Origin of the sequence: Nonomuraea soli (assembly GCF_013761175.1) — a bacterium.
Taxonomy (GTDB): domain Bacteria; phylum Actinomycetota; class Actinomycetes; order Streptosporangiales; family Streptosporangiaceae; genus Nonomuraea; species Nonomuraea soli.
Genome location: NZ_JACDUR010000001.1, coordinates 564,323 through 619,207 on the forward strand (window position 1 = coordinate 564,323; position 54,885 = coordinate 619,207).

At 71.3% G+C, this 54,885-nt stretch carries 56 protein-coding genes, 2 tRNA genes and 2 pseudogenes (2 of these 60 only partly in view); 34 read left to right on the forward strand and 26 right to left on the reverse strand.

Features of this window, described 5'->3' with window-relative positions:
- Window positions 1-1,005, forward strand: a pseudogene (locus HNR30_RS50590) (NAD(P)/FAD-dependent oxidoreductase) (its annotated part extends 24 nt beyond the left edge of the window); the annotation flags it as partial.
- A gap of 9 nt (window positions 1,006-1,014) precedes the next feature.
- Window positions 1,015-1,581 (forward strand): annotated as a pseudogene (locus tag HNR30_RS50595) (class I SAM-dependent methyltransferase); the annotation flags it as partial.
- A 21-nt stretch (window positions 1,582-1,602) separates the two neighbouring features.
- Here HNR30_RS50595 and HNR30_RS02695 read toward each other — a convergent pair.
- The 8 genes from HNR30_RS02695 to HNR30_RS02730 are packed head-to-tail and all read right to left on the reverse strand — an operon-like array spanning window position 1,603 to window position 10,118.
- Entirely contained in the window at window positions 1,603-2,334 is a 732-nt protein-coding gene (locus HNR30_RS02695) for a class I SAM-dependent methyltransferase (RefSeq protein WP_181608022.1), read from the reverse strand.
- A 9-nt stretch (window positions 2,335-2,343) separates the two neighbouring features.
- Window positions 2,344-3,144: a transporter substrate-binding domain-containing protein gene (locus HNR30_RS02700; RefSeq protein WP_181608023.1), complete on the reverse strand. Its 801-nt coding sequence runs from the start codon at window positions 3,142-3,144 to the stop codon at window positions 2,344-2,346.
- Window positions 3,141-3,956: a transporter substrate-binding domain-containing protein gene (locus HNR30_RS02705; protein ID WP_312894193.1), complete on the reverse strand. Its 816-nt coding sequence runs from the start codon at window positions 3,954-3,956 to the stop codon at window positions 3,141-3,143. Before HNR30_RS02705 ends, HNR30_RS02700 begins: the two co-directional genes overlap by 4 nt.
- Window positions 3,953-5,341: a GlnX family signal transduction membrane protein gene (locus HNR30_RS02710; RefSeq protein ID WP_181608024.1), complete on the reverse strand. Its 1,389-nt coding sequence runs from the start codon at window positions 5,339-5,341 to the stop codon at window positions 3,953-3,955. The genes HNR30_RS02705 and HNR30_RS02710 overlap by 4 nt, the downstream gene beginning before the upstream one ends.
- The gene (locus tag HNR30_RS49890; RefSeq protein WP_181608025.1) at window positions 5,341-5,973 is read right to left on the reverse strand and encodes an FHA domain-containing protein; all 633 of its coding nucleotides are present in this window, start codon (window positions 5,971-5,973) and stop codon (window positions 5,341-5,343) included. Before HNR30_RS49890 ends, HNR30_RS02710 begins: the two co-directional genes overlap by 1 nt.
- Before the next feature lie 7 nt (window positions 5,974-5,980).
- Window positions 5,981-7,309 (reverse strand): vWA domain-containing protein, encoded by a 1,329-nt coding sequence (locus HNR30_RS02720; RefSeq protein ID WP_181608026.1) that lies wholly within the window; start codon window positions 7,307-7,309, stop codon window positions 5,981-5,983.
- The gene (locus tag HNR30_RS02725) at window positions 7,306-8,148 is read right to left on the reverse strand and encodes a protein phosphatase 2C domain-containing protein (protein ID WP_181608027.1); all 843 of its coding nucleotides are present in this window, start codon (window positions 8,146-8,148) and stop codon (window positions 7,306-7,308) included. Before HNR30_RS02725 ends, HNR30_RS02720 begins: the two co-directional genes overlap by 4 nt.
- Window positions 8,145-10,118, reverse strand: a complete 1,974-nt coding sequence (locus tag HNR30_RS02730; protein WP_425569685.1) for a serine/threonine-protein kinase — start codon at window positions 10,116-10,118, stop codon at window positions 8,145-8,147. Before HNR30_RS02730 ends, HNR30_RS02725 begins: the two co-directional genes overlap by 4 nt.
- On the opposite strand from HNR30_RS02730, the gene HNR30_RS49895 reads away from it, so the two are divergent.
- The gene (locus HNR30_RS49895; protein ID WP_312894281.1) at window positions 10,102-10,239 is read left to right on the forward strand and encodes a hypothetical protein; all 138 of its coding nucleotides are present in this window, start codon (window positions 10,102-10,104) and stop codon (window positions 10,237-10,239) included. The genes HNR30_RS02730 and HNR30_RS49895 overlap by 17 nt on opposite strands.
- A 52-nt stretch (window positions 10,240-10,291) precedes the next feature.
- On the opposite strand, the gene HNR30_RS02735 is transcribed toward HNR30_RS49895, so the two are convergent.
- Window positions 10,292-11,458, reverse strand: coding sequence for a hypothetical protein (locus HNR30_RS02735; protein ID WP_181608029.1), 1,167 nt, complete (start codon window positions 11,456-11,458; stop codon window positions 10,292-10,294).
- 121 nt (window positions 11,459-11,579) lie between these two features.
- A complete protein-coding gene (locus HNR30_RS02740; RefSeq protein ID WP_281389450.1) occupies window positions 11,580-12,008 on the reverse strand; it encodes an STAS domain-containing protein in 429 nt (142 codons plus the stop codon).
- Between HNR30_RS02740 and HNR30_RS02745 the strand changes: the two genes are divergently transcribed.
- The 8 genes from HNR30_RS02745 to HNR30_RS02780 are packed head-to-tail and all read left to right on the forward strand — an operon-like array spanning window position 12,007 to window position 19,429.
- The gene (locus tag HNR30_RS02745) at window positions 12,007-12,834 is read left to right on the forward strand and encodes an STAS domain-containing protein (RefSeq protein WP_181608031.1); all 828 of its coding nucleotides are present in this window, start codon (window positions 12,007-12,009) and stop codon (window positions 12,832-12,834) included. The two genes, HNR30_RS02740 and HNR30_RS02745, sit on opposite strands and share 2 nt — an antisense overlap.
- Window positions 12,835-13,179, forward strand: a complete 345-nt coding sequence (locus tag HNR30_RS02750; protein WP_181608032.1) for an STAS domain-containing protein — start codon at window positions 12,835-12,837, stop codon at window positions 13,177-13,179.
- Window positions 13,176-13,574, forward strand: coding sequence for an anti-sigma regulatory factor (locus tag HNR30_RS02755; protein WP_181608033.1), 399 nt, complete (start codon window positions 13,176-13,178; stop codon window positions 13,572-13,574). Before HNR30_RS02750 ends, HNR30_RS02755 begins: the two co-directional genes overlap by 4 nt.
- On the forward strand, window positions 13,562-14,530 hold the full coding sequence (locus HNR30_RS02760; RefSeq protein ID WP_181608034.1) for an ATP-binding protein: 969 nt from the start codon (window positions 13,562-13,564) through the stop codon (window positions 14,528-14,530). Before HNR30_RS02755 ends, HNR30_RS02760 begins: the two co-directional genes overlap by 13 nt.
- Window positions 14,527-16,140 carry an ATP-binding response regulator gene (locus HNR30_RS02765; RefSeq protein WP_181608035.1) on the forward strand — a complete coding sequence of 538 codons (1,614 nt, stop codon included), beginning with the start codon at window positions 14,527-14,529 and terminating at the stop codon, window positions 16,138-16,140. The genes HNR30_RS02760 and HNR30_RS02765 overlap by 4 nt, the downstream gene beginning before the upstream one ends.
- Complete coding sequence (locus HNR30_RS02770; protein ID WP_181608036.1) at window positions 16,133-17,671, forward strand: fused response regulator/phosphatase; 1,539 nt, start codon at window positions 16,133-16,135, stop codon at window positions 17,669-17,671. Before HNR30_RS02765 ends, HNR30_RS02770 begins: the two co-directional genes overlap by 8 nt.
- Before the next feature lie 7 nt (window positions 17,672-17,678).
- Window positions 17,679-18,962, forward strand: coding sequence for an amylo-alpha-1,6-glucosidase (locus HNR30_RS02775; protein ID WP_181608037.1), 1,284 nt, complete (start codon window positions 17,679-17,681; stop codon window positions 18,960-18,962).
- Window positions 18,959-19,429: a hypothetical protein gene (locus HNR30_RS02780; RefSeq protein ID WP_181608038.1), complete on the forward strand. Its 471-nt coding sequence runs from the start codon at window positions 18,959-18,961 to the stop codon at window positions 19,427-19,429. Before HNR30_RS02775 ends, HNR30_RS02780 begins: the two co-directional genes overlap by 4 nt.
- A gap of 6 nt (window positions 19,430-19,435) precedes the next feature.
- Here the strand turns inward: HNR30_RS02780 and HNR30_RS02785 are convergent, their stop codons facing one another.
- Window positions 19,436-19,747 (reverse strand): YtxH domain-containing protein, encoded by a 312-nt coding sequence (locus HNR30_RS02785; RefSeq protein WP_181608039.1) that lies wholly within the window; start codon window positions 19,745-19,747, stop codon window positions 19,436-19,438.
- 124 nt (window positions 19,748-19,871) lie between these two features.
- Here HNR30_RS02785 and HNR30_RS02790 point away from each other — a divergent pair.
- A tRNA-Asn gene (locus tag HNR30_RS02790) sits at window positions 19,872-19,944 on the forward strand.
- A gap of 212 nt (window positions 19,945-20,156) precedes the next feature.
- Here HNR30_RS02790 and HNR30_RS02795 read toward each other — a convergent pair.
- Entirely contained in the window at window positions 20,157-20,756 is a 600-nt protein-coding gene (locus HNR30_RS02795; RefSeq protein ID WP_181608040.1) for a hypothetical protein, read from the reverse strand.
- A 218-nt stretch (window positions 20,757-20,974) separates the two neighbouring features.
- Here HNR30_RS02795 and HNR30_RS02800 point away from each other — a divergent pair, with 218 nt between their 5' ends.
- Window positions 20,975-21,733 (forward strand): class I SAM-dependent methyltransferase, encoded by a 759-nt coding sequence (locus tag HNR30_RS02800; protein WP_181608041.1) that lies wholly within the window; start codon window positions 20,975-20,977, stop codon window positions 21,731-21,733.
- A 16-nt stretch (window positions 21,734-21,749) separates the two neighbouring features.
- On the opposite strand, the gene HNR30_RS02805 is transcribed toward HNR30_RS02800, so the two are convergent.
- Window positions 21,750-22,160: a VOC family protein gene (locus HNR30_RS02805; RefSeq protein ID WP_181608042.1), complete on the reverse strand. Its 411-nt coding sequence runs from the start codon at window positions 22,158-22,160 to the stop codon at window positions 21,750-21,752.
- 76 nt (window positions 22,161-22,236) lie between these two features.
- Here HNR30_RS02805 and HNR30_RS02810 point away from each other — a divergent pair, with 76 nt between their 5' ends.
- The 3 genes from HNR30_RS02810 to HNR30_RS02820 all read left to right on the forward strand — a co-directional run bounded on the left by HNR30_RS02810 (window position 22,237) and on the right by HNR30_RS02820 (window position 24,886).
- Window positions 22,237-22,728 (forward strand): hypothetical protein, encoded by a 492-nt coding sequence (locus tag HNR30_RS02810; RefSeq protein WP_181608043.1) that lies wholly within the window; start codon window positions 22,237-22,239, stop codon window positions 22,726-22,728.
- 243 nt (window positions 22,729-22,971) lie between these two features.
- Complete coding sequence (locus HNR30_RS02815) at window positions 22,972-24,096, forward strand: nitric oxide synthase oxygenase (protein WP_312894194.1); 1,125 nt, start codon at window positions 22,972-22,974, stop codon at window positions 24,094-24,096.
- Window positions 24,097-24,112: 16 nt separating this feature from the next.
- A complete protein-coding gene (locus tag HNR30_RS02820) occupies window positions 24,113-24,886 on the forward strand; it encodes an enoyl-CoA hydratase-related protein (RefSeq protein ID WP_181608045.1) in 774 nt (257 codons plus the stop codon).
- Between the two features lie 143 nt (window positions 24,887-25,029).
- Here HNR30_RS02820 and galK read toward each other — a convergent pair whose 3' ends face one another.
- Entirely contained in the window at window positions 25,030-26,157 is a 1,128-nt protein-coding gene (gene galK / locus HNR30_RS02825) for a galactokinase (RefSeq protein ID WP_181608046.1), read from the reverse strand.
- Between the two features lie 33 nt (window positions 26,158-26,190).
- On the opposite strand from galK, the gene HNR30_RS02830 reads away from it, so the two are divergent.
- A complete protein-coding gene (locus tag HNR30_RS02830; RefSeq protein ID WP_181608047.1) occupies window positions 26,191-27,003 on the forward strand; it encodes a 1-aminocyclopropane-1-carboxylate deaminase/D-cysteine desulfhydrase in 813 nt (270 codons plus the stop codon).
- Here the strand turns inward: HNR30_RS02830 and HNR30_RS02835 are convergent.
- The 3 genes from HNR30_RS02835 to HNR30_RS02845 all read right to left on the reverse strand — a co-directional run bounded on the left by HNR30_RS02835 (window position 26,928) and on the right by HNR30_RS02845 (window position 28,642).
- A complete protein-coding gene (locus tag HNR30_RS02835) occupies window positions 26,928-27,596 on the reverse strand; it encodes a DUF6766 family protein (RefSeq protein WP_181608048.1) in 669 nt (222 codons plus the stop codon). The genes HNR30_RS02830 and HNR30_RS02835 overlap by 76 nt on opposite strands.
- An 83-nt stretch (window positions 27,597-27,679) precedes the next feature.
- Window positions 27,680-28,054 carry a hypothetical protein gene (locus tag HNR30_RS02840; RefSeq protein ID WP_181608049.1) on the reverse strand — a complete coding sequence of 125 codons (375 nt, stop codon included), beginning with the start codon at window positions 28,052-28,054 and terminating at the stop codon, window positions 27,680-27,682.
- 45 nt (window positions 28,055-28,099) lie between these two features.
- The gene (locus tag HNR30_RS02845) at window positions 28,100-28,642 is read right to left on the reverse strand and encodes a hypothetical protein (RefSeq protein ID WP_181608050.1); all 543 of its coding nucleotides are present in this window, start codon (window positions 28,640-28,642) and stop codon (window positions 28,100-28,102) included.
- Between the two features lie 93 nt (window positions 28,643-28,735).
- On the opposite strand from HNR30_RS02845, the gene HNR30_RS02850 reads away from it, so the two are divergent.
- From HNR30_RS02850 to HNR30_RS02895, 10 genes are all read left to right on the forward strand, one after another.
- Complete coding sequence (locus tag HNR30_RS02850) at window positions 28,736-29,344, forward strand: TetR/AcrR family transcriptional regulator (protein ID WP_181608051.1); 609 nt, start codon at window positions 28,736-28,738, stop codon at window positions 29,342-29,344.
- Window positions 29,345-29,378: 34 nt separating this feature from the next.
- Entirely contained in the window at window positions 29,379-30,524 is a 1,146-nt protein-coding gene (locus HNR30_RS02855) for an acyl-CoA dehydrogenase family protein (RefSeq protein WP_181608052.1), read from the forward strand.
- Complete coding sequence (locus tag HNR30_RS02860) at window positions 30,521-30,928, forward strand: acyl-CoA thioesterase (RefSeq protein WP_181608053.1); 408 nt, start codon at window positions 30,521-30,523, stop codon at window positions 30,926-30,928. The genes HNR30_RS02855 and HNR30_RS02860 overlap by 4 nt, the downstream gene beginning before the upstream one ends.
- Complete coding sequence (locus tag HNR30_RS02865; RefSeq protein WP_181608054.1) at window positions 30,925-32,040, forward strand: zinc-dependent alcohol dehydrogenase family protein; 1,116 nt, start codon at window positions 30,925-30,927, stop codon at window positions 32,038-32,040. Before HNR30_RS02860 ends, HNR30_RS02865 begins: the two co-directional genes overlap by 4 nt.
- Before the next feature lie 33 nt (window positions 32,041-32,073).
- Window positions 32,074-32,475, forward strand: a complete 402-nt coding sequence (locus HNR30_RS02870) for a helix-turn-helix domain-containing protein (RefSeq protein WP_181608055.1) — start codon at window positions 32,074-32,076, stop codon at window positions 32,473-32,475.
- Between the two features lie 100 nt (window positions 32,476-32,575).
- Window positions 32,576-33,274 (forward strand): ATP-dependent Clp protease proteolytic subunit, encoded by a 699-nt coding sequence (locus tag HNR30_RS02875; protein ID WP_181608056.1) that lies wholly within the window; start codon window positions 32,576-32,578, stop codon window positions 33,272-33,274.
- 39 nt (window positions 33,275-33,313) lie between these two features.
- Window positions 33,314-34,009: a TetR/AcrR family transcriptional regulator gene (locus tag HNR30_RS46645; protein ID WP_220133149.1), complete on the forward strand. Its 696-nt coding sequence runs from the start codon at window positions 33,314-33,316 to the stop codon at window positions 34,007-34,009.
- Window positions 34,006-36,390, forward strand: coding sequence for a PEP/pyruvate-binding domain-containing protein (locus tag HNR30_RS02885; RefSeq protein ID WP_181608057.1), 2,385 nt, complete (start codon window positions 34,006-34,008; stop codon window positions 36,388-36,390). The genes HNR30_RS46645 and HNR30_RS02885 overlap by 4 nt, the downstream gene beginning before the upstream one ends.
- Window positions 36,391-36,417: 27 nt before the next feature.
- Window positions 36,418-36,582: a hypothetical protein gene (locus HNR30_RS02890; RefSeq protein WP_181608058.1), complete on the forward strand. Its 165-nt coding sequence runs from the start codon at window positions 36,418-36,420 to the stop codon at window positions 36,580-36,582.
- A gap of 61 nt (window positions 36,583-36,643) precedes the next feature.
- Entirely contained in the window at window positions 36,644-38,041 is a 1,398-nt protein-coding gene (locus HNR30_RS02895) for an ankyrin repeat domain-containing protein (RefSeq protein ID WP_181608059.1), read from the forward strand.
- On the opposite strand, the gene HNR30_RS02900 is transcribed toward HNR30_RS02895, so the two are convergent.
- Complete coding sequence (locus tag HNR30_RS02900; RefSeq protein ID WP_181608060.1) at window positions 38,023-39,855, reverse strand: AMP-dependent synthetase/ligase; 1,833 nt, start codon at window positions 39,853-39,855, stop codon at window positions 38,023-38,025. The genes HNR30_RS02895 and HNR30_RS02900 overlap by 19 nt on opposite strands.
- A gap of 256 nt (window positions 39,856-40,111) precedes the next feature.
- On the opposite strand from HNR30_RS02900, the gene HNR30_RS02905 reads away from it, so the two are divergent.
- A complete protein-coding gene (locus tag HNR30_RS02905; RefSeq protein WP_312894196.1) occupies window positions 40,112-41,188 on the forward strand; it encodes a Gfo/Idh/MocA family protein in 1,077 nt (358 codons plus the stop codon).
- Window positions 41,189-41,231: 43 nt separating this feature from the next.
- Here HNR30_RS02905 and HNR30_RS02910 read toward each other — a convergent pair whose 3' ends face one another.
- Genes HNR30_RS02910 through HNR30_RS02940 form a run of 7 tightly spaced genes read right to left on the reverse strand, consistent with a single transcriptional unit; the run spans window position 41,232 to window position 49,785 of the window.
- Complete coding sequence (locus HNR30_RS02910; protein WP_181608061.1) at window positions 41,232-42,518, reverse strand: sensor histidine kinase; 1,287 nt, start codon at window positions 42,516-42,518, stop codon at window positions 41,232-41,234.
- On the reverse strand, window positions 42,518-43,180 hold the full coding sequence (locus tag HNR30_RS02915; protein ID WP_220133150.1) for a response regulator transcription factor: 663 nt from the start codon (window positions 43,178-43,180) through the stop codon (window positions 42,518-42,520). Before HNR30_RS02915 ends, HNR30_RS02910 begins: the two co-directional genes overlap by 1 nt.
- Before the next feature lie 42 nt (window positions 43,181-43,222).
- Complete coding sequence (locus HNR30_RS02920) at window positions 43,223-44,506, reverse strand: cation:proton antiporter (RefSeq protein WP_181608062.1); 1,284 nt, start codon at window positions 44,504-44,506, stop codon at window positions 43,223-43,225.
- Entirely contained in the window at window positions 44,487-45,806 is a 1,320-nt protein-coding gene (locus HNR30_RS02925) for a cytochrome P450 (protein ID WP_181608063.1), read from the reverse strand. The genes HNR30_RS02920 and HNR30_RS02925 overlap by 20 nt, the downstream gene beginning before the upstream one ends.
- Window positions 45,800-46,828 (reverse strand): alpha-hydroxy acid oxidase, encoded by a 1,029-nt coding sequence (locus HNR30_RS02930; RefSeq protein WP_181608064.1) that lies wholly within the window; start codon window positions 46,826-46,828, stop codon window positions 45,800-45,802. Before HNR30_RS02930 ends, HNR30_RS02925 begins: the two co-directional genes overlap by 7 nt.
- A complete protein-coding gene (locus HNR30_RS02935) occupies window positions 46,828-48,348 on the reverse strand; it encodes an NAD(P)-binding domain-containing protein (RefSeq protein ID WP_220133151.1) in 1,521 nt (506 codons plus the stop codon). Before HNR30_RS02935 ends, HNR30_RS02930 begins: the two co-directional genes overlap by 1 nt.
- A gap of 3 nt (window positions 48,349-48,351) precedes the next feature.
- The gene (locus tag HNR30_RS02940; protein WP_181608065.1) at window positions 48,352-49,785 is read right to left on the reverse strand and encodes a class I adenylate-forming enzyme family protein; all 1,434 of its coding nucleotides are present in this window, start codon (window positions 49,783-49,785) and stop codon (window positions 48,352-48,354) included.
- Window positions 49,786-49,835: 50 nt separating this feature from the next.
- Here HNR30_RS02940 and HNR30_RS02945 point away from each other — a divergent pair, with 50 nt between their 5' ends.
- The 6 genes from HNR30_RS02945 to HNR30_RS02970 all read left to right on the forward strand — a co-directional run bounded on the left by HNR30_RS02945 (window position 49,836) and on the right by HNR30_RS02970 (window position 54,869).
- Window positions 49,836-50,525: a sulfotransferase family protein gene (locus HNR30_RS02945; RefSeq protein WP_181608066.1), complete on the forward strand. Its 690-nt coding sequence runs from the start codon at window positions 49,836-49,838 to the stop codon at window positions 50,523-50,525.
- Window positions 50,526-50,637: 112 nt separating this feature from the next.
- Window positions 50,638-51,312: a TIR-like protein FxsC gene (locus tag HNR30_RS02950; protein WP_181608067.1), complete on the forward strand. Its 675-nt coding sequence runs from the start codon at window positions 50,638-50,640 to the stop codon at window positions 51,310-51,312.
- Window positions 51,309-52,433: a TIR-like protein FxsC gene (locus HNR30_RS49900; RefSeq protein ID WP_181608068.1), complete on the forward strand. Its 1,125-nt coding sequence runs from the start codon at window positions 51,309-51,311 to the stop codon at window positions 52,431-52,433. The genes HNR30_RS02950 and HNR30_RS49900 overlap by 4 nt, the downstream gene beginning before the upstream one ends.
- A gap of 104 nt (window positions 52,434-52,537) precedes the next feature.
- Window positions 52,538-52,611, forward strand: a tRNA-Ile gene (locus tag HNR30_RS02960).
- Between the two features lie 60 nt (window positions 52,612-52,671).
- Window positions 52,672-53,910: a hypothetical protein gene (locus tag HNR30_RS02965; RefSeq protein WP_181608069.1), complete on the forward strand. Its 1,239-nt coding sequence runs from the start codon at window positions 52,672-52,674 to the stop codon at window positions 53,908-53,910.
- Window positions 53,907-54,869 carry a hypothetical protein gene (locus HNR30_RS02970; protein WP_181608070.1) on the forward strand — a complete coding sequence of 321 codons (963 nt, stop codon included), beginning with the start codon at window positions 53,907-53,909 and terminating at the stop codon, window positions 54,867-54,869. The genes HNR30_RS02965 and HNR30_RS02970 overlap by 4 nt, the downstream gene beginning before the upstream one ends.
- Before the next feature lie 5 nt (window positions 54,870-54,874).
- On the opposite strand, the gene HNR30_RS02975 is transcribed toward HNR30_RS02970, so the two are convergent.
- Window positions 54,875-54,885, reverse strand: partial view of an ATP-binding protein gene (locus HNR30_RS02975; protein ID WP_181608071.1) — the end only. It continues 3,244 nt past the right edge of the window; 11 of the gene's 3,255 nt are visible here — the last part of the coding sequence; the start codon falls outside the window, past its right edge — the gene reads right to left on this strand; its stop codon occupies window positions 54,875-54,877.

Below are 54,885 nucleotides of genomic sequence, written 5' to 3' on the forward strand. Positions count from 1 at the left end.
TATGACGTGGTGGTGGTCGGCGGGGGCGCCGCGGGGCTGAACGGGGCGCTGATGCTGGCCCGGTCGCGGCGATCGGTGGCGGTGATCGACGCGGGGGCTCCGCGCAACGCGCCGGCCGAGGGCGTGCACGGGCTGCTCGCCAGGGAGGGCACACCTCCTGCCGAGCTGCTGGCACGCGGCCGCGAGGAGGTCAGGGGCTACGGCGCCCACGTGGTGACCGGCGAGGTCGTCGCGGCCGAGCGCCGGCCCCTCCACGGGCACGGCCACGGGCACGGGCACGGGGGCCACGGGAGTACGGCGGAGCACCCCGCTGACGAGCACGAGTTCGTGGTCACCCTGGCCGACGGCAGGAGCGTGCGAGCACGCCGGTTGCTGGTGACCACCGGGCTGGTCGACGAGCTGCCCCCGATCCCTGGCCTGCGCGAGCGCTGGGGCAAGGACGTGCTGCACTGCCCCTACTGCCACGGCTGGGAGGTGCGCGACCAGGCGATCGGCGTCCTGGCGAGCGGCCCCATGTCGATGCACCAGGCCCTGCTCTTCCGCCAGCTCAGCGACGACGTCACCTTCTTCGCCCACACGCGGCCGCTCAGCGACGAGGAGGCCGAGCAGCTGGCCGCGCGCGGCATCCGCGTGGTCACCGGCGAGGTGGCGGCGGCCGAGTCCACCGGCGGCAGGCTCACCGGCCTGCGGCTGGCGGACGGCACGCTGGTCGAGCGGGACGCCCTGGCGGTCGCCACCCGCATGGTCGCGCGCGCCGGCCTGCTGGAGGGACTGGGCCTGCGAGCTGTCGAGCACCCCAGCGGAGCGGGCGAGCACGTCCCCGCCGACGCCTTCGGCCGCACCGAGGTCCCCGGGCTGTGGGTCGCGGGCAACGTCACCGACCTCATGGCGCAGGTGGGCGCCTCCGCGGCGGCGGGGGCCATGGCCGGGGCGCAGATCAACGCCGACCTGGTCGCCGAGGAGACCAGGGCGGCCGTGGCCGCGAGCAAGCAGTTCTCCCGCGAGTACTGGGAGGAGCGCCACCGCTCCGGCTACCAGCCCGAGAACGTCAACGCGCACCTGGAGAAGGAGAGCGCCGACCTGACCCCGGGACGGGCCCTGGAGGCCGGATGCGGCGAGGGGACCGACGCGCGCTGGCTGGCCGGCCGGGGCTGGCGGGTGAGCGCGGTCGACATCAGCGCCGCCGCCCTGGACAACGCCAGGGCCAAGGACGCCGGAGGCCTGGTCGACTGGCAGCGGGCCGACCTCACGGAGTGGAAGCCCGAGGACGAGGCCTACGACCTGGTCTACTCCGCGTACGTGCACCCGGCGGGCCCGCGCGACGACCTGATCGCCCGGCTGGCGGCGGCGGTCGCGCCGGGAGGGACCCTGCTGATCGTCGGGCACCACCCGTCCGACGAGCACAGCGCCGCCCACGCCTCGGGGCCCCAGGTGCACTTCACGGCCGAGGAGGTCGCGGCCGGGCTCGACCCTGCCCGGTGGGAGGTGTTGACCGCCGAGCCCAGGACCCGCACGGTGAGGGCGCACAACGGGCACGGGATGACGATGCGGGACACCGTGCTCAGGGCCCGCAGGCGCTGAAAGGGCCGGGAGAGGCGGGGGCTAGCGGCGGCGGGCGATCACCAGGTGCTCGCCGTCCGCGTGTCCCACCGGCTGCCTCTCCCATCCGCCGTAGACGGCCTCCACGTCGAACCCCGCCGCCTCCAGCGACTCGCGCAGCTCCTGCTCGGTCCTGAACCGCAGTGTCGCGGAGCTGACGAGCCGTTCGCCGGGGAACAGGTAGTGGTGCACGAAGCTGACGTCACGCTCGGCCACGGAGGTCACCTCGGTCCACCACTCGACCTCGGCTCCGCCCGGCAGCCGTGTCACGGTGCGCGACTCCTCCGGGTTCCACCGCTCCCACCGCCGGTCGTGAGGGTCGCGCGAGTCGAAGACCAGCCGCCCGCCCGGCACGAGCGCGCGGGCCAGGTCGCCGAGCGTGGCGGGCCACTCCTCGTCGAGCAGGAACTGCGCCACGTGCGCACTCATCACGACCAGGTCGAAGGAGCGCTCGGGCGCGGCGGACGAGACGCCCTCGATCCACGTCACCCGCTCGGCGCCCGGCTTGGCCCTGGCGGCCTCCAGGGAGGCGCGTGCCGGGTCGATGCCGGTGACCCGGTGCCCCGCCGCGGCCAGCGCGATCGTCACCCGCCCCGTGCCGCACCCCAGGTCGAGCACCCGCGAGCCGGGCCGCTCCCTGGCGACGGCCAGGAAGAAGTCGTCGTCCCTGCCCCACCCGAACGCCGCGTCGTACAGCTCGACCAGGCGCGGATCGTTGAACTCGGCATTACGCATCCGACGATGCTACGAGCAGCCCTCGAACTGCGGAACGGCGACCGTCGACAGGTCGATGCCGGACTGGCCGAACCACTTGTCGAGCAGCATGCGCGCGGTGCCGTCCTGGTACATCCCGGTGATCGCGCGGTTGAGGTCCTCGCAGGCCCGGACGTCGCCCCTGGGGATGCCGACGGCGGTGCGCTGCTCGTTGAAGGTCGCGCGGACGATGCGCAGGTTGGCGCCGGGCTTGGAGGCCAGGCCCGCCAGGATCGTGTCATCGGTGGAGATCGCGTCGATCGTCCCATTGGCGATCATGGTGAGGCAGGTGTTGTAGTCGGGCGCGGCCACCGCGGTCGCCTTGACGTGGCGCTCGTCGATGATGCGGGTGGCGATGTTGGTGCCACGCACCCAGCAGATCTTGCGACCCGCCAGGTCGCGCACACTGCGGATGAGCGAGTCGTCGTCCCGCCGTATGGCGATGTCCTGGTGGGCGATGTGGTACGGCCCGGCGAAGCCGATCGTCTTCTTGCGCTCCTGGGTGACCGACATGTGCGCGAACACCAGGTCGGCGCGCCCCTCGGCGAGCACCTGAAGCTGCTCGCCCGCCTTGATGGGCAGCCAGCGCACCGTCTTGCCCACGCGCCGGGTCAGGTCCTTGGCGACCGCCACGTCGTAGCCGTCGAAGCCGCCCGGCACCTGGAAGCTGATCAGCGGCATGTCGAGCCGGATCGCCACGGTCAGCTCGTCCTTGTCCATGATCGAGGCAGGCCCCGACCCCGAGCAGGACACGGTCGCGAGCAGGCACAGCGCCACCAGCGTCCGCCTCACGAGCAGCCCTCGAACTGCGGCACCGCCACGATCGACAGGTCGATGCCGGACTTGCCGAACCACTTGTCGAGCAGCATGCGCGCGGTGCCGTCCTGGTACATGCGGGTGATCGCCCGGTTGAGCTCCTCGCAGCCCCTGACGTCGCCCTTGCGCAGCCCCACGCCGCTGCGCTGCTCGTTGAACTGGGCGTTGAGCAGCTTGAGCCCGGTGCCGTCGCGCAGCGCCAGCCCGGCCAGGATGATGTCGTTGGTGGTGATGGCGTCGATCTCGCCGCTCTTCAGCTTGGGCAGGCACGTGTCGTAGTCGGGTGCGGGCACCAGCCGCGCCTGCACGCCGCGCTCCTCCACGACCCGTTCCGCCGCGTTGGAGCCCTCGACCGCGCACATGGCGCGCCCGGCCAGCGAGCGCACGTCGGTGATGCGGCTCTCGTCGGGGCGCACCAGGATGTCCTGGTAGGAGATGTGGTACGGCCCGGCGAAGCCGATCTTCGTCTTGCGCTCCTGGGTGATGGAGAAGGTCGCCACGACCAGGTCGGCCTTGTCCTCGAGGAGGAGCCGCTCGCGGTCGGCGGCCAGCGCTCTGACGAAGGTGATCTCCTTGCCGAGCTCCTTGCCCAGGTAGGCGGCCACGTCCACGTCGAAGCCCTGGAAGCTGCCGGGGGAGACCTCCAGCCCGATCTGCGGCAGGTCGGGCCTGACCCCGACGACCAGGGTGTCCTTGTCCATGATCGATTCGGGTTCGCCCGCCGAGCACGCGGTGACCAGGCATGCGGCGGCCAGGACGGCCAGCAGTGCGGCCGGGCCCCGCCTCACCGGTACTCCTTCAGCCGTGGCCGTACGCCGGCCAGCACGAGCGCGCCGGCCAGCACCAGCGCGGCCGGCACCCACCGCCACAACGCCTCCAGCGCGCCGGCGCCGGAGTCGATGGCGCGGTTGAAGTCGACCTCGTGCCGTTTGGCCAGCGTCTCCATGGTCTGGTCGTAGGCGGCGTAGTCGGCCTTGGCCGCCTGCTGGAAGACGGCGATGCCGCCGCGCACGTCGGAGGCGCGCAGCTGCGAGTCGCTCTGCTGGAACCGCTGGAAGGCGGTGAAGACCTTGACGCGGTCCTGGCCGACCAGGGTCGTGCCGAGCAGGCCCACGAAGTCGTCGAAGGCGCCGTTGAGCCCGGCCTGGTAGTCGCCCAGGCTCTTGGCCTCGATGTAGACCAGCGACTGGGACTTGTCGAAGAAGGTGTGGTTGTAGGTGTCGCGCCGCTCGGGGTCGATGAGCGAGCGGATCTGGTCGCCGTGGAGGCTGTTGCTGATGGCCCTGGCGCGGCTGAGCACCAGCACCTCGTCGAAGCTGTCCTGCTTGGCGGCTTGCAGCGCCGAGTCCTGGGAGTTCAGCAGCGCGGCGCCGCCGATCAGGCCGACGGCGACGAGCGCGGTGGCGCCCAGCAGCATCGGGTTGAAGACGCGCCGGTATCGCCTGGTCAGATAGACCTGCAGCACGACGAGGAGGGCGAGCGTGAGCACGCCGGTGAGGGCCACGGCGCCGTTGGCGAGCGTGGCGGAGGAGCGCGCGTCCTCGTAGGCGCGGCGCACGATCGTGCCGCTCTCCAGCGTCAGGTTGTAGGCCTGCGGCAGCAGTTCCTTGTGCATGAGGTCGGTGGCGCGCTGGTAGACGGCGACCACGTCGTCGGGTGGTGGGCCCGGGGCGTGCTGCGACTGGCGGTCCAGCAGCCGCGCCTGGGAGGCGAGCCGCTCGTAGCGTCCCAGTCCCTCGATCAGCGAGGTGATCGTGTTCTTCTCCGCGGTGTTGTCCAGGGCCAGCTCGTGCGCGCCCAGCAGGGCCTCGGCGATCTGCCGCCGGCGCTGGTCGTACAGCTCCAGGTCGGCCTGCTCGGGACCGCGCTCGCGGCCCTGGAGCAGCGACTCGGCCGCCAGGGCGTCCATCTCGGACATGTTCCGGTACAGGCCGGTCGTGGCCAGGGCCTGCGGGCCGGCGTCGCGCCCGATGTCGTCGACTCCCGCCCCGGCCACCAGGGCGCCCAGGACGACGGAGCCGAGCATCAGCGCCAGCGCGCCGAGCGACAGCCCGGTCAGCAGGCGCACCCGCCCCGGCACCGAGACGGGCCGTGGCGGGCTTTTCACCGGGGTCTTCGCCGGAGCGCCGGGGGCGGGTGCCGGGCGTGTGGCGGGCGCCTGCGTGACGGCCATCAGGCGCTCCCCCGGATGGTGATCAGGGTCCAGGCGCCCACGTGGATGCGGTCGCCGTCGCGGACGGGCTCGGGCACGTTCTCGTGCAGCGGCCTGCCGTTGAGCTGGGTGCCGTTGGCCGAGCCCGGGTCGACCAGCACCCAGGTGCCGTCGTCCTGGCCCAGCAGGACGGCGTGCAGGTGCGAGACGCCCGGGTCCGGGGGCGCGGCGCCCAGGTCGATCTCGGGGACGGTCCCGCGCGAGCGGCTGGCCCGTCCGATGCGCACCTGCTGCCCGCTCAGCGGGAAGGAGCGCTCGGGACAGTAGGGCGGGAACAGCATGGCTGCGGCGTCGGGGCCACCGTCGGCGATGACCTTCTCGAAGTAGGCGCGGTCGGCGGAGACGACCGCCTCCCAGGAGACGGGGCCGGCGGCGGGGGCGGCCGGGACCACGGCGGCCAGCGAGTCGTGGCCGCACACCTCGCAGTAGCGGTCGGCCAGCACTTCCTGGCAGACAGGGCACAGCGTGGGCGCCGGCGAAGACGACGAGGAGGTGGGAGCGGACGAGGCAGCGGCTCCGGCGATGCGGTCACCGCAGGTGTCGCAGTACTCGTCGTCGCCTGAGGTGTGGCCCTGCGGGCAGATCGCCGTCACGGCCGCCTCACCGCCCCGCGGGCGCGCCGCCCGCGGGCGCGCCGCCCGCGCCGTCGCCGCCCGCGCCCGGCTCGCCGCGCTTCAGCCTGCTGGTGCGCACGGAACCGGTGTCGAGCTCGATCGCGTCGGCCTTGTCGACGTTGCGCCGCAGCCGGGCCGTACCGCTCTCGTCCACCTCGACGATCTTGTTGAGCAGCCGGGCGGTGTCCTCGCGTCCCGACGACTCGGCGAGCTTGACGGCCTTGCCCAGGCGGGCGGTGGCGGTGTCCTCGTCGCCGCCCTCGCGGGCCCGCAGGCCCTCCTGGATCAGCGTGTGCAGCTCCGCCTGGCCGGTGTAGTGGGCGACCTTGCGGTTGATCCTGGTGGACTGGGCCAGGTCGTCGGTCCAGGTGGCCAGCACGTTGCCGGAGGCGAAGACCTCCTGCGTCTCGGGCAGCATCAGCTTGACCCAGCCGGCCCGCACCTCCTGCCCGAGGTTGCGCACGGGCATCTCGATGCACAGGTGGAACTCGCGCTCCTCGGCGCCCCAGGATCCGGTCGGGTAGTCGCCGGTCAGCTCGTTGACCTCGGTGCGCTTGCCGGTCAGGTCGAGCAGGGTGGGGGAGACCTGCTTCAGGTAGAGGATCTTGGCGTCCTTCGGCACCCACACCCGCAGGATCAGCTCCGCCACCGTCTTGCTCATGGCGGTCCTGGTGAGGGTGCGGAAGTAATCGGCCAGGGTGCTCTGGTCGCGCACGAACGTGTGGGTGCCGAGCAGCGCGTCGGAGATCTTGGCCAGCTCGCTGGGCACCCAGTCGGTGCCGATGCCCATGCTGTCGCAGGTAAAGCGCCCCTGGCAGGCGGTCAGAGCCTTCTGGAAGACGGTCGCGGACTCGTTGTTCTGGCCGTCGGTCATGAGGATGGCGTGCCTGACGGCCTCGGGGTGGCCGTCGAGCAGGTCGCCCGCCAGCCGCAGCCACTTGCCGATCTCGGTGCCGCCGCTGGCCAGCAGGCGCCCGATCTCCTTGACGGCCTCGGAACGGGTCGCGTGGGAGGCGAGCGCGAGCTGCTTGCCGCGCGGGTAGATCAGCCTGGCCTGGTCGTCGCCGGAGATCACCGCGAAGCGGGCGCCGTCGGGCAGGGCCTGCACGGCCGCGGCCGCCGCCGCCCTCGCGTCGCGGATCTTGCTGCCGGACATCGACCCCGAGGTGTCCACGATGATCACTTCGGCCGCCTGGGCGGGGCGGCTGGTCTCCACGGTCACCTCGGAGGTGGACTCCACGGTGAGGACGGCGTGCACCTGGGTGCCGTCGGCTGGCAGGTACTTGTTCTGGTCGACATGGAGGACGAAAGTCATGCCGGGCCTCCCGGGATGAGAACGATGGTCACGTTGTCGCGGCCGCCCGAGGCGAGCGCGTGGCGCAGCAGGTCCCTGGCACGCTCGAGCGGCGTGCCGGACCTGGGGAAGGCCTCCCTGGTCAGGTACTCCCACAACCCGTCCGAGCAGGCGAGCAGAAGACCGGGCGACTCGGGGGCGAAGGTGTGCACATGGGCGTCGACCACGTCGGCGTCGGCGCCGAGCCAGCTCGTCAGCACGCCGTGGGAGGCCACGTCGTCCTGGCTGAGCAGGACGGCGGGAGCGGACTCCGGCAGCCAGTAGGCGCGGCTGTCGCCGATCCACCCGATGGTGATCGTGCCGGGTTCGACGATGGCCGAGACATAGGTGCAGGCCGGCGCGTCGTCGGGCACGCCCATGGCGGCCACGGCCGCGGCCGAGACACGACAGGCGCGCACGGTGGCCTCGTGGTGGGTGGCGCCCGCCGCCAGCTCCTCGAGCAGCTTGGCCGCACCCAGTTCCGAGGCGGAGATCGCCGCCTCGTCACCACGCGGGGAGGTGGCGACGCCGTCGCAGACGACGCCGATGACGAGTTTGTCGGACGAGACCAGGGCCATGGCGTCCTCGTTGCGGCGCCGCCGCAGGCCCCGGTCGGTGATGCCGGCCGCCCCGTCGTCGAGTTCGATCTCCAGGTGGTCGCGCCCGGTCGGCATGCTCTGGCCGCACTGCGAGCAGTAGCCGGAGCCGTCGGTGTCGAAGCCTCCGCATGCCGTACAGGTGGCCGCCGCCAGCTCGTGCCCGCAGTTCTCGCAGAAGGAGTGCTCTCGCCGCACCGGGGAGTCGCACACGGGGCACTTCATATCCACGTCCTGGGTCTGACGGCGTTCGCGCGGTCCACGTACTCGTGCCGCTCCTGCCGGTTGTCGGAGGCCTTGGCCAGCCGCCGGTACAGGTCCGAGAGCCGGCGGCGCACGGCCGTGGCGGTGAACTCGGTGCCCGCGATCTTGAGACCGGGCGCTCCGGGGAACCTGAGCGCGGTCTCCAGGAGGGTGGAGACGAGCAGGTCGCGGCGGCGCTGGTCCAGGTCGTGCAGCTCCTCCAGCCGGTCGGCGGCCAGGGGCAGGTCCTCGGCCCGTCGCGGGCTGCGGGCCAGGGCCTCCACGATCGTCAGCACGGCCGCGGGATGCCGGCTGGAGCTGCGCGGCACCTGCTCCAGCACGGTGATCGCGCCGTCCAGGTCTCCTGCGCGCAGGCGGTGCCTGGCGATCCCGAAGGCGGCGCTCACGTAGGTGCGGTTGGTGCGCCACACCACCTCGTACCAGCGCACCGGGTCGTGCCCCGCGACCTCGGCCGCCAGGCCGAGCGCCAGCTTGGGCGCCAGCTCGCCCGGCAGGAACGACAGCACCTCCTCGAAGAGCGCCGTCGCCTCGTCGCCCCGCTCCTCGGCCAGGGCCAGCAGGCCCTGGCACCAGGTGACGCGCCAGTCGCCGGGCAGCGCACGGGAGGCGGCGACGACGGCCTCGCGGGCGCCGGGCAGGGCGTTCTCGGCCAGCACCCTGGTCTTGGCGAGCACCACCTCGGGCGTCTCCTGCAGGGTGCCGAGCTGGGCGACCAGCTCGGCGGGATCGCGGGCGATCAGGCCCGCGAGCGCGCCGGCGGCGGGGTCGTCGGGATCCACCTGGGGCGCCGGCAGCGTGTCCGGCCCCGGCCGGTCCGTCACCCGCCCGTGGGCCAGGCGGTCGGGCCCGAAGAGGTTCGAGGGGCTTTCGTACGGCCGGCCCTCCTCGGCCGCGCTCAGCTCCCTCAGCACGCCGCGCAGCTGCTCGGCCATCTCCGCCGAGCTCTGGAAGCGCCGCTCGGGCCGCTGCGCGGTGGCGCGCGCCAGCACCCGGCGGAAGGAGTCGTCGCCGCAGTCGGAGGGCAGCGGGTTGACCTTGCCCTGCGTGGTCGGCGAGAAGCCGGGAACGCACAACGCCGCGATCGTCCTGGCGACGGTGTACAGGTCGGAGGAGACCGTCGCGGGCTTGGTCTCGACCTCGGGCGCGTAGTAGCCGAGGGTCGCCCACGAGGTGCCCGCGGGCGAGCCGAGCCGCTGCACCGCTCCCAGGTCGATGAGCTTGAGCTGCTTGCCCACGCGGATGGCGTTGTGCGGTTTGAGGTCGCAGTAGACCAGGCCCAGGTCGTGCAGGTAGCCGAAGGCCTTGAGGATCTCCAGCCCGTAGCGGATGGCCTCGCGCATCGGGATCAGGCCCTGCTTGCGCAGCTCGGCCAGCGGCGGGCCGCCGACGTACTCCATGACGATGTAGTCGGCGCCCTGGTGCTGGCAGAAGTTGTAGATCTTGACGATGTTGGGGTGGTCGGCGCTGATCAGGACGCGCCGCTCGGCCTCCGCGGCGAGCCTGGCCTCGGCGTCGCCGGCGTTGAGCAGGCCCTTGAGCACCATCCACTTGCCGTCGAGGTTGCGGTCGGAGGCCAGGTAGATCCAGCCCAGGCCGCCGTGCGCAAGCGCGCCCTCCACCTCGTACTGCCCCGCCACCAGGTCGCCCTTGCCCAGCTTGGGCTCGAAGTCGAACGGGGTGCGGTCACGCGGGCAGAATCCCCGGGTGCGGCCGGGCTGGCCGGCGATCGACTGGCCGACCAGTTCGTCGCACTTGACGCAGACCCGTTTGTGCTCGGGGACCATCGGGTTGGCCATGATGACGTCCTGTGGGTTGCGCACCGGCACCTGAGGCAGGTCCTCGAGGTCGTCGCGCAGCTCGCCGCGCGAGCGGCTGGCCGAGCCGGTCGAGCCGGTGGAACGGCTGACCGGGCTCGTGACAGGGCTGCTCACGGGCGTGCTCATCGGGGTGCTCACGGGCGTGCTCACGGGCGTCGAGCTCACCGGGCTCGACGGCGCGGGAGCGGCCGCGATCGGGGTGGACACGCTCGCGGTGTCCTGGCTGCCGCAGTAGTCGCAGTAGCCGTCCTGGATCTGTCCTGAACAGCCGGGTTCACGACAGGCCGTCATCGGTTGACCTCCCTGCTGTAGCGTTCGACCAGCTGTGCTGCACGGTTGAGGTCGCACGGCGCGGTCCACAGCAGCTGGCGGGCCTCGTCGTATAACCGGCTCGCTTCTGGATCTTCCGCGAGTCGCTTTCGTACGGCTTTCGCCTGACTTGCAAGGAGCCGGCCGCGCAACTCCTCGCGCCTGCCGAGCAGCCCCCTGAGGGCTCCGGCCCGCCGCAGCGCCTGGGTCTCGGCCTCGGCGGCGGAGCGCTCCAGGGCGGTCAGCCGGTCGGCGCGGGCCGACCAGCCCTCGGCGGAGGCGTCGATCGACTCCAGCTCGGCGCTCAGCCGCCCGGCGCCGTCCTGCGGACGGGCGGTGGGCGGGAGCAGGATCTTGACCGCCACCTCGGTGTGCGCCAGCCTGGCCTGCTGCTCGGCCCCCGCCACCTTGGCGATCACGGAGGTGAGCAGCTCCTTGCGCCTGCCGTACTCCCGCATGGTGGCGACGGCCGCGCGAAGGGCGGTGAGCCGGGTGCGGAGGGCGGCCAGCACCTGGTCCAGGCGCGCGGCGGGCAGCGTGGTGCCGAGAGGGTCGAGCAGGGCCGCCTCACGCATCGCGCGCACCTCGTCCTCCGCGCCGCCCAGGCCGGGGCTCTCGCCCAGTTCCGCGGCCAGGTCGTAGGCCTCCTTGACGGCCGCGGCGGCCTCGTCGAGGCGGGGGAAGGCGGCCGACCAGACCGCGTCGACGGCCTCGACGACCTCCATCACCCGGCGGAAGGCGACCTCCATGCGGTCGACGACCTCGTCCAGGCTGATGCGCTCGTCGGGGGCGGGCAGCAGGGTCAGCGGCCCGGATCCGGGCGAGGGGATCTCGATCGTGGGGGCGTTGAGCAGCTCGTTCAGCTCGGCCAGCTCCTGCGAGCCGACCCTGGCGCGCCTGGCGCGCACGTCCTCGGCCTGGCGCATGGTGCGCCGGTAGGCGTCGTTGAGCGCCCACATCGTGGCGGCGGCATCCTGGGCCGCCGACCACCTGACCAGGGTCCCGCCGCGTAAGGCGGAGCCGTCGAGCAGCTGGTAGGTGGTGTTGGACTCCAGGGTCAGCAGGCTCTCGGAGATGCGGTCCTGCTCGGCCCGGCGCGCCTTGAGCGCGTGGTCGACCCCGTCCTTGCTGATGGGCGTGCTCATGAGCGCCTCCTGGAACCCCCGTGCCCCCTCGCTATGAGCTGATTTATCGGGTCAACGGTTGATCTGTCCAGGCGGTTCCCGCGATATTGGGCATGGATTCACACGCGAGGCGTGGCCGAAATCACACGGGCAGCACCGGCCCGATCTCCAGAGCGTCGTCACGGGTGCGGTAGGTGGGGATGTACTCCGCCAGTCCGACCAGCTCGATCAGGCGCTGCGGCGACGCGCGCAGGCCGCACATCGCCAGGCTGCCGCCGGTCTGCTTGGCATGGTTGTAGGCGTGAAGGATCACCCTGATCCCCGCACTGTCGAGGAATCCCAGCTCCGAAAGATCGAGCAGGAGGTGGGGAGAAAGTTTCACAGCCTCGTCGATGGCCGCCTGCAGCCGGTCCGTCGTGGTGGAGTCGACTTCTCCGACCACAGCCGCCACCGCGAACGGTTCGACCAGATCCACTGACACATGCAAAGTGACACCTCGTCCATAATCGTTGTCCTGATGCAACCGTAGGCCTATCACGGGCCGAGTGGCTTCTCTAGTGTGGTGTCCCATGACATTTGGCAATGTGGTCGAGCGGTGCCGGCAGAACGAGTCCGAGCTGGTACGGGAGTGGCGCGAGGTCGTGGCGCGCTCCCTGGCCGGACGGCTGCCGGCGGCTCTGGTGGAGAAGGAGCTGCGCGACATCCTCGACGCGTTGCTCGGCGCCTTGGAGGCGGGCGGAGGCACCGATCCGCAGGCCGAGCCGTACGCCGAGGTGCGAGCTCTGCTGGTGGAGCTTTCGCGCGACCGGGCCCAGCAGGGTTTCAGCCCGCGCGAGACCGCGGTCAGCGTCTTCGGCCTCAAGGAGGCGGTCAGCAAGGTCCTGGGTGACACCGATGTCACCGGCTTCTTCCGCGTGATCGACGAGTTCGGTCTCTACACCTTCGAGACCTACACCAAGGCCCGCGAAGAAGTCATCACCAACCAGGCCGAGCAGCTGCTGGAGCTGGCCACCCCCGTGGTCAAGCTGTGGGACGGGGTGGTGGCGCTGCCGCTGGTGGGCACGCTCGACTCCGCCCGCGCCCAGGTCGTCATGGAGAAGCTTCTGCAGACCCTGGTCGACACCGGCTCCGAGCACGCCATCATCGACATCACCGGCGTGCCCGCCGTCGACACCCAGGTCGCCCAGCACCTGCTGCGCACCGTCGTGGCCGCCCGGCTCATGGGCGCCGAGTGCATCATCTCCGGCATCCGCCCGCAGATCGCCCAGACGATCGTGGCGCTGGGCATCGAGTTCGGCGACATCGCCACCAAGGCCAGCCTCGCCGACGCGCTCATGCTCGCCCTGAGCCGCCTCGACGTGGACGTCAACGCCGAGATCGCCAAGCGGAGCCGCTAGATGGAGCGCATCCCGGTCCTCAAGATCGGCGACACCCTGCTGGTGTCGATCCAGACCGATCTGCACGACCAGATGGTCCTGGCGCTGCAGGAGGACCTGGCCGACCGCATCGCCGCGACGGGCGCGCGCGGCGTGCTCATCGACATCTCCGGACTGGAGATCGTCGACTCCTTCGCCGGGCGCATGCTGGCCGCCATCGCCGGCATCTCGAAGATCCTCGACGCCGAGACCGTCGTGGTCGGCATGCGTCCTGCCGTCGCGATCACCCTCGTGGAGCTGGGGCTGTCGTTGAACGGCATCAAGACGGCGCTCGACGTCGAGCGCGGTCTGCGACTTCTGTCATGACGGCGCAGGAGCTGCCCATCCACGGCGACGCCGACGTGGTGCGCGTGCGTCAGGCGGTCCGCGCCCTGGCGATCGAGGCCAAGCTCTCGCTGGTCGACCAGACCAAGCTCGTCACCGCCGCCAGCGAGCTGGCGCGCAACACCCTGACCTACGGAGGCGGCGGCAGCGCCACGATCGAGCGGGTGGAGAACGGAACGCGCGCGGGCGTGCGCGCGCTCTTCCACGACGACGGCCCCGGCATCGCCGACCTCGCGCTCGCGCTGCGCGACGGCTACACCTCCGGCGGCGGCCTGGGCCTGGGCCTGGGCGGCGCCAAGAGGCTGGTCGACGCCTTCGAGATCCGCTCGGAGCCGGGCAGGGGCACGACGGTGACGGTGACGAAGTGGGCCCGATAGCCAAGCAGGCGTGGATCCACCTGACGGGCGACGGTGAGATCGCGGCGGTGCGCCGCGCCGTCTCCGACCACGCCCGCGAGAACGACCTGCCGGAGCACCGCGCGGGCGAGCTGCTCATCGCCGCCACCGAGCTGGCCACCAACCTGGTCAAGCACGCCGGCAAGGGAGCCATGCTGGTCCGCCGCACCGGGGCCGGGCTGCAACTGCTCACGCTCGACTCCGGTCCCGGCATGCCCGACCTGCTGCCCTTCGAGCGGCAGCCCGGCTCCACGGCCGGCACGCTCGGCATCGGCCTGGGCGCGATCGCCCGGCTCAGCGACTGGTACGACGCCTACTCCCTGCCCGGCCGCGGCTCGGTCTTCGCGGCGGGCTTCGGCTGCGAGCAGGAGGAGGCCGACGGGCTGATCCGGCCGCTGGCGGGAGAGTCGGCCTGCGGCGACGGCTACGCCGTACGGCGTGAGGACGGTGTGACGCGGCTGATGCTGAGCGACGGCCTCGGGCACGGGCCGCTGGCCGAGTCGGCGACCCGCAACGCGATGCGGGCCTTCCTCGCGGCCACTCCGCAACCTCCCGCCGAACTCCTGCGCCACCTGCACGAGGAGCTGCGCCACACCCGTGGCGCCGCAGTGGGCGTCGCCGAACTCGACCCGGCGGCCGGACGATTGCGTTTCGCCGGGCTGGGCAACATCAACGGGGTGATCGCCGGACGCAACCAGCGCAACCTCACGTCGCTGCCCGGCATCGTCGGCCACCAGTCGCCGACCGTGCGGGAGTACGACTACACGCTGCCTCCGGCCGCGCTCGTGATCCTGCACTCCGACGGCCTGAACCCGCGCTGGGACCTCGACTCCTACCCGGGCCTGCGCACGAGGGCGCCGCTGGTGATCGCGGCGACGCTGCTGCGCGACGCCGGGCTGCGCCGCGACGACGCCGGCGTGCTGGTGGCACGGACATGAGCGACAACGCCGACCTGCTCTCCCTGGAGCTGCGCAGCGAGGCCGATGTCTTCACCGCCCGCCAGCTCGGCCGGGCCGCCGCCGCGGCGGTCGGGCTCGACTACCAGGACCAGGTCAGGGTGGCCGCTGCCCTGAGTGAGGCAGGCCGGGAATGTCTGAGCCGTGGCGCGGCCACCACCGCCGTGGTACGCCTGGGCGATGACCGGCTGGAGCTCGTCCTGCGCCAGCGCGGGCTGACCACGCGGGCCACGGGCATCATCGCCGCGGCCCGCCTGATGGACGGCACCGAACTCGATGAGGAGGACATCATCCTGTTCAAGGCACTGCCGCGCCTTCCCCGCGCACGGCTGCGCGAGCTGCGCGAGCACCTGGCCGGCCTGGTACGCAGCAGCCCGCTCGACGAGCTGCGGGCCCAGAACCAGGAACTGCTCGCCGCCCTCGAGGACGTCCAGCGCACCAACCTCGAGCTCGAGGAGACCAACCACGGCGTGATGGCCCTCTACACCCAGCTGTCGGAGGAGCTCGAACGCACCAACCAGGGAGTCGTGGCCCTCTACGCCGAGCTCGAGGACAAGTCGGCGCAGCTGAGAGAGGCCAGCGAGGCCAAGAGCCGGTTCCTGGCCAACGTCAGCCACGAGCTGCGCGCGCCCGCCACCTCCATCCTGGGCCTGACCCGCCTCATGGGAGGCGGCCGTGAGGTGGAGCTCGTGCGCTCCTCGGCCAACGACCTGCTCGGCCTGGTCAACGAGCTGCTCGACCTGGCCAAGGCGGAGTCCGGCCGCCTGGAGCCGCATCCAGCCGACGTGGACGTGCGCCTGATGCTGGCGCGCCTCGACGGCCTGCTGCGCCCGCTGGCCCCCGAGGGCGTCGAGCTGGTGATGGACGACCCGGACTCGCTCGATCTGCTGCACGCCGACCCTGAGATGATGACTCATGTGCTCCGCAACCTGCTGACCAACGGCCTGAAGTTCACCAGATCAGGCACCGTCCGGCTGAGCGCGCGCGCCGAGGGCGACGTGGCGGTGCTGACCGTCGCCGACACCGGCGTCGGCATCCCCGACGACCAGCTGGGGCGCATCTTCGAGGAGTTCTACCAGGTCAAGGGCGACCACCAGACGGGCGTCAGGGGCACGGGGCTCGGCCTGCCGTACGCCAAGAAGCTCGTGGAGATCCAGGGCGGCACGCTCGGGGTGCGCAGCCGGCTCGGCGAGGGCACGACCTTCGAGGTACGGCTCCCGCACCCGTACACCCTGCGGCTGGACCGGGTCCTCATCGCCGACGACGACCCCGCCTACAGGCGGGTGGTGCGCTCCCTGATCGAGGAGAGCGCCGAGGTGATCCACGAGGCCGAGGACGGCCTCCAGGGACTGGAACTGGCCCGGCGCGAGCAGTACGACGCGATCCTGCTCGACGTGTTCATGCCGGGCATGGACGGGCTTGAGGTGCTGCGCGAGCTGCGGGCCGAGGAACGCACCCGGACGGTGCCCGTGGTGCTCATCACCTCGGCCGAGCTGACTCGGGAGCCGGAAGGGGCCAACGCCGTCCTGGCCAAGGCGACGCTCACGCGCGGGCAGCTCCTGCGCGCGCTGGCCGGTGTCGAGAATGAGTGACCTGATCCTCGTCGTGGACGACCTGGAGGCCAACAGGTACGTGGTCTCCACGTGGCTCCAGCAGGCCGGATACCAGGTGATCGTGGCGGGCACCGGGCGGGAGGCCCTGGACCAGGTCGCCCAGGCCGGACCCGACCTGGTGCTGCTCGACATCAGCCTGCCCGACATGAGCGGCATGGCGGTCTGCGAGCAGATCAAGGCCGACCCGCTCACCGCGGCCACCCCGGTCGTGCACCTGACCGCCACCGCCGTCCAGGTCACCGACTGGGCGGAGGGCCTGGCCCGCGGCGCCGACGGCTACCTGATCGAACCCGTCGAGCCCGAGGTGCTGCTGGCGACCGTCAACGCGATGCTGCGCTACGCGCGGGCACGACGGCAGGCCGAGCAGCTGGCGCACATGCTGGCCGGACTGGCCGACACCACGCTCGCCGTCAACCTGGCCGAACGGGTCGAGGACCTGCTCGCCGCCGCGGCCGAGGGCGCCGGGAGAATCTTCGGCGGCCCCGCAGCGGTGCTCGCGGGCACGAGATACGCCACCTCGATCCCCTCCGCCGGCGAGTACTCCGGTGACAAGGTCTGGACGTCGCCGACCGGGCTGACGATCACCGTGGAGCAGGCGGACACCTGGCCGGTGAGCCTGGTGGCCGAGCAGGAGCAGTGGGTCGCCGTCTCCAGGCCCAACCCCGCCAGGCCGCCCGTGGCCGTCACGGTGCCCGTGGAGGCGGCGCCCGGCGAGGAGCACCGGCACGTCCTGGGCCAGCTCGCCCAGGCCGTCACGCTGGCCGTGGAGGCGTTGCGCGCCCGCGACGAGGAACGGCGCATCGCCCTGACCCTGCAGAGCGCGCTGCTGCCCCCCGAACTGCCCGTCGTACCCGGATTCGAGCTGTGCGCCCGCTACGTGCCCGCCAGCCGCGAGGCCGAGGTCGGCGGCGACTTCTACGAGGTCGTGGAGCTCGAGGACGGCCTCCTGGTGGCCATCGGCGACGTGATGGGGCACTCGGTGCACGCGGCCACCGTGATGGGCGAGATCCGACACACGCTGCGCGCCTACGCCCTCGAAGGCCACACCATGAGCGACGTGCTGCGACACGTCAACCGGCTGCTGCTGCGCTTCCACCCCAAGGAGGTCGCCACCGTCTGCCTGTTGTCGGTCGACATCGCGACCGGCGAGGTGCGCGCCGCCAACGCCGGCCACCTGCCGCCGCTGATCGTCGACGCCTCCGGCCGCGCCGAGTACCACACCCTGCCGGGGCCGCTGCTCGGCGCCGACCTGCCCAGATCGGGCGACGTCAACCTGACCATCCCGCCCGGCGGCACGCTCCTGCTGGTCACCGACGGGCTCATCGAGCGCCGCGACATGCCGCTGATCGACGGCCTCGACCGCCTCCAGGCCCTGGCCGGACAGGTCAGCGGCAGCCTCGACGAGATCTGCGACAGCATCCTCGGCGGGCTCGCCGGCGACGAGCACGAGGACGACATCGCCCTGCTCGTGCTGCGCAGGGCTTTTCCACCGGCGCCCACGCGCGCATAGTGGGTGGATGGAGGGCCGGCCGGCTGTCGACGACGCCGCGCTCGAACGTGAGGCGCTGGCGGTGCTCGAAGCGAACTGGACGGGGGTCGCCACGGTGCCCGCGCCCGGCCTCTACCCGCACCAGTGGAGCTGGGACTCCGCCTTCGTCGCCATCGGCATGGCCAGGCACCGGCCCGCCCAGGCGGCGCAGGAGCTGCTCAGCCTGCTGGAGGGGCAGTGGGCCACGGGCATGGTGCCGCACATCGTCTTCCACACGCCCGAGATGTACTTCCCCGGACCGTCCGTGTGGCGCTCCCAGGACCAGGAATCGGCGCCGAACTCCGTCCTGACCTCCGGGCTGACCGCCCCGCCGATGCACGCCCTGGCGGTGTGGTGGTTATGGCGCCACGGCTCGGACATGGCGGGATTCGTCCGCCGGGTCTTCCCCGCCCTGGCCGCCCAGCACCACTACCTGGCCACCTCGCGCGACCTCGGCGGCGCCGGCCTGGCCGCGATCGTGCACCCGTGGGAGTCGGGCATGGACGACAGCCCGGCCTGGGACGAGCCGCTCGCCGCCCTGCCCGAGATCAGGTACGGCTACCGCAACGTCGACCTCGACGAACGCCACCCCGACAGCGCCCACGACCGCTACGTCTGGCTGGCCCTGCGCTACCGCAACGCCGGATACCGGTCCGAATACCTGCGCGACGAACACCCGTTCGCCATCGAGGACCCGATGTTCAACGGCATCTGGCTGGCCGCCTGCATGGCCCTGGCCGAGCTGGCGCCCGTCGCGGGCGAGGACCCCGCCCCGCACCTGGAACAGGCCGCACGCATCCGCCAGGCGCTCCAGGAGCGCCTCTGGGACGGCTGCTTCCACGCCCGCGACCTGCGCGGCGGCGACCACCTCATCCCGATCAGCACCGTCGGCTCCTTCGGCCCGCTCCTCGACCCCGCGCTGCCCGCCGAACGAGTCGTCAGCCTCATCGAGGTACTGGAGTCCGCGCGCTTCATGGGCGCCACCGGCTACCCCGTGCCCAGCTGCGAGATCCGCGCCGCCCAGTTCGACCGCACCCGCTACTGGCGCGGGCCCTCCTGGGTGAACACCAACTGGCTGCTGCGCCGCGCCGCCGCCGTCCACGGCCTGACCCACCTGACCCAGCTGCTCACCACCGGCACCCTGCGCCTGGTACGGCAGGCGGGCTTCCGCGAATGCTTCGACCCCTTCGACGGCAGCGGGCGCGGCTGCCGCGACTTCTCCTGGAGTGCGGCGCTCACCCTCGACCTGCTCGCCGATACCGTGAACGGATGAGCTTTCTTCGCCGGACTCCCGCCGCGGTGCGGGAACGCCTCCTTCGCGGTGAGCGCCTGCTCGTCTCCGCCCCCTCGGGCGAGGGACATCTCGCCGCCACCGACCAGGCCCTGCTGCTGCCCGACGGCGGCCGCCTGCCGTACGAGGAGATCGAGAAAGCCTCCTGGGACCAGCGCGGGCTCACCGTGATCCGGGCCGACGGCACCACCGTGCGCGTCGCGGTCACCGAACCCGGGCGCGTCCCCGAGACCCTGCGCGAACGCGTCAACTCCACCATCGTGGTCAACAAACACGTCAACCTGCCCGGCGTTGACGGCGGCGTGCGCCTGGTCGCCCGCCGCAAGCCCGGCGGCGAGGTGCTCGGATGGACCTTCGTCTTCGACGAAGGCCTGGATCCGGCGGATCCAGGCCTTCGTGCTCAGGCCGAGCAGGCGTTGGAGGGAGTACGCCGCAGCATGGGCGTCTGACCGCCGCTAATACGGCAGACCGCTCCTGTCGAGCTTCTCGTCCTCCCGCGCGCCCGGCTCGGGCCAGCCGGTTCCCGTGTCCTTGTGGTTGTTCAGGAACGGGAGCCGGTTGTGCAACGTGTCGCCGACCTTGGTCCTGGCCACGTCGGTGACCTTCGACACCTGCGCGCCGATCAGGCCCGCAGCCTCCTGCACGGTCGGGCTGTCCGCCACGCGCTGCGCCGTGCGCTTGATCTGCTCGTACCGCTCGCGACCCGCGCGGCTCCCGAGCACGTAACCGACCGCCACTCCGACGGCGAACGCCATCCGATATCGCATGTTCCACCTCCGCTTCTCCGGGCCTACCCCGACGACGATGCGACACGCACTCCAGGAGTGCGCTAATCTATTCCTGCGCCGCAAGGAAGGGCCCAAACGCCCGGCCGAGCAGCGCGAAGTCCGATCCCGTGTAGCTCAATCGGCAGAGCAGCCGGCTGTTAACCGGCAGGTTATAGGTTCGAGTCCTATCGCGGGAGCTGGCCCTCGGGCAAGCTGACGCAGCGTAAGGCCCCTATCCGGATCACCGGGTAGGGGCCTTCGCCGTTCCGGGGAGCCACTTGCGTCTCGGGCTCTCCTCCCTGGAGGTCGCCGCGTCCCGGCAGGGAGGTGATGACGTGGGCGCGGAATTTCTTTCTCGCTCTCCGCTCATCCGCGCCTGCGGCAAGCGCATCGCGGAGCTCTTGAGGGGTCAGGGGACGGCTGTCGAGCCGGCCATCCGGATCGTAGAGGCTGAGGTCGCCGAGCGCACCGCACGGTCCTTGAGCACTTCACTGACGTGGTGGTCGATGGCTCGCACGACGGCGAGGAACTCGTCCTTCGGGATCAGTCGGCGCTGAGGGTCGTAGTTTCGCGAATAATCAATGTCGACGAGATACGCGCCAAATCTCTCGCGGAACTGCCAGAAGGGGCATTGCCTCTCAAGATTCTCGCCCTCGCCCGCACACATGAGAGCTGGCGAGTCGCCATGGAGTGAAACCGTCGATAGGGACATTGGGACGATGGGTCCATAAGGGTTCTCCTCGTCAACGAGGATCCTTCCGTAGGGCGCGTCTCGCTGTTCCGCCTCGGCGGAAGACGGGCTGGCTAGACGATGAACTCGTTGTACAAGCCCGTCCCACTTCCTCAACCGCGCTTCCTCGTCTCCGAAGAACAAAGCCGACTTGCCCTGTGGCTTCCCGTCGAGGTCGAGACTGTCAGTTTCTGGATTCAGGTCTTCGGGCGACGCCTTCCAGGCCCCATTGGCCGATTTCGTCGGAAGCTGTTCGACCGGAAGCAGGAGGTCGTCCATCGTGACAGCGTGGGTCTTGAGGGTTGTTGCGCAGCCAGCCGTGATGGAGAGTACTGCCGCAATCGCAACCTTTTGTCGAAGGCGCACGGATGTGATCCTGCCGCACTCATGTGAAGAAAGTGTGCAGCTCTGGTGCGCGACAATTACCCATTTGAAGGCCATGCCCGCATCCCTCAAGCCGTCGCCTGCGGCGTTTCCGGTGTGTCAGGATGCTCGGCATGTCTGGTCGCGCCTTGAGTTTCGGAGCGGTGGCGGAAACCTACGAACGCTTCCGCCCCGGCTATCCCGACGGGTTCTTCGACACGGTGACGGCGTACGCGGGACGGCCGATCATGACCGCTCTCGAGATCGGCGCCGGGACCGGTAAGGCGACCCGGTTGCTCGCCGGGCGCGGGGTCACGGTCACCGCGACGGAGCCCGACGCTGAGATGCTCGCCGAGTTGCGCAAGCACGTGCCGGGCACCGTCAGGACCGTCCAGGCCGCGTTCGAGGACCTGCGGCACGGCGAGACCTACGACCTGGTGTTCGCGGCGGCGGCGTTGCACTGGACCAGCCCTGAGCGCCGGTGGTCGCGCATGGCCGGGCTTCTGGAGCCGGGTGGCGTGTTCGCCTCGTTCGGCGGGCCGGTCCAGCTGGCCGACCCCGCCGTGGAGGAGGCCGTCCGCGTGGCGCGCTCGCCGTTCCTGGCGAGCGACGAGATCCCCTCCCCGGACGGCACGCCTCCGGAGCACGAGATGCAGTGGCCGGGGACGGAACTCCAGCGTTCGGAGTGGTTCGGCGACGTCCGGCAGGCGGTGGTCGAGCGGCGCCTGACGATGAGCGCCCACGACTTCGTCGGCTACCTCTCGACCGTCTCGGCCTACCTCGTCCTGCCGGCCGCCGAACGGGAGCAGGTGTTCGGCCGGATCCTGGAGGTCCTGCCCGACGCGGTGGAGATCGCCGCCGACATCACGGTGCACCTCGCGCGCCGGCGGTGAGCGGCCGAGGGGGGTCTCACGGACCCTGCTGGATGCGAATCAGGTTGCCCGACGGGTCGCGGAAGGCGCAGTCGCGCACGCCGTACGGCTGGTCGATGGGCTCCTGCACCACGTCGGCCCCGCTGGCCTGAACCTTCTCGAACGTCGCGTCGACGTCGTCCGTCGACAGCAGGATGCCCGCGTAGGTGCCCTTGGCCATCATCTCGACGATCATGCGGCGCTCCTCGTCGGAGACGCCGGGATCGGAGCCGGGAGGCTCCAGGACGATCGAGAGGCCCGGCTGGCCCGCCGGACCGACGGTGAGCCACCGGATCCCGTCGTAGGACACGTCGTGGCGCACCTCGAAGCCCAGGGCGTCGCGGTAGAACGACAGCGAGGCGTCGGGGTCGTCGGAGGGCAGGAAACTGGCGTGAATCGTGATGTCCATGGTCGTCACGCTAGGCCGGGGCATGGGCGGACGCTTCTCGATTCCTGACCGGTCGCGGTCGCGTAGGTTGAGCGGCGTGGCGATCGCCCGTTTGGCTCTGGCTCTGCCGGCCGTGATGATGGCGGCCGCGTGCTCGGCGGGGCCCGCCGTGGTGGAGGCTGCGCCGTCGGGCGCCGTGGACTGCCCGGAGGTCTGGCCCGCGCGCTGGGCGTACGGTCCCGAGCCTGGGCCGTTGGTGCCCGCCGAGGGTGTGGTGTCGGTGACCCTGTGCGAGCTGGGGATCGTGCGCCGTGAGGGCAGGGAACCCGACCGGCGGCGGACCGTCGAGGGGGACGTGGGCCGCCTGGTGGAGGTGCTCAACGGGCTTCCACCCGTTGACAAGACGGGGATGCGGGTCTGCTCGCAGGTCGGCTTCACCCACGAGCTGTCGATCCTGGTGCGCTACGACGACGGCACGGGCGCCCTGGTGTACCTGGACCGCAACTGCCGTACGGCCGAGCGCGACGGGCGCACCCGGCGCCTCGACCACTCCGTGGTCGGGGCCTTCCTGGAGCCGCGCCGCGGGTAAGTCGCCCATCGATATTACGGTGAGTAACCATAAGATCGCAGATTTTCCCATTTACCGGGACAAGCCCAGGGTTTGCAGTGAAAGATGTGCTTGCCGTGGACAAAAGACCGGGTGGCGGGAAGGGCGCCATCGCGAGGGCGGCGCCACCGGCCCGGAACCGGAGGGGCGGCTCGAAGAGCGGAATGTGTTGGTTGCTGCGTGCGCGCTTGGATCAGGGCATTGCGTCCATCGCACGGTGTCGCCGTGCGGAACGGAAGACCGGAAGGCTCGGCCGTCCTGGACAGGACACCGGAGGCCGTCCAGCGGACGGATCTCGGGGAGGCCGAGCGGTTCGTCGAGTTGTACTGCGCGGAGAACGGCGGTGACCCGCCGGCAAGGATGCGGGAGATCGCCAGGGAGGTCGCGAGGACGGGGACGTACACGCATACCCCGCAGGAACTGGCCTTCGGCGCCAGGGTGGCATGGCGCAACAGCAGCAGGTGCATCGGCCGGCTGTACTGGCGTTCGCTGAAGGTGCGCGACCGGCGCAAGGTGAGCACCGCGGAGGGGGTGGCGCTGGAGTGTGTGCAGCACCTGCGTGAGGCGACGGGCGACGGCAGGCTGCGCCCGACGATCACGGTGTTCGCGCCCGACCGGCCGGGGCGCAGGGCGCCGAGGATCCTCAACGAGCAGCTCATCCGCTATGCCGGATACCGCCTGGACGACGGGACGATCATCGGTGACCCGCGCAACGTGGAGATCACCGATCTGGCTGTGAAGCTGGGCTGGACCGGCAGGAACGGCGCCTTCGACGTGCTGCCGACGATCATCGATCCGGGCCGGGGCAAGACGCTGTTGTGCAATCTGCCGGGTGACGCTGTCCTGGAGGTGCCGATCCGGCATCCCCATTTCGCGTGGTTCGCCGAGCTCGGCCTGCGGTGGCACGCCGTACCCGCGATCTCGAACATGTGCCTGGAGATCGGCGGGATCTGCTACCCGTGCGCGCCCTTCAACGGCTGGTACATGGGCACCGAGATCGGTGCCCGCAACCTGGCCGACGAGGATCGCTACAACCAGCTTCCCGTCATCGCCAGGCGGCTCGGCCTCGACACCTCCAGCGAGCGCACGTTGTGGCGCGACGCGGCGCTGGTGGAGCTGAACGTGGCCGTCCTGCACTCCTTCGAGGAGGACGGGGTGACCATGACCGACCACCACACCGAGGCCAGGCGGTTCATGAAGCATCTGGAGAAGGAGGACAGGGCGGGGCGCGTCTGCCCGGCCGACTGGTCGTGGATCGTGCCGCCCATGTCGGGTTCGCTGACGCCCGTCTTCCACCGCTACTACGACGACAGCACGCTGTCACCGGCCTTTGTTCATCACCCGCAATAGGGTAGAACATTGTTCTATGACCGAACTTGTGCTGTCCGACCTCGACCGGGGCGTGCTGACGCTGACGTTCAACCGCCCTGACCGGCTGAACGCCTGGACCGACGCCATGGGCAGGCGCTACTTCGACGCCCTGGCAGACGCGGAGAAGGACCCCGAGGTCAGGGCCATCGTCGTCACCGGCGCGGGCAGGGGCTTCTGCGCGGGCGCCGACTTCCAGACCCTGGGCGAGATCCAGGACGGCTCCTACGCGCAGGAGCCCGACCCCCGTCCCAACACCTTCCCGACGACCATCGGCAAGCCGATCATCGCCGCGGTCAACGGCGCCTGCGCGGGGCTCGGGCTGGTCCACGCGCTCGTGTGCGACCTGGTCTTCACCGCCGAGGAGGCCAAGTGGACCACGGCGTTCGCGCGCCGCGGCCTGGTCGCGGAGTACGGCCTGGCCTGGGTGCTGCCCAAGCTCGTCGGCCAGCAGCGGGCGATGGACCTGCTGCTGTCGGGCCGGACCTTCACCGGCGCTGAGGCCTACGAACTCGGGCTGGTCAACCGGGCGGTGCCGGGCGAGCAACTGCTGGACGCGGCCCGCGCCTACGCGCTGGAGCTGTCCGTCCACAGCTCGCCGGCCTCGATGGCGGTGATCAAGCGGCAGGTGTGGGGTGACTGGGAGGCCACGCTGGAGCAGTCGGCGCACACCGCGGTCAAGGAGATGCTCGACAGCTTCAGGCGGCCCGACTTCGCCGAGGGGGTCGCGAGCTTCCTGGAGCGCCGCGACCCCGCCTTCCCGCCGCTCTAACCGGCCCCCGCCGACGCCTCACGACGCCGGCCCCCGCCGCGCCTCACGACGCCGGCCCCCGCCGACGCCTCACGACGCCGACCCCCGCCGTTCGCCGGAGCCTCACGACGACGTCACCGTGGCCGGGCCGTACGTGGGCCGCCCTAGGCGATTTTGTGGGCCCCGGCCGAGGGTACGGCGGGCATGAAGCGCGGCTCGGCCCAGCCCTTGGCCGCGAAGGCGGCGGCCACCGACTCCCGTACCGAGGCCACCCGCTCCTCGGCGACCAGGGCGATGGCCGAGCCGCCGAACCCGCCCCCGGTCATGCGCGCACCCCTGGCGCCGCCGCGCAGCGAGGCCTCCACGGCCACGTCGAGCTCGGGCGAGGAGACCTCGTACTCGTCGCGCAGCGACAGGTGCGAGGCGTTGAGCAGCGCCCCGATCTCGGTGATCGCCCCGGCGCGCAGCAAGCCGATGAGCGCCTCGACCCGGTGGTTCTCGGTCACGACGTGCTGCACCCGCTTGCGTTCGTCGCCCTGCAGCCGCGACAGCGCCCCGGCGAGGTCGGTGACGTCGCGCAGCGCCTCGACGCCGAGCTTGCGCGCGGCCGACTCGCAGTCGGCCCTGCGCTTGGCGTACTGGCCGTCGGCCAGCTCGTGGTGGACGCGGGTGTCGATGATGAGGATGCGCAGCCCGTGCGCGGCCAGGTCGAGCGGCACCTGGCGGAAGCTTAGCGAGCGGCAGTCGAGGAAGAGCGCCCTGCCCTCCTGCGAGCAGGCGGAGGCGGCCTGGTCCATGATCCCGCAGGGCATGCCGACGAAGTCGTTCTCGGCCTTCTGGCCGAGCAGGGCGATCTCCATGGGTGTCATGCCGAGCCCGTGGATCTCGTTGATCGCCGAGCCGACCGCGACCTCCAGCGCGGCGCTGGAGCTGAGTCCGGCGCCGGCGGGCACGTCGCCGTCGATGGCGATGTCGAAGCCGCCGGCGCGCACGCCGAGCCCCTGCGAGACCAGCGTCGCGGGGACGCCGACGACGTAGCGCTGCCACCCGGTGGCCTGCTCGTGGGTGCCGAGCGTGACGGGCTCGGCGGCTCCTTGGAGGGACAGCAGCCTGATGGCCCCGTCGTCGCGCCGGCTGACCGCGGCGCTGACGCCCCACGGCACGGCGAAGGGCAGCACGAAGCCGTCGTTGTAGTCGGTGTGCTCGCCGATCAGGTTGACCCGGCCGGGAGCGCGCCAGACGGTCTCGGGGTCGGCACCGAAAGCCGAACGGAAAGCTTCAACAACGCCCATAATCCAACATACCTCCGCCGGTACTCTAGCGGCATGGAGGTGGCCGGAGTCCAGATCTCGCTGCTGCACGACGACAACAAGCCGCGCAAGCTGAAGTACAACCTCGGCCACCCGCGGGTGCTGGCCTTCGGCGGAGCATATTCGAACCTCGTCACCGCCGTGGCCAGGGCGGGGCACGAGCAGGGGTTCGAGACGATCGGGGTGATCCGCGGCGAGGAGCACCTGCCGCTCAACCCCTCACTGGCCAGGGCCGCCGCGCACGGCATGCGCCTGACCTACCTCGACCGCGCCGCCTACCGGCTGAAGCACACGCCTGCCGTACAGGAGCGGCTGAGGGAGGAGTTCGGCGAGGTCTTCATCCTGCCCGAGGGCGGCAGCAACGCCGCCGCCGTGCGAGGCTGCGCGGAGCTGCCCGGGGAGATCGAGGACGACTACGACGTCGTCTGCTGCCCGGTCGGCACCGGCGGCACGCTGGCCGGCATCGCCGCGGGCCTGCCGCCGGGCAAGCGGGCCATCGGCTTCGCCGTGCTCAAGGGCGGCGCCTTCCTCAACGACGAGGTGGCCAGGCTCCAGCGGGAGTACGGCAGGCGGACCGGCAACTGGTCGATCGAGCTCGGCTACCACTTCGGCGGCTACGCCAAGACCACCCCCGTGCTGGACGCCATGGGCTTCGAGCGGGTGTACGTCGCCAAGATGATCTATGGCATCCTCGACCTCGTACGGCGGGGCCGCTTCGCCAGGGGCACCCGCATCGTGGCCGTGGTGACCGGTCAGCCCGACACGCCGGTCGAGGAGTGGGGCTCGCCGACCGGTTTCGACTCGGGTGACCCCCGCTGGCGCAGGTAGATCGAGAGCACCACCATCGAGGCCACGGCCAGGAACTCCGACTGCCAGTTCTGCAGGGTGCGGCTCCAGAAGTCGGGCGAGAGCACGTACTGCCCCCACGAGATCGGGTCGCGCAGCTCCGACAGTCGTTCGCCGTTGTGCGCGGCCATGCCGGCCACCGACTGCGCCAGCCACGAGGCCACGAAGACGAAGCCCATGGTCAGGCCCAGGGAGTTGCTGAACAGCCAGTGCCTGAACCCGGTCTCGGCCGCCCAGGCGGGGGAGTCGGCCTTCGCGTGCCTGCCGACCTTCTGCTCCTCGTCGGATCCCGCCCCCTCCTCGCCCGGCGGTTTGGACTCGGTCGAGCCGCGCTGGATCAGCCACACGGTGACCAGGACGAACAGGAAGAACTGCAGGTATTCGGACTGCCAGTTCTCCGCCACGTCCACCGCGAACTCGGAGGTGGCGACGTACTGCACCACTGAGACGGTCGAGCCGCCGTCGACCAGCTGCCGATCGTTGTAGTCCGCCGTCCCGGCGATCGCCTGGCCGACGAGGGCGGCGGCGAACAGGCCGAGGAAGGCCAGTGACAGGGCGTTCTGCCTGATCTTCATCGGTGCAGCACCCCCATCGCGAAGAACCAGATCAAGCCGATCACGATGATGGCCACCGTGACCGCGAAGACCATCCGCATGGCTCAGTCCTCCACTTCGCAGTCGTAGGGCAGCTCCGGCCGCTGCTCGCATCCGGCGGCCTTGACCTTCCAGCCCTCGGCGTAACGGTGCAGGAAGAGCGTGTCCTCGCTGAGGCGTACCTGGGCCTCCTCACCCCACGCGACCGCCTCCTGGAGCGAGCCGCCACTCAGCGCAAGCTCGCCCAGGGCCTGACCGCAACTCTGCCCGTCGTCGGGCAGCTTGGCCGCCGTGCGGGGGGCGAGCAACAGGCAGGCGGCGTCCGGGCGGCCCTCGGACAGCGCACGGTAGAAGTCTTCCGCGACTCTCGTCGGCGCTGACGTGTCGGTGGCGCAGCCTGCGAGGAGCAGCGCTGCGATCACGATGAGCAACCCCTTCATGACGGGCCACTACCCGGAATCACGCCCATCATGAGTCACACGACGCTAGGGCCCGAGTTGTCCCAGGATCGGCGAGAGGAGCGCGTTGAGCTCTTTGACCAGCACGATCAGCGCGCGCTGGGCACGATCCTCGACCCCGTCGTGCGGTCCTTCCGGCGCGGGCGGCAGCTCCGAGAGGGGGATCGGCGCCTGCATCAGGAGCGAGGCGCGCAGGAACGGCGAGCGTGTCAGGTCGTGCTGGGTGGGCTCGACGTACTGTCCGAGGGTGCGCTGCCAGCCCTGCCATCCGCGGTCGCGCCACCAGGCGGCACGCGAGCGGTCGAGGCTCTCGGGCAGCGGCGCGGCCAGGCGCACCTCGGCGGTCAGCGAGCCGTCCCAGGTGTTGCGCAGGCAGTGGGCGTGGAGGATGCGAGGATCGCGGTGCACGTGGCCGGGGGTCAGGAACGGCGGGGTGGCGATGTGCCACGCGGTGCACGCGAAGGTCACGGGGGCGATGTCGCCCCAGCTGTCGGCGAATTCATGGACGTTTTTCCGGACATGGGTCGCGTATCTGCTGTCACCCCGGTCGAGCCAGAACGCCTTGGCCATGCACTCTCCCTTCGCCTCGTCCACCGTAAGGCTCAACACCCGATCGTGGGTTCTGCTCTCCGCGAAGATAAGCGTCCGCTTAGTATGTAAATCATGGAGGATCTCTGGGAGGGCGTCGAGTCCGAGGCGGCGCGCAGGCTGCTGCGGGCGGCGGTGGAGCTGCTGGCGGCCAGGGGCTACGGCGGCGCCTCCACGCGGGAGATCGCCGAGCGGGCCGGGCTCAGCCCCGCGGCCATGTACGTGCACTTCCCGACGAAGGCGGAGCTGCTCTACACGATCATTCACACGGTGCACGTCACCGCCCACGCCGCCGTCGTGGCGGGCGGATCCGCGCGCGGCGGGGTGCGGGACTCGCCCGCCGCGATGGTGCGCGGCATGGTCTACGCCCTGGCCGCCTTCCACTCCCGTCACCAGCTGGCCGCCCGCGTCACCCAGAACGAGCTCGCCGCCCTCCCACCCGCCCAGTGGGCGACCATCCGCGGCATGCGCGACGCCACGGAGGGCCTGATCCTCGCCGAGGTCGCCAGGGGCGCCGCTGGCGGGGAGTTCGACGTGGCCGACCTGACCGGCACCTCCAGGGCGATCGTCTCCATGTGCGTCGACGTCGCCCGCTGGTACCACCCCGAGGGCCCGCGCACCCCCGACGAGGTGGGCGCGCTCTATGCCCACCTGGCCGCCAGGATGCTCGGCGTGAAACCATAAACTAAGCGTGCGCTTAGGACGAGAAGGGCAGCACATGCGACGCAGCATCTACGGCGAGGACCACGAGGCGTTCCGCGAGACGGTACGCGAGTTCGTCGCCCGTTCCGTGGCCCCCAGGGCCGAGGAGTTCATCGAGCGGCGCCTCATCGACCGTGAGGTGTGGCGGGAGGCGGGCAAGCAGGGCCTGCTCGGCCTGGAGGTGCCCGAGGTCTACGGAGGCGGCGAGGCGGGCGACTACCGGTTCAACGCCGTCCTGGGCGAGGAGCTGTCGCACGTCAGCGCCGCGCTGGCCTCCGGCTTCGCCATCCACTACGACATCGTCGCGCCGTACCTGGTGGAGCTGACCACCGAGGAGCAGAAGCGGCGCTGGCTGCCGCGCTTCACCTCGGGCGAGCTCATCACCGCGATCGGCATGACCGAGCCCGGCGGCGGCTCCGACCTGGCCGCGCTGGCCACCGGCGCGGTGCGCGACGGCGACGACTGGGTGATCAACGGCTCCAAGACCTTCATCACCAACGGCTACCAGGCCGACCTGGTCATCGTGGCCGCCCGCACCAGCCCGGAGAAGAAGGCCAGGGGCATCACCCTGTTCGCCGTCGAGGCGGGCATGCCCGGCTTCGAGCGCGGGCGCAAGCTCGACAAGGTGGGCCAGCCCGAGGCCGACACCGCCGAGCTGTTCTTCAAGGACGTGCGGGTGCCCGACGCCAACCGCGTCGGCGAGGTCGACCACGGCTTCATCGCCATGATGGAGCGCCTGCCGCAGGAGCGGCTGTCGTGCGCGGTCTCCAACGTCGCCCACGCCTCGGCCGTCCTCGACGAGACGCTGGCCTACGTCAAGGAGCGCAAGGCCTTCGGCCAGGCGATCGGCGGCTTCCAGTACAACAAGTTCACCCTCGCCGACCTGGTGACCCGCCTCGACGTCTCGCGCGCCTACGTCGACCAGTGCGTCGAGGCCCACGCGCGGGGCGAGCTGACCGCGGTCGACGCGGCCAAGGCCAAGCTCTGGACCTCCGAGGTGCAGAACGAGGTCATCGACGCCTGCGTGCAACTGTTCGGCGGCTACGGGTACATGCGGGAGTACCGGGTGGCCAGGGCCTGGATGGACGCCCGCGTGACCAGGATCTGGGCGGGCAGCAACGAGATCATGCGCGAGATCATCGGACGGGATCTGGGCCTGTGAACGACTACCACTACTGGCGCTCCATCCCGAGCCGCTGGAACGACAACGACTCCTACGGCCACCTCAACAACGTCGTCCACTACGAGATGGTCGACTCGACGGTCAACACGTGGCTGGTGGAGAAGGCGAGCTTCGACCCGCGCGGTCCGCGGATCGGCATGTGCGTGGAGTCGCGCTGCGTCTACAAGGCCGAGGCGAGCTTCCCCGACGTGATCAGGGTGGGCCTGCGCATCGGCAAGCTCGGCACCTCCAGCGTGCGCTACGAGCTGGGCCTGTTCCGCGACCACGACGACGTGCTCATCGCCGAGGCGGAGTTCACGCACGTCTTCGTCGACCGGGTCACCCGCCGGCCCGCCCCGATCGAGGGGCGCACGCGCGCCGCGATGGAGGCGATGCTGGCATGACGCTGACCACCAGGGCGGCCGTGCTCGTCGAGTCCGGCCGCCCGGCGCCCTACGCGCGGTCGAGGCCGCTGGAGATCCACGAGCTGACGCTGCGGCCACCCGGCGAGGGCGAGTTGCTGGTCAAGGTCGGCGCCGCCGGGCTGTGCCACTCCGACCTGTCGGTGGTCAACGGCTCGCGTCCCCGCCCGCTGCCGATGGCCCTGGGGCACGAGGCGGCAGGGGAGATCGTCGAGGCCGGTCCGGGCACCACCATGCGGCCGGGCGACCACATCGTGCTGACCTTCGTCCCGGCCTGCGGCTCGTGCACGATGTGCGCCAAGGGCCGGCCCGCGCTGTGCGGGCCGGGTGGGGCGGCCAACCGGGCGGGCACCCTGCTCAGCGGCTCGCGCAGGCTCTCCGGAGGGGTCAACCATCACCTGGGCGTCTCGGGATTCGCCGACTACGCGGTCGTCTCCGAGCAGTCGGCGGTCAAGGTCGATCCCGCTCTGCCGTACGAGATCGCGGCCCTGTTCGGCTGTGCGGTGCTGACCGGCGCGGGAGCGGTCCGGTACGGCGCGCGTGTCGTCGCCGACGACACGGTGGCGGTCTTCGGGCTCGGGGGAGTGGGCCTGTCGGCGCTCCTGGCCGCCAGGGCCGCGGGTGCCGGCACGCTCGTCGCCGTCGATGTCGTCGACGCCAAGCTGGAGCTCGCCGGGCAGCTCGGCGCCACCCACGTGATCAAGGGCGGTCCCGGTGCGGTCGAGGAGGTACGGCAGGCGACGGGCGGCGGCGCCGACAAGGTCATCGAGACCACCGGGGTGGTGCCGGTGCTCGCCCAGGCCTACGAGGCGACCGCGCCGGGCGGCGTGACCGTCACCGTGGGCCTGCCCGATCCCGGCGTGCCGCTCAGCCTGCCCGCCCTGTCGCTCGTGGCGGAGGAGCGCACCCTCAAGGGCAGCTACCTGGGCTCGTGCGTGCCGCGCCGTGACGTGCCGGCCTTCATCGACCTGTACAAGCAGGGCCTGCTCCCCGTCGACCGGCTGCTGTCGGGCCGGCTCACCCTCGACGAGGTCAACGAGGGCTTCGACCTCCTGCACACCGGCGAGGCCGTGCGGCAGGTGGTCATGCTCTAGCCGGTATCTCGAATAAGAGATACCGTCGGTGGTATGGACGATGACGACCTGCCCCTGCTGCCGGGCTTCCGCGAGATGGCCATGGCCCGCCGCGACATGATCGAACGGCTGGCCGAGGAGCGCAGGTCGTCGGGTCTGTCCCAGACCGAGGTGGCCGCCAGGATGGGCACCTCGCAGTCCGCGGTCGCGCGGCTGGAGTCGGGCGAGGCCGATGTACGCGCCTCCACGCTCGAACGGTACGCCGCCGCGATCGGCCACCGCATCAGCTGGAGGTTGAGCCTTGACGCTGTCACCGGAACGCCATCGGAGCCCACAGAGACAGACCACGGGAGCGGCCTCGTCCGCGAACCCCGCCCCCTCCTCGACCCTCGCACCCCGCCATCCACGGGAGGCGGACTCGGCTCCAGGAGACTGCGACGCCCCGGACGGTCCTGAGATCCCCGACACGCCGGACCTCCCGGACGTCTCCGCCGTCAGCGACGTCCCCGAGATCCCGGAGGTCCTCGACCTGTCCGCGCTCGCCGACGTGCCGGATGTGCCCGGCCTCCCGGAGATCCCGGAGATCCCCGAATCGCCCGGCGAGCCGAGAGCCGGGTTCGTCGGATTCCAGGCCCGCTGGACCCCTCCCGGCCTGCCTCCCGAGCGTCCAGGGCCGCTGCCGCCGCTGCCCCGCCCCGAGCCGATGCCCCTGCGCGGCCCCTCCTACTCCGTCCACGTCACCCACGACCCGATCGCCGAGCGCCTGTTCGAGCAGCGCATCGTGCTGGCCCACGGCGAGCTGACCGAACAGAACGTCACCCCCTGGTGCGCCGGCCTGCTCACCCTCGGCGCCATCGGCCGCCAGCCCATCAAGCTGCACCTGAGCATCCCTGACGGGGAGCTGGGTGCGGTGCTGACCATGCTCGACACCCTCGACTCGCTGACCGTCGAGGTGCACGCCCAGGTGACCGGCAGGCTCGGCGGCCCGGCCCTGGCCCTGCTGGCCGCCGTGACCCGCCGCCGAGGCTCGCCCAACTCCCTCTTCCGCATGGGCGAGCCGCACCTGACCGCGCGCGGCACCACCGAGGAGGTGCTCGACCAGCAGGAGCAGAACCGCCGCATGCTCGACACGATCTATTGGCGGCTGTCCGACCTGACCGGCAAGGAGGTCGACGAGATCCGGCACGACTCCGTCAGGGGCCGCCACCTGAACGTGGAGGAGGCTATCGCCTACGGGCTCCTGGAGGGCCTATAGTGGCCATTGAATGACCGAATAAGGAAATCGGGTCAAACAATGGGCACCAAGAAGGCAGGACGGCCGCCCGTCGACGCGGCGCGCCAGCTGGAGCGGGCGCACCGCATCCTCGACGCGGCGGCCGGGCTCGTCCTGCGGTGGGGGTACGACAAGACCACCATCGAGGACGTGGCGCGGGCGGCCGAGGTCGCCAAGGGCACCATCTACCTGCACTGGCGTACGCGTGACGAGCTGTTCGTCGCCCTGCTGCGCCGCGAGCGGGTGGCCATGCTGCGTGCCGTACGGCAGGCGGATCCCCAGACGCTCGACGACCTGGTGCGTCACCTGGCGCTCGGCGTGATGCGCGACCCCCTGATGCGCGCCAGCGTGCTCAACGACTCGCAGGTGCTCGGCAAGCTGACCAGGCACAAGCGCGCCGACACCGAGCTGGTCTCAGGCTTCCTCGGCTATTTCGAGACCCTCGCCGGGCTGGGCGTCATCCGCGGCGACCTGCACCCCGGCGAGCACGCCACCGTGCTGGGCTCGGTGCTGCACGGCTTCCTGACGGTCTCGGCACGCCTGCCCGAGGAGTTCCGCCTGCCCGACGAGCGCGTCGCCGAGCTGGTCGGCGAGAGCGTGCACCGCACCCTGGAGTCCGGGAGCCCGTTCGGTCCAGAAGCCGTCGAGGCGACCAGGGCGTTCCTCGCCCTGGCCATCGACGTGGCGGAGAGCAAGCTGAAGGAGGCTCTCGGATGAGGATCATGCCCCTCGACGACCCCTCGGCGGACCTGGCCACGGCCGGCGGCAAGGGCGCCTCGCTGGCCCGGCTGAGCCGCGCGGGCCTGCCGGTGCCGCCGGGCTTCGTGGTGACGACCCAGGCCTACCGCGAGGACCCGCCCGAGCTGCCCGAGGAGATCCTGAAGGCCTACGACGGCCTGCTGCACCTCCTCGGCCCCGACGCCGCCGTGGCGGTGCGCTCGTCGGCGACCGCCGAGGACCTGCCCGGCCTGTCGTTCGCCGGCCAGCAGGACACCTTCCTCAACGTGCGGCGCGACGGCCTGGTGGAGGCGGTGCGCCGGTGCTGGGCCTCGCTGCACAACGAGCGCGCGGTCGCCTACCGCCGCCGGCACGGCGTCCCCGACGACGACGTGGCCATGGCCGTGGTGGTGCAGGAGCTCGCCGACGCCGAGGCCGCCGGCATCCTGTTCACCGCAGACCCGGTCTCCGGCGACCGCTCGACCACCGTGATCAACGCCTCGTGGGGGCTGGGTGAGGCCGTCGTGGGCGGCCTGGTCACCCCCGACACCTACACCGTGGGCGACGCCGTCGAGGCCGAGGTCTCCGACAAGACCGTGATGACCGTGCGCACCGCCGACGGCACCGCCGAGCGGCCGGTGCCCGAGGAGTCGCGCCGCGCCCGCGTGCTCGACGACGCGCGGGTACGCGAGCTGACCGCGCTGGGCCGCCGCATCGAGGAGCTGTACGGCACGCCGATGGACGTGGAGTGGGCGCTGCGCGACGGGCGCTTCCTCATCCTCCAGGCCCGGCCCGTCACCGGCCTGCGGGAGGAGTGGAACGACAGCAAGGGCCACCTGTGGTTGTGGTCCAACGGCAACCTCGGCGAGGCCATCCCCGACGTGATGACCCCCGCCACCTGGTCGCTGGTGCAGATCTTCATCGCCAAGGCCATGTCGACCACGGCCATGCCAGGCTTCCGTTTCGTCGGCAACATCGGCGGCCGCTTCTACATGAACCTCAGCTCCGCCCACACGATGCTCCACGCGCTCGGCATGCAGCACAAATCGGGCGTGATGGACCAGGTCATGGGCAGGCTCCCGGCCGGCGTCGACGTGCCGCTCATCCCCGTCGGCCGCTGGCAGGTGATCAGGACCGTGGTGCCGGTCGCGATCCGGCTGCGCCGTCGCGTCGCCTTGAACATGCGCAAGCTGCCCGCCTACGTGGCGGGCGCCCAGGGCCGCTGGGAGGACATGCGCCGCAAGATCGCCACCTCCGACGACCTGGCCGGCCTCTGGGAACGCGAGCTGGAGCCGTACTTCCTGGAGACCTGCGAGATCTTCGAGGCCTCCACCCGGCAGGGCGGCAGCACCCTGGTCTGGGTGCGCGACCGGCTGCGCGCGCTGGCCGGCGAGTCCGACGCCGAGGCCATGCTCACCGGCGCCAACCACGACGGCGGCCTGGCCAGCCTCGGCCCGGTCCTGGGGCTGCAGCGCCTGGCCGACGGGGAGATCACCGCCGGGGAGTTCGCCGTCCGCTACGGTCACCGCGGCCCGCACGAGTTCGAGATCTCCCTGCCCCGGCCGGGCGAGGACCCCGCCTGGATCGCCAGGCAGGCGGCCTCGCTCGGCTCGCTCGACCGGCTGCTGGAGAAGCAGGAGGAAGCCAGGCGGGCGGCCTGGGAACGGTTCGCCGCCCGCCACCCGCGCAAGGTGCGCCCGATGCGGCGCGAGGTCGCGCGGTGGGCCAAGGTCGCCCGCGACCGCGAGACCATGCGCTCGGAGGTCATCAGGGTCTTCTGGTCGCTGCGCGACTTCGTGCTGCGCGCCGGCGAGGTGACCGGTCACGGGGAGGCGCTGTTCTTCCTGTCGATCCAGGAGATCCTCCGGGTGCTGCGCGGGGAGCCGATGCCCGACGTGTCGGTCAGGAAGGCGACCTACGAGCACTACCGCTCGCTGCCGCCGTACCCCACCGTGATCGTCGGCGAGTTCGATCCCGACCGGTGGGCCGCCTCGCCCGACCGGCGCGGCGATCTCTGGGACCAGCGCGGCGTGACGGCGCCGCAGGGCGAGGCGGTCACGGGCTTCCCCGGCGCGCCCGGCGTCGTCGAGGGCGTGGCGCGCGTGCTCGGCGGGCCCGGCGACGGCGACCGGCTGGCGCAGGGAGAGATCCTGGTGACCGTGCTGACCAACATCGGCTGGACCCCGCTGTTCCCGCGGGCCGCCGCGGTCGTCACCGACATGGGCGCGCCCTTGTCGCACGCCTCGATCGTCGCCCGCGAGCTGGGCATCCCCGCCGTGGTCGGCACCGGCAACGCCACCGCCCGCATCCACGACGGCGACCTGATCCGGGTCGACGGGGCACAGGGGAAGGTCGAGGTAGTCCAAAAAGCCGGCGAGTGATCACGCTCTGTGGTCACCATGGCGGTCATGACCGAGGCGGAGGCGGAGCTGGAGGCGCGCTGCGCCGAATACCGGGTGGCCAAGCTGGCCCTGGACCGTGGCGTGGCCCTGGAGGCTATCCTGGGAGCGCGCAGTCAGGGCGCGACCGGTCCGCGGGCAGGGCTCAGCCCACCTGATCAGCACGTGAAGTGATCAACGGCTCCTTCCGGCCTGACCATGCGGACATCGGGCGCAACGGAACGGAGACGCGCGCATGATCCGCCTGCCCGACCATCCCAGCCTCGAGAAGCTGCGCAAACTGGCCAAACGCCTGGCCAGGCAGGTCCACGACGGCGAGCCCCGAGCGCTCGCCCTGGTGGCCGAGCTGCATCCGCGACCCCCGGCCGAGTTCAGGCTGGCCGACGCCCACCTGGTCACGGCCCGGCTGTACGGCTTCGCCAGCTGGCCCCGGCTGGTCGAGCACCTCGAGACCGTCGAACGATACTCCCGCTCACCGCACACCGTGCCCGAGGCCGCCGACCCGGCCGACGAGTTCCTGCGCCGCGCCTGCCTGACCTACGGCGCCGACCATCCGGGGCGCCTGGAGTCGGCGCGCTCGGTCGCCTACGAGCCCACCGTGCACACGATGGCCGCCACCGGCTCCTACGACGAGCTGCGCGCGCTGCTGGCGCGCGAACCCGGCCTGGCCGTCGCCCAGGGCGGGCCGTTCGGCTGGGAGCCGCTGCTCTACCTGTGCTACGCCCGCGTCGGACCGGGACGCCACGTCGACGCGGCCCGCCTGCTGCTGGAGCACGGCGCCGACCCCGGCGCCGGATTCCTGTGGGAGAGCCTGCCCAGCCCGTTCACCGCGCTGACCGGGGCCTTCGGCGGAGGAGAGGGCGACCAGCCGCCGCATCCGGCGGCCTTCGAGCTGGCCGGGCTGCTGCTGGAGCACGGGGCCGACCCCAACGACGCCCAGACCCTCTACAACAACGGCCTCGGCGGCTCCTGGTCCGACCGCACCGACATCCTCGGCCTGCTGCTCGCCCACGGGCTCGGCCGGGGCGACGGCGGTTCGTGGAAGAGGCGGCTCGGCCATGCCCTGGCCCCGCCCGACCAGCTCATCCGCGAGGAACTGGCCACCGCGGCGCTGCGCGGCGGGCCGCGTCGGGCCCGGCTGCTGCTGGAGCACGGCGCGCAGCCCGACGGGATCGCCGCGCATCCGGCCTTCGAGGAGCGCACGCCGCTGGAGCTCGCCCTGCTGCACGGCCACCACGAGGTGGCCGAGATCCTGCGGGAGGCGGGCGGCAGCGCCTCCCTGAGCACGATGGAGCAGTTCGTCGCCTCCTGCATGCGCGGCGAGGATCCGCGCGATCCGGAGCTGACCGCCCATGTGCGCGCCACGCACCCGGGGCTGATCAACACCGCGGCCGGTCACCGCAACGTCGCGGCCGTCCGCCTGCTGGTACGGCTCGGCTTCGACGTCGACCAGCTGGAGCGCGCGACCCCGCTCCACGAGGCCGCGTGGAACGACGACGTGGAGATGGCGCGCACGCTGGTCGAGCTGGGCGCCGACCCGTCCATCGAGGACCGCGAGCACGGGTCGACGCCCCTGGGCTGGGCGCAGTACGGCGGCAAGCGCCGCGTGCTGGCCTACTTGGCGTCGTTGTAGAGGGTGTCGATCACGTCGGCGTACTTGCTGTGGATGACCCGCCGCTTGAGCGAGAACTTGGGCGTGAGCTCCTCGCTCTCGGTGGTCCACTCCACCTCCAGCAGCCGCCACTGCTTGACCTGCTGCACCCTGGCGAGCTTGGCGTTGGCCGCCTCGACCGCCTGGTCGATCTCGGCGATCACCTCGGGCGACTGGGTGAACTCCGCGAGGCTGGTGTAGGTCAGGCCCCTGGCCGCCGCCCATCTCGGAGCCATCTCCGCGTCGAGCGTGATGAGGGCGACGGGGTAGGGGCGGCGGTCGCCGTAGGCCAGGGCCTGGGCGATCAGCGGGTGCTGCTTGAGGAAGTTCTCGATGAGCGAGGGCGCGATGTTCTCGCCGCCCGCCGTGATGAACAGCTCCTTCTTGCGATCGACGATGCGGTAGAAGCCGTCGGCGTCGACCTCGCCCACGTCGCCCGTGCGCAGCCAGCCCTCGTCGTCGAACAGCTCAGTCTCGGGCAGGTTGCGGTAGCCGGCGGTCGCGATGGGGCCGCGCATGAGGATCTCGCCGTCCTCGGCGATCTTCACCTCGATGCCGGGCACCGCCGGGCCCACCGAGCCGAAGGCGTAGTTGTCGGGGCCGTTGGCGGTGAAGGCGCCGGTGGTCTCCGTCATGCCGTACACCTCGAGGATGTTGATGCCGAGGCCGGCGAAGAACTGCTGCACCTCCAGCGCCAGGGGAGCGGCGCCCGAGCCGACCCAGCCCGCGCGGTCGAAGCCGATCAGCGCACGCACGCCGGCCAGCGCCGGGGCGACCTGCTCGTAGAGGGCCTTGATCTCGTCGGAGGGCGTCGCGCCCTTCTGCCCCGCCTCGTAGTAGGCCAGCGACACCGCCATCGCCTGCTTGAGCTGGGCCTGCTTGTCCTCGGGCTGCATCGACAGCGCCGCCTGGAGCCCCGCCATCAGCTTCTCCCACACGCGGGGGACGCCGAAGAAGGTGACCGGCCTGACCTTGCCGAGCGTGGCGCCGAGCTGGGTGGGGTCGGGGCAGAAGTGCACGTGCCCGGCCTTGAACAGCGGCAGGTACATGCTCAGCACCCGCTCGGCGATGTGCGCGTAGGTGAGGTAGGAGATCTGCGGGCCCAGCGGCTCCAGCTGGCCGATGCGGTCCACGACCGCCACCTCGTAGGTGACGTTCGTGTGCGTGAGCGGCACGCCCTTCGGGTTGCCCGTGGTGCCCGAGGTGTACAGGACCGTCAGCACGTCGTCGGGGCCGACCGCCTCGTAGCGCTCGGCCACCTGGGCTTCCTGGTAGGTGCTCTGGCCGAGCTTGACGAAGGCCTCCCAGGTCAGGAAACGCTCACCTTCGGGACAGGCGTTGGAGTCGAGGACGATCACCTTGCCGATGTGGTCGAGCTCCTGCAGGGCGTGCTGCCAGCGGGCCAGCTCGGCCTCGCCGCCCACGATCGCGACCTTGGACCCGCAGTCGCGCGCGATGTAGGTGACCTGCTCGGGCGCGAGGGTCGAGTAGACCGTGATCGGCACCGCGCCGGCGTGTAAGGCGCCCAGGTCGGCCAGGCAGTGCTCGGTGCGGTTGACCATCATGAGGGTAACGCTGTCGCCGGGCTCGACGCCCAGCGCGATGAAACCGGCGGCCAGTTCCAGGACACGCCGCCTGGCCTCGCCGTAGGTGATGGTGTCCCAGCCGTCGCCGGAGGGATTGGAGTACGCGGGGGCGTCGGGGTGCTGGGCGGCGATGTCTTTCAGCTGGCCACAGATGGTGTGACCGGCGATCTCGCCGAGAATGTCTGAACGATCCTGGAGAATATCGGCCATGCGCGCTCTCCGATCAGTAACCACTTATTGGCGGGTGGCTGTATCTGACCATGTGCGACAGAGGGTGACAAGAGGGAGCTCTTATGGCGTTGACAGCACCCTTGTTATCGCTAACACTCAGGTCACCTCGCCCGGATCGGCACTGTGAGCGCCTAGGGTTGTTAGCGCGAACATCGGCAGGTGACCATGTGATGGCGATCCTCCCCGCTTTACGCGAGCAGTTCACGCGCCACCGCGAACGCACAAGGAGGATGCCGTGAACCAGGTCATCAGGGTGGGCGTGATCGGCACCGGCTTCATGGGCCGCGCCCACGCCCACGCCTGGCGCAACGTCGGTCACTTCTTCGACCTGCCCGCCCGGCCCGTGCTCTCGGTGCTGTGCGGGCGCACCCTCACCGCGCCCGCCCTCGGATTCGCCGCGCACGAGAACGACTGGCGCCGCCTCGTCGAACGCGACGACGTCGACCTGGTCGACATCTGCAGCCCCGGCGCCACCCACGCGCCCATCGCCCTGGCCGCCCTCCGGGCGGGCAAGCACGTGCTGTGCGAGAAGCCGCTCGCCAACACCGTCGAGGAGGCGGAGGCCATGACCGAGGCCGCCGCGTCCGCGCCCGGACTGGCCATGGTGGGCTTCAACTTCCGGCGCCTGCCCGCCGTCGCGGCCGCCCGCGAACTGGTCGCCGGCCTGGGACGCGTCCGGCACGTGCGCGGCAGCTACCTCAACGACATGCTCGCCGACCCGGCCACGCCCATGGCCTGGCGGCTGCGCGCCGGCGAGGCGGGCAGCGGGGCCCTGGGCGACCTCGCCTCCCACGCCGTCGACCTCGCCCAGCACCTCGCGGGCGACCTGATCACGGGCGTCAGCGGGCTGACCGAGACCTTCGTCGCCGAGCGGCCCTCGGAGGAGGGGCGGCCGGAGAAGGTCACCGTCGACGACGCCACCGCCTTCGTCGCCCGCTTCGGCGGGGGCGCACTCGGCGTCTTCGAGGCCAGCCGCTACGCGCCGGGGCGGGCCGAAGGGCTGCGGGTGGAGATCGACGCCGAAGGGGGGAGCGTCATCTTCGACCTCGGATCGCCCAACGACCTGCTCGTGCTCGGCGGCGACGGGGTCAGGGGAGACGGGTTCAGGAAGGTGCGGGTGAGCGATCCCGCCTGGTGGTACGGGCACGCCATCGGGTACGAGCACACGTTCGTGCACCAGGCCAGGGACCTGGTGGAGGCGATCTGCGCGGGGCGGCGGCCCGAGCCGTCGTTCGCCGGCGGGCTGCGGGTGCAGCGGGTGCTGGAAGCGGTCGCGAGCAGCGCGGGCCAGTGGCGCGAGATCCCGCGCTAGCCGTACGGCGGGCCGCCCCACCCGGGCGCTTCCCCGCCTGCTCTCACGGCACCCGGGGCGCCTCGGCGCGGGGCGACGGGTGCGGCCACGGGGCGGGCGGGTGGGGCCAGACATCGGCCGGGTCGTGGCGGTCAGGCGCCGGGCAGGCGGGGAGGCGCACGATGAAGGCCGCGCCGACCCCCGGCCGCCCGTCGGCGGTGATCGTGCCGCCGTGGCCCTCCACGACCTCCCGCACCAGTGCCAGCCCCAGCCCGAACCCGCGGTTGCCGCTGGCGTACCTGACGAACAACCGCTCGCTGTCGCCGGGGTCCAGCCCCACCCCGTCGTCCCTCACGACGAGCTCCACCAGCTTCGGCCCGCCCGACACGGTCACCCACACGTGCCCGCCCGCCCCGGTGTGCCGCAGCGCGTTGTCGATGAGCGCCGAGATCACGCGGCGCAGCGCCGACGGCACCCCGCTGACCACCGGCCCCGCCGTACCCCGGCACCGCTGCTCGATGCGGATGCCGAGCGAGTGCGCGCGGGCCTGCTCCAGGGCGATCTGGTCGGCCGCGAGCTCGGCCAGATCCACCGGGTGGAAGGTGCGGTCGAGCTGGGCGAAGCGTGCCGACAGCAGCAGGTCCTCGACCACCTCGCCCAGTTCCTTGCTGCTGGCGACGAGCCGGTCGACCTCGTCGGCGAGCACGGCGGGCTCCGTGCCGCGCCGTAGCCGGCGGGCCAGCAGCTGGGCCCTGGTGTGCAGCCTGGTCAGCGGGGTGCGCAGCTCGTGGCTGAGGTCGGCGGCGAACCTGCGCTGGCGGGCCAGGGCCTGGCCGAGCGGCGCGATGGCCCGGCGGGCGACGATCTGGCCGATCAGCAGCGCGGCGAGCAGCCCGGCCAGTTCCGAGACGATGAGGGTGTGCAGGAGCCTGCTCCGCTCGCTCGCCTGGGCGTGCAGGTCCATCGCCGCCTGGACGGCGACGCCGCCGCGGCGCAGGGTGTGGACCAGGTAGGTGCGCCCGCCGGCCGTCACCTCCTCGACCCGCTCGCGCCCGCCGGCGGCGACCTGGTCCAGGGCGGAGGCGAGGGGAAGCGCGGCCGGGGCGCCGGGCGAGCCGCGCGCGGCGCCGGGGGAGCTCCAGGAGAAGAGCCACACGCACGGCGGCGGGTTGTCGAGCGTGGCACGCTGGGCGATGGAGGCGAGCTCGCGCCGCGACGAGGAGTGCTGGTCGTGCAGCCCCACGCAGAAGACGACCGCGCCGAAGATCGCGAGCACGGCCGAGATGGCACCCGCTACCTGGACGGTCAGCCGCCGTCGTGCCTGCAGCAACAGGCGATGATCATGATCCATCACAGCTCACCCAGCCGGTAGCCCACCCCGCGCACCGTGCTGATCACACCGGGCCCGAGCTTGCCCCGCAGGTAGTAGACGTAGGTGTCGACGATCGAGTCCTTCTGCGCGCCGTCGAAGACGCGATGCCGCAGCGAGGTCCGCGTGTGCACCTGGCGCGGACGTCGGGCCAGGGCCGACAGCAGCCGGCACTCCTGCCCCGACAGCGTCACCTCCTCGCCGGACGGCAGGCTCACGATGTGCGACTCGGGGTCCAGCCAGCCGGAGCCGAGCGGCAGCAGCGTGGCCCGGTCCAGGTTCCTGCGGTGCAGGGCGCGGACCCGGGCCAGCAGCTCGTCGATCTCGAAGGGCTTGACCAGGTAGTCCTCGGCGCCGGCGTCGAGCCCCTCGACCCGGTCCTCCAGCGAGCCGAAGGCGGTCAGCACGAGCACAGGCACGGTGACGCCGCGCTGCCGCAGGCGGCGCAGCAGCTCGACGCCGTCCATCGTGGGCAGACCCCGATCGATGATCATCGATTCGTAGGTGCGGCTCAGGGCCAGGTGCAGCCCGCGCTGCCCGTCTCTGGCCAGGTCGACCGCGTAGCCCTGCTCGGTGAAGAGCTCGGCCAGCAGGTGGGCGAGCTCGCAGTCGTCCTCGACGAGGAGCAGTGGTGTCGGCGCCACCCTCCAACGGTTGCACCGCCACCACCGGATTTCCAGGGCCGGTCAGGCATCGGCCCGCTCCAGAACGGGACTCTTCTGCTGCTGGGGCTCGTGCTGGTCGGGCAGCGCCAGCTTGTACAGCGGCAGAGCGCCGGCGGTGGTGATCACGGCGACGAGCACGAGCATGGCGAACAGCTCGCTGGTGATCATCCCCTGGGCCAGGCCGATGTTGATGAAGATGAGGATCATCAGCCCGCGCGCGTTCATGAGTCCGCCCACGGCGTACGATTCGCGCCAGCCGAATCCCATGCCCCGCATCGCCAGCGCGCACCCGAAGTACTTGCCGACGAAGCCCGCGACGAAGATCAGGCCGAAGGCCAGCAGCATCGCGCCGCCCGCGATGCCGCCGAGCTGCGTGTTGAGCCCGGAGAAGGTGAAGAAGACCGGCAGCAGCAACGTCGAGACGACCTCCATCATGCGGCCGTGCAGCGCGTCGCGGAAGGCGGGATCGCGCGGCATCGCCAGCCCGGCGACGAAGCCGCCGAAGACCGCGTAGACGCCGATCCAGTCAGTGATCCACCCGGAGGTGAGCGCCACCAGGATGACCACGTACACGGTTGTGGGGCTGAACCTGCCGGTCCTGGCCACCGCCGTGCCCAGCGGACGCAGCAGGGGGCGGACCACCAGCAACATCACCGCTGCGAACACCGCCGCCAGCACGATGGTCGGCACCGCTCCCTCGAAGCCGCGTCCCAGGTGCACCGCCGTCAGTACGGCCAGCAGGCACCAGGCCAGCGCGTCGTCGATGGAGGCGGCCAGCAGGCTGAGCCGGCCGAGCCGGCTGTTCTCCAGCCCGCGCTCGTACAGGATCCTGGCCAGCATCGGGAAGGCCGTCAGCGACAACGCGCCACCGACGAACAGGGCGAACTCCCACCGGCTCACGTCGGGCACGGAGAGCATGTCGTACAGCAGTAGTCCGGCGCCGCCGCCGAGGGCCAGCGCGGGAACGATGCCCGAGGCCGCCAGCGCCGAGCCCTTGCGCACCTCGCCCGGGCTCTTGGCGCTGTGGTCCATCCCGGCGCCGACCAGGAACATGTAGAGGGTCAGCCCGATCGTGGACAGCACGTACAGCACCGGCCGGACATCCTGCGGGAACAGCGCCGCCTGGGCCTCGGGGAACAGCCAGCCGAACAGGGTCGGGCCGAGCAGCACGCCGGCGACCATCTCGCCGAGCACGCGCGGCTGCATCACCATCATGGCCAGGCGGCCGCAGATCGCCGAGGTCAGCAGGATGACGACCAGCGCGGGGAAGACCTTGAGGACCAGCTCAAGGTTGGGGTCGAGCATGCGCGTTCTCCTCTCGTTCGAAGTGGCGGGCGCACAGGCGCTGCCTGCGGGCGTCCCACACCATGTAGGTGCCGAGCACGAGCTGGACGAGGCTGCGCCAGACGTCCTCCCACCGGTCGCGCAGGCGCATGAGCGCCAGGGCGCCGGGCGCGGGCACGCCGCCGGGCGTGGTGATCAGGCAGGGTCCCCGGTTGGGCATCGACCTGGTGTGCGAGGCGGCAGAGTGCAGCGCGTGGCGGCCGAGGATCTCCTCGGTGACCGCGCGCATGGCGATCGGCGCCAGCCGCCAGGCCGGGCACGGCCGGTTGGCGGCCACGCCGAACGGCAGGTGGTGGGGCCACCGGGGACGGTCGGGATCGAAACGGCCGGGCTGGGGAGTCCCGGCGTGGTGGAAGGCGGGGTAGTCGAAGCACAGCACGGACCCGGCGGGGATGCGGCCGCCCCCGCCGAGCTCGATGTCGGCGACGGTGACGCGATGGGCGATGCCGAACAGCGGGTAGAGCCGCATCGTCTCCGCCATCACCCGGTCGAGATGGCCGGGCTCGCCCGCCCTGGCCCGCCGCTGCGCCGCCGGATGCCGGGCCAGGACCAGCAGCAGGTGGGCCATGGCCTCCGACATCTGCACGACCGCGGTGACGAAGAAGGTGCCCTGCAGGTAGAGCGCGCGCTCCTCGTCGGACAGGCCTTCGGGCAGCGGCAGCCGTACCCGGTGCAGATTGGCCTCCAGGTAGGCGGTCAGCCGCTCACGCCGATCCATGTGGCGCAGCCCACAGCACTTGAGCGCGGTGGCGACGTCACCGGCGGCGCCCACGATGAGCTCGCGCGCCTTCGGCGGGCAGCGCTCTGCGAAGACCAGCTCGTAGGAGAACTCCGCCCACAGCGGCATCATCAGGTCGCGCAGCCGGACCCGTCCCGAGGTGCCGATCACGGTCGTGGCCGTGCAGCGACGGGCGAGCTCCTCGATCTCCGCGCGCCGTACGGACAGCAAGGCCCTGGTGGTGAGCGCCACGGCGGTGTAGCGCTCACCGGCTTCCAGGTGCTCCTGGTGGATCTCGGCACCGGGCGACAGCCAGTACCAGAACAGGTCCGACAGGGCCGCGCCCTTGCTGCGGCCGATCGCGGCCGGATGGCCGTAGATCTCCTCGAACCGGTCGGCGGTGACCAGCTCGCCGGGGACGGTGATGCCGTCGTCGCCGTTGATCCGCGCGAACAGCCGCGTGCGCAGGGCCACGATCCGGTCCGGCAGCCACCACGGCAGGCCTGCCACGACGACGGCGGCGGCCGCCAGGAGGATCAGCATGGCCGTCTCACCAGGTCGGGGCCGATGTCGTCCAGGCCCGCGCAGCCGCACATCGTCAGCGCGTACTCCAGCTCGTCGCGCAGGGTGGACAGCACGCGGGTCACGCCCGGCTCGCCGCCGGCCGCCAGCCCCCACAACACCGGGCGGCCGACCGCGACCGCGTCGGCGCCCAGCGCCAGCGCCTTGACGACGTCGGTGCCGCGCCGCACGCCGCCGTCGAGCAGCACGGGTACGGCCCCGCCTACGGCCTGGGCGATCCCCGGCAGCACCTCGACGGTGGCCGGGACCGTGTCGAGCTGGCGCCCGCCGTGGTTGGAGACCACGATCCCGTCGGCGCCGTGGTCGACGGCGAGGCGGGCGTCGTCGGGGCGCAGCACACCCTTGATCACGATCGGCATCGTCGTCATCTCCCGCAGCAGGGCCAGGTGCTCCCAGCCGAACGCCGGCGACATGACGATGGGCCGCACTCCGTCGCCGTCGCGCAGGTTCTCGCAGTGCAGGCCCTCGGGCAGGTCGGTGAAGCCCCGGTCGTCGTCGCGGCGCCCCCTGACGGGCGCGTCGACGGTGACGACCAGCGCCCTGCATCCGGCCGCCTCGGCGCGGCCGACGATCGAGCGGGTGAAGCCGAGGTCCGGCTGGATGTAGAGCTGGAACCACAACGTCGCCCCCGGCGCGGCGGCAGCGACGTCCCCGATCCCCACCGTGGACGCCATGCTCACGATCATGATCGTGCCGGTGGCGGCGGCCGCCCGCGCGGTGGCCCGCTCGCCCTCGGGGTCGGCGAGCCGGTGGAAGGCGGTCGGCGCCACCAGCACCGGCGCCGCCGTCGGGCATCCGAGCAGGGTCATGCCGGTGTCGAGCTTGCCGGCGCCGCGCAGGACACGAGGAAGCAGCCGCAGCCGCCGGAAGGCCTCCTCGTTGGCGCGCAGGGTGATCCCGTCGCCCGCCCAACCGGCGTAGTAGGCGACGTGCGCGGGATCCATCCGGGCCTCGGCCTCGGCCCGGTCCGCGGACCAGGACATCAGCCCATCGCCTCCGCCAGGAAGGCCCGCAGCGGCTCGACGTGCACCTCGGGCGAGGTCCACTCGTTCTCGAGGTTCTCGGTGATGTGGTGGACGGCGGGCGGCCGGCCCGGCCTGTGGTGGCGCACCACCGGGTGCAGGTAGTGGCCCTCGGCGGCGCGGGCGGCGTCGTTCTGCCTGATGCGGCCCACGTTGACGTCGAACGGGTCGACCTGGTCGTGGTGCGGGCCGTACTCCAGGGTCACCGCGATGTGCTCGCCCTCCTCCAGCCCGACGGGCAGTTCCTCGCGGTAACGTGCGCCGTCGCCGCCGAGGGTGATGACGTCGCTCATCAGCCCGAACTGCTGCCACAGCGCCGAGCTGTGGTTGACCCGCGCGATGATCGCGTCGGCGACGGCCTGCGGGTCGGCGGGCAGCTCGCGGTACGGCCACGGCACGCCGTGGTGCCTGGACTCCAGGATCCGGTGCAGCGCGCGCACGCCGTACCTGAACCCGTGGATGAAGCCGCTCGTGCCGCGCTTGAAGTCGCGCGACTGGGTGATGGTGCCGGCGAAGTAGAGCCCCGGCACGTTGACCGACTCGTAGGCGGGGGTGACCTCGGGGAACCTGCCGTCGATGACCAGTGCGGGCGCCACCTCCTCGGCGAAGATCGAGGAGTCGAAGCGGAAGCCCGTGCAGACGATCACCCGGTCGTAGGGGATGTCCTTGGTGATCTCGTTGGCCCTGGCGAAGGCGACCGTCACCAGGTAGGTGCCGTCGACCTGGCGGGTGATCTGCCTGACGTCGCCGTCGAGCACGGCGTTCTGCGATTTGAGCTGGTAGGTGTCGAGGAAGTTGTTGTTGACCGCGCGCACGTGGCCGACGTAGTGCGTGCGCCAGGCCATGCGGATCGAGTGCGGTCCCGCGACGTGCACCACGGCGGCCGTCTCGACGAGGTTGTCGGCGGTCTCGAAGGCGGAGTTGCCCTTGCCGATGATCAGGACCCGCTGGTTGAGGTAGCTCTCGGGCGCGGTGTCGGCGCTGCCGTACAGCTCGGCCTCCTCGATGCCGGGGATGGCCGGGACGTTGGGCCTGCTGACGCCGGTGGCGACGACCAGGCGCCTGGCGCGATGGCGGCCGTCGACGACGAAGTCGTCGCCGCTGCGGGTGATGTGCCTCACCGGGGTGTCGTAGGCGATGGGAAGGCCGCAGGCCTCGGCGTAGTCGCCCAGGTAGCGGACCATGTCGTCGGCGTCGGGGAAGTAGCGGTCGCTGTAGCCGGTGAACAGCAGGGCGGGATCGTCCGATAACAGCGAGTTCCAGTCCATGCGGAGTCTGAGCTCGGGGTCCTCCCATCCGGTGTGCTTCTTGTTGATCGAGATGAGCGTGCGGTGGCGGGGAAAGGTGCGGAAGAACGTGCCGGGGGAGGGGCCCGCCTCCAGGATGAGGTGACGGCGACCGGCCCTGTGCAGGTGGTGGCCGAGCTGGAGCCCGGCGGGACCGGCGCCGATGACGAGATAGTCGTAAGTGGTTGAAATCACAACTCATTGTTGGCGGGGGTTTCTCAGAGATTGCTCAGAGCCCAGCAGCGCCCGCTTGTCCGGCTTGCCGCTGGGCGCGACCGGCACGCCCGTCACGACGGTGACGGTCTTCGGGACGTGGTCGGCGCCCAGTTCCCGGCGCACGAGCGCGGCCAGCTCCTCCTGGTCCGGCGCGCGATCCGCGGCGGGCATCACGAACGCGTGCACCGCCTCCCCGGTGTCGTCGTCGGGCGCCCCGGCCACGTAGGCCTCCGCGACGCCGGGATGGGAGGCCAGCACCCGCTCGATCGGGCCCGCGTACACCACCATCGCGTTCACCATGATCACGTCGCGGGTGCGGCCGTCGAGACGGAGGAAACCGCCGTCCATGCGCCCCAGGTCGCGGGTGTTGATCCAGCCGTCGTGGGGCGCCGCGCCCCAGTAGCCGGTCATCATGTACGGGCTGCGGACATGGACCTCGCCGTCCCTGATGGCGACCTCGACGTTCGGATGCGGCCTGCCGACCGAGTCCGCCGCCCCGGGCAGGTCCTCGGGGGTGAGCATGGAGATCGAGCCCGCCTCCGTCTGGCCGTACCCCTGGAAGAGCACGGGCCCGAGCCGCTCGGCGGCCTGCGCCAGCCGGGCCGGGCTGATCGGCGAGCCGGAGACCATCAACGCCTTCAGACTGCTGACGTCCACCCCGGGCTCCTGGAGCATCCCGTGCAGCCGGGGGACGGTGATGATCGCGCCGGTGATGCGATGGCGCTCGATCGCATGCGGGAACAGCGGGCGGCCGTCGTCCTCCGGGATCACCGCCACACCCCCGCCCAGCAGGCACGGGGCGACGAACTCCAGCACGACCATGCTGGCCAGGGTGCCGAACAGCAGATAACGCTCGAACGCCTCGGCGAAGCGGGCGGCGACGGGCGACCACACGCGCGGCTGCCAGGCCCAGTGCTCGCCGAGCGCCCGGTAGGTGAACGCGCAGCCCTTCGGGCGGCCGGTGCTGCCGCTGGTGAAGGCCAGCAGGGCGACGTCGCCGGGCCGTGCGGTCTGCTCCAGGGGGCCGCCGTCGCCTGGCAGCGTGAGCAGCTCCTCGATCACGAGCGTTCGGGCGTGCGGCGTGCTCGCGTTCATCCGATCCACCAGCACCGCCTCGACCCCCATCGACAGCACGTGGGCGAGCTGCGCCGGCGGATAGCCCGGCCGCACGCCCACCACCCGGCAGCCGATCGTGTGCAGCGCCAGGTGCGCGGCCAGCGCCTCCGGCGTCACCTCCGTGCGTACGGCCACGCCCGTGCCGGGGCCGAGCCCCGCCGCCCTCATCGCCGCCGCCAGCCGCCTGATCAGCCCGAGCAGCTCGCCCCGGCTGACGACCCTGGACCCATGCTCGACCACCGGCCGGTCCGAGGCCTTGCCGAGAGTTTCGAGCAGGGGGTGTGGAAACAGATCCGCCATGGTTCATTGGTAGACGGCGCAGATCAGAGTTCGATCGGAAAGGCATCCGGATGAAAGTGATCGGCGCGGGGTTCGGGCGCACCGGGACCAGGTCGTTACAGGCCGCGCTCGACCTGCTCGGCTACGGCCCGTGCTACCACATGGCCACCGTCATCGACCAGCCGCGCAGGGTACGCCAGTGGCTGGAGATCGGCGAGGGTCGCCCGGCCGACTGGGACGAGGTGTTCGCCGGTTTCCACTCGGCCGTCGACTGGCCCGCCGCCTCCTACTGGCAGGAGCTCGCCGACCGCTATCCCGACGCCAAGATCGTCCTCACCGTGCGTGATCCCGGCGCCTGGTACGACAGCGTCAGCGCCACCATCTTCCGCAGCGCGCTCGCCGAAGGCCGTCCGGCGCCGCTGCGGCGGCGGATCACGCGCTGGCTGGTGGCCCGCCGCGCGCCCGACTTCGCCCTGTACCCGCGCATGGCCAGGGCGACCATCATGGACCGCGTCTTCGACGGCCGCGTCGGCGACCGGGCCCACGTGCTGGAGGTGTTCGACCGGCACGTGGAGCGGGTGCGCGCGACCCTGCCAGAGGAGCGGCTGCTGGTCTTCGACGTGCGGGAGGGGTGGGGGCCGCTGTGCGCCTTCCTTGGCGTGCCGGTGCCACCCGCGCCGTTCCCGCAGGCCAACGAACGGACCGCGTGGTGGGGCAAGCGGGCGCGCAGGAGGGCGAGGCTGATCGTGCTGGGGCGGTGAGATGCCACTCCGAGTCGGACCCTAGCGGGCCTGCTCGATGCTACGCTCGCGCCCTGGACGGTCCCGGCCGGAGGCTCCGCGGCCCTGAGCGGAGCGGAACAGGGTTCACCACATGGCCGAGAACGCGCACGACCCTGGGATGAGCCGGTTGGCCGCCGAGCCATGGCTCTATTTCTTCTTGAGCCACGCACACGTGAAGCCGCACCATCTGATCGACGACGATCCCGGTCGCCTTGTCATGACCTTCTTCCGGGACCTGTGCCAGCACCTCATGCAGATGACGAACTGTCCGGGCGGGGAACTGCCCGGTTACGTCGATCTGAGCATGCGCAGCGGCACTGAATGGGACCCCGAGATAAAACGCGCGCTCGGTGTGTGCCGGGCCTTCGTCCCGCTGTACGGCCCCCGCTACTTCGCCAGCGAATACTGTGCCATGGAATGGGGGGCCTTCTCCCATCGGGAACAACTGCATCGGAAGGCGAGCACGGTCAGCTCCACGCAGAGGGCGATCGTCCCTGTGCTGTGGTCGCACTTCGATCCCGGCGGAGCCCCCCAGGTGGCACGCAACATTCAGCTCACGAGTTTTGACATGGACGCCCGGTATCGCCGGATCGGGATATACGGCCTGCTGTCCACCAAACGTTGGGACGATTACGACACAGCCACCTACGAGATCGCGCGTGACATCGTGGAGACGGCGGAGTTGACGCAGATCGAGCCCTGCGATCCCTCGATGTTCGACAGCATCGAGAATCCCTTCCAGGGGACAATTGAGGTGGGTCCGTGAATGCCATCGACGCCGCCAATGACGACTCGCAGGCCCCGCTCTTCTTTCTCAGTTACGCGCATACGCCCAGAGTCGGTGCGGAAGAGCGCGGTGATCCGAACATCTGGGTCGCCAAGTTGTTCCGTGATCTGTGTGATCAGATCACGCTGTTGCTGGACGAGCCGATCGATGGATCGCTTGGTTTCATGGACAAGTCGCTGGAGTCTGGCCAGAACTGGTCGCAGGAGCTCAGCGTGGCACTGGCCACCTGCAAGGTTTTCGTGCCGCTCTATTCTCCGCGCTACTTCGCAAGCGAGAGCTGCGGCAGGGAATGGGCCGCGTTCACGCAGAGTCGGCATCAGCATGACAACGCCTCGAGTCCGATCCTGCCGGCGATCTGGGTGCCCGTTAACTCTGCCGACCTGCCCACACTGGCGCGGAACATCCAGCATGCGCACGCCGATCTGGGGCCCCGATACGCCGAAAACGGCTTCTACGGGCTGATGAAGCTCTCCAGGTATCGTCAACAGTACAGCCGCGCCGTGTACGAGCTGGCGAGAGGGATCGTCGAGGTAGCCGAACGCTCCGATGCCCCGGCGGGGGAGCCGGTCGACTTCCTGTCAGTCAGGAGCGCCTTCGATTTCGAGGACGCGCGGCCGATCGTCCGTGTGACCGTCCTGGCCTCCAGCCTTGGCGGACTGCCACGATCTCGCGATCCGTACTTCTATGGGCGCAGCTCCATCGAGTGGAGTCCGTTTCGCGATCGCCATTCCAGCCGGCCGCTCGGAGACGTCCTGGAGGGTTTCCTCGCGTCTCTCGGATACCAAGTCGAGGTCCGTGACTTCGGTGAGCGTATGCGGACCGGAACTCAAACGGCGGAGCCGGAGGTGGTGATCGCCGATCCATGGCTGCTGGCACATCCGGATCACTCGGAGGATGTGGCCGCGCTCGCCGAGATGCAGTCGTCGCGCGTGGCCATCCTGGCTCCGTGGAACCCCGACGACGAGCAGTTGCCCGCCGCCGCCGATCTCCCGGCGGACCTGCGAGTGACGCCGGTCAGTAGCGCCGAGGACGTCGGCAGGACGGTCTCTGCGGTTCTCGCCAAGCTCACCCAAGAATCCGGCGGCGATCCCGGCCTCTGAACTGTGGCTTCATCATGGAACGAGCGGGAAGCCCGGCGGACTGGCGTTTGGGAGATCGTCTGTGGTCTCATTTCTCCAGAAGTTGTGGGAGACTGCACACTTGCGGGGCGGTAGCTCAGCTGGTCAGAGCAGTGGACTCATAATCCATGGGTCGCGGGTTCAAGTCCCGCCCGCCCTACTCGCAATACCAGCCCTAACGGGACAGAACACTTTCGCTGTCACGATCGTCTAACCGGACATGCGGAAGATCATGATCGTCGGCCTCGGGGCGGTGCTGATCGGTGCCGCCGGCGGCAGCGCGCCCCCGTCGGTCTCGCGGCTGCCGCCCGCCGAAGCCGCGGGCACGCTCGACGAGCTCGCCGCGATGCTGCGCCCGCATGAGGCCCCCGACGAGGAGTCGTACTTCCAGGCCTACGACGTCTTCTCCCTGTGCACGGGTGCGCTGAGCGACGAGGCCGAGCCCCGCGGCGTCGCCGCCTACGCCGCCCGGCTCCGCACCGATCCGCCGATCCACGTGCGCTTCATGAGGCTGGCCGACGCGAAGGCCGCGCGCGAGCTCGCTCACGCGGCCGGCGGCGAGGCGGGCGCCTGCGAGGGACCCGCCGCCGAGGAGTACGGGGCGGTGATGGAGGGCGACGTCGGCGTGGCGCCGTACACGCGCGGCGGCTGGGAGGGGGTCCAGGTCGTCTCCGAGACGATCGCCAAACGTCCCACGGCGTGGATCTACAAGCCCCGGACCGAGGGGCACGTCGTGGCGCACAAGGGCCCGTGGGTGGCCCATGTCCAGTGGGAGGTGAGCGGCGCCTTCGGATGGCCGATGCGCCACTGGACGACCGGCGGCCTGGACCAGGTCGAGTGGGCGCTCTCCCACGCGGGCGCGGACGAGCCGCCGACGTGGCTGAGCCGGGTCCTGCCCGATCCCGGACTGTACGGCACGCGCATGGAGGTCCGGCCGAGGGTCGACCAGGACACCGACCTGGCCTGCGCGAACCTGGCCTCCCGGACGTTCATCGTGGGCTCCACGCAGTCGGTCGACCGCTCGATGCTGGGGGATGCGGCCGTCCACGAGAGTGTGCACGTGGCCGCCGACGAGGTCCAGGCCGAGCGGATCCGGCACGGCAGGATGCATGACGAGTCGGCCCGGATCCACCCAGGGTGGGTGCGCGAACCGTGCCGCCACTGGGACGACCAGAACCTGGAGGGGGCGGTCGGGATCCTTCCGGCCGTCGAGGCGTTCGAGCACGGCCGGTGGACGGGGGAGATCGAACGCTTCGCCGGGCGGGTGCGCAGCATGCCGGACGAGCCGACCTACCGCGACTCCTACGCCCACGTCGCCGTCTCCGTGCGCAGCGGGACCACCGTGGTGTACCTGCAATGGCAGGTGGCGGCGGGCACCGATCTCGAAGGGGCACTGCGCAGGGGCGAGCCGGTGCTCAGGAAGGCGCTTGATCACATGAGCACGATCGTGCCGTCATGAGGGATCGCGCGGCGGTGCTCATGCGGGCGGCCGGGCCTTACACGCTGGTGGTCCTGGGGCTCAACGTGGCCGCGGTCCTGCAGACGCGGGGCAACCTCGACGGCGTCACGGTCGGCCATCCGGCCGGTCCCGTGGCGGCGTTGGAGGAGTTCGGCGTCCAGCGCTCCCTGGTGATCGCCGCCGTCCAGGCAGGCTTCGCGGGCTTTTTCCTGTGGGCCGCCCGCAGGCGCTCCCCGGCGGTCCTGGCGGCGACTGGCGCCGTGACGGGGCTCTACTGGGCAGGGTTGCTGCTGGTGCGCTGGTTCAACCCGGTCAGCGACCTCCCGGTGGAGGGCTTCAGCAGCCCGCCGTTCGAGCGGCTGGAGCCCGGCTGGTACCTGCCGTCGCTGACCGTCGTGCTCTGGGCCGCCGCCGCCACGCAGCTGGCCGCCGTGGTCCTGGCGGTTCGCGGGAGTTCGTGGCGGGAGGGAGGTCAGGGTTCGCGGCTGCTGGTGGCCGGGCCGATCCTGGCGGTCGCCGCCTACGCGGTGGTCAACCTGGTGGCGATCCGGCTGGCGACGGAACCGCGCACGCCCGCCGACGTGTTCGGCTCGCCGTGGAACGACGCCTCCCGCTCCTCGCTCGTACGGCGGGCCTGGGAGTCGGCGGGCCTGCTGGGGCGGTGGCTCCTGCTGGTCGGTGCCGCGGCGCTGCCCGTCGTGGTGCTGGGACGGCGCATGCTGAGGCGCGGGGTCACGCCGGGCAGGCTCGTGACCGCCCTGCTCTTCAGCGTGCCGTACCTGCTCCTGCTCGCCCTGTTCACGTGGCTGCACCCGTTGTCGGATCAGATGAACTACGACGACCAGTCGGGATACATCCAGCAGAGCCCGGTGTGGCACCCGGCCGCCCTCGTCGTCGTGTGTGTCGCGGCGGTGGCTGTCCAGGCGGTGGCGCTGGTCAGGGCGACGCCGAGGACCTGAGGCGGTTAGCGGCGGC

Coding starts and splice junctions, on each gene's coding strand:
- HNR30_RS02950 (WP_181608067.1), top strand. CDS start 50,638: ATGGCCGAGAACGCGCACGACCCTGGGATGAGCCGGTTGGCCGCCGAG.
- HNR30_RS02775 (WP_181608037.1), top strand. CDS start 17,679: ATGGAGGGCCGGCCGGCTGTCGACGACGCCGCGCTCGAACGTGAGGCG.
- HNR30_RS02720 (WP_181608026.1), bottom strand. CDS start 7,309: ATGACTTTCGTCCTCCATGTCGACCAGAACAAGTACCTGCCAGCCGAC.
- HNR30_RS02765 (WP_181608035.1), top strand. CDS start 14,527: ATGAGCGACAACGCCGACCTGCTCTCCCTGGAGCTGCGCAGCGAGGCC.
- galK (WP_181608046.1), bottom strand. CDS start 26,157: ATGGGCGTTGTTGAAGCTTTCCGTTCGGCTTTCGGTGCCGACCCCGAG.
- HNR30_RS02890 (WP_181608058.1), top strand. CDS start 36,418: ATGACCGAGGCGGAGGCGGAGCTGGAGGCGCGCTGCGCCGAATACCGG.
- HNR30_RS02770 (WP_181608036.1), top strand. CDS start 16,133: ATGAGTGACCTGATCCTCGTCGTGGACGACCTGGAGGCCAACAGGTAC.
- HNR30_RS02835 (WP_181608048.1), bottom strand. CDS start 27,596: ATGAAGATCAGGCAGAACGCCCTGTCACTGGCCTTCCTCGGCCTGTTC.
- HNR30_RS02800 (WP_181608041.1), top strand. CDS start 20,975: ATGTCTGGTCGCGCCTTGAGTTTCGGAGCGGTGGCGGAAACCTACGAA.
- HNR30_RS02850 (WP_181608051.1), top strand. CDS start 28,736: ATGGAGGATCTCTGGGAGGGCGTCGAGTCCGAGGCGGCGCGCAGGCTG.
- HNR30_RS02855 (WP_181608052.1), top strand. CDS start 29,379: ATGCGACGCAGCATCTACGGCGAGGACCACGAGGCGTTCCGCGAGACG.
- HNR30_RS02865 (WP_181608054.1), top strand. CDS start 30,925: ATGACGCTGACCACCAGGGCGGCCGTGCTCGTCGAGTCCGGCCGCCCG.
- HNR30_RS02755 (WP_181608033.1), top strand. CDS start 13,176: ATGACGGCGCAGGAGCTGCCCATCCACGGCGACGCCGACGTGGTGCGC.
- HNR30_RS02945 (WP_181608066.1), top strand. CDS start 49,836: ATGAAAGTGATCGGCGCGGGGTTCGGGCGCACCGGGACCAGGTCGTTA.
- HNR30_RS02885 (WP_181608057.1), top strand. CDS start 34,006: ATGAGGATCATGCCCCTCGACGACCCCTCGGCGGACCTGGCCACGGCC.
- HNR30_RS02785 (WP_181608039.1), bottom strand. CDS start 19,747: ATGCGATATCGGATGGCGTTCGCCGTCGGAGTGGCGGTCGGTTACGTG.
- HNR30_RS02805 (WP_181608042.1), bottom strand. CDS start 22,160: ATGGACATCACGATTCACGCCAGTTTCCTGCCCTCCGACGACCCCGAC.
- HNR30_RS02895 (WP_181608059.1), top strand. CDS start 36,644: ATGATCCGCCTGCCCGACCATCCCAGCCTCGAGAAGCTGCGCAAACTG.
- HNR30_RS02695 (WP_181608022.1), bottom strand. CDS start 2,334: ATGCGTAATGCCGAGTTCAACGATCCGCGCCTGGTCGAGCTGTACGAC.
- HNR30_RS02745 (WP_181608031.1), top strand. CDS start 12,007: ATGACATTTGGCAATGTGGTCGAGCGGTGCCGGCAGAACGAGTCCGAG.
- HNR30_RS02780 (WP_181608038.1), top strand. CDS start 18,959: ATGAGCTTTCTTCGCCGGACTCCCGCCGCGGTGCGGGAACGCCTCCTT.
- HNR30_RS46645 (WP_220133149.1), top strand. CDS start 33,314: ATGGGCACCAAGAAGGCAGGACGGCCGCCCGTCGACGCGGCGCGCCAG.
- HNR30_RS02750 (WP_181608032.1), top strand. CDS start 12,835: ATGGAGCGCATCCCGGTCCTCAAGATCGGCGACACCCTGCTGGTGTCG.
- HNR30_RS02870 (WP_181608055.1), top strand. CDS start 32,074: ATGGACGATGACGACCTGCCCCTGCTGCCGGGCTTCCGCGAGATGGCC.
- HNR30_RS02845 (WP_181608050.1), bottom strand. CDS start 28,642: ATGGCCAAGGCGTTCTGGCTCGACCGGGGTGACAGCAGATACGCGACC.
- HNR30_RS02820 (WP_181608045.1), top strand. CDS start 24,113: ATGACCGAACTTGTGCTGTCCGACCTCGACCGGGGCGTGCTGACGCTG.
- HNR30_RS02725 (WP_181608027.1), bottom strand. CDS start 8,148: ATGAAGTGCCCCGTGTGCGACTCCCCGGTGCGGCGAGAGCACTCCTTC.
- HNR30_RS02840 (WP_181608049.1), bottom strand. CDS start 28,054: ATGAAGGGGTTGCTCATCGTGATCGCAGCGCTGCTCCTCGCAGGCTGC.
- HNR30_RS02795 (WP_181608040.1), bottom strand. CDS start 20,756: ATGGACGACCTCCTGCTTCCGGTCGAACAGCTTCCGACGAAATCGGCC.
- HNR30_RS02930 (WP_181608064.1), bottom strand. CDS start 46,828: ATGTCCTGGTCCGCGGACCGGGCCGAGGCCGAGGCCCGGATGGATCCC.
- HNR30_RS02925 (WP_181608063.1), bottom strand. CDS start 45,806: ATGCTGATCCTCCTGGCGGCCGCCGCCGTCGTCGTGGCAGGCCTGCCG.
- HNR30_RS02910 (WP_181608061.1), bottom strand. CDS start 42,518: ATGGATCATGATCATCGCCTGTTGCTGCAGGCACGACGGCGGCTGACC.
- HNR30_RS02710 (WP_181608024.1), bottom strand. CDS start 5,341: ATGGCCGTCACGCAGGCGCCCGCCACACGCCCGGCACCCGCCCCCGGC.
- HNR30_RS02940 (WP_181608065.1), bottom strand. CDS start 49,785: ATGGCGGATCTGTTTCCACACCCCCTGCTCGAAACTCTCGGCAAGGCC.
- HNR30_RS02920 (WP_181608062.1), bottom strand. CDS start 44,506: ATGCTCGACCCCAACCTTGAGCTGGTCCTCAAGGTCTTCCCCGCGCTG.
- HNR30_RS02965 (WP_181608069.1), top strand. CDS start 52,672: ATGCGGAAGATCATGATCGTCGGCCTCGGGGCGGTGCTGATCGGTGCC.
- HNR30_RS02735 (WP_181608029.1), bottom strand. CDS start 11,458: ATGAGCACGCCCATCAGCAAGGACGGGGTCGACCACGCGCTCAAGGCG.
- HNR30_RS02900 (WP_181608060.1), bottom strand. CDS start 39,855: ATGGCCGATATTCTCCAGGATCGTTCAGACATTCTCGGCGAGATCGCC.
- HNR30_RS02970 (WP_181608070.1), top strand. CDS start 53,907: ATGAGGGATCGCGCGGCGGTGCTCATGCGGGCGGCCGGGCCTTACACG.
- HNR30_RS02740 (WP_281389450.1), bottom strand. CDS start 12,008: ATGGGACACCACACTAGAGAAGCCACTCGGCCCGTGATAGGCCTACGG.
- HNR30_RS02830 (WP_181608047.1), top strand. CDS start 26,191: ATGGAGGTGGCCGGAGTCCAGATCTCGCTGCTGCACGACGACAACAAG.